Raw genomic sequence first — 43933 nt, forward strand, 5'->3', positions numbered from 1 at the left:
GTTGGTGTACATGGAATGATTTTTTATCAAATGTCTTAGTTTTGTTAAATCCTCATCTTCCAATGTTTCCAATGCAACCATTTCCATGTTGCACAAACCATTTTCGAATTGTTTTTTCTCGTCGAAAACATAAGCAACACCACCGCTCATTCCTGCTGCAAAATTTCTTCCCGTTTCGCCCAATATAACTACGGTTCCACCGGTCATGTATTCACATCCGTGATCTCCAATTCCTTCGACAACTGCTGTTGCTCCAGAATTTCTAACACAAAAACGTTCTCCGGCAATACCATTGATATAAGCTTCACCAGTTATTGCACCATAAAGTGCCACGTTGCCAATAATGATATTTTCTTCAGGTTTGAAAGTAGCACTAGGCGGCACTTTGATAATCAATTTTCCACCGGAAAGTCCTTTTCCTAAATAGTCGTTACAGTTTCCATGTATTTTGAATGATAATCCATTTGTTGCAAAAGCACCAAAACTTTGTCCGGCTGAACCTGTAAAGTCAACTAATATTGTGTCTTCAGGCAAACCTTGTGCACCATATATTTTTGAAATTTCGTTACTCAAAATAGCACCTACTGAACGGTCAGTATTTTTGATATTAAAAGTAACTCTCGTTCTTTCTTTTCTGTAAATAGACGGAATTGCCGCTTTTATGATATCAAAATCAAGGACGCGTTCCAATTCGTGGTCTTGGGTCGTTGTGTTGCAATTTGGAACCTCTTTCGCCTTTTCAGGTTTGTAAAGAATTGTCGAAAGGTCCAATCCGCTTGCTTTATAATGTTTGATGGCTTTATCCACGTTCAATTTTTGTGATTGTCCCACCATTTCTTTAAGTGTTCTAAATCCAAGTTGAGCCATGATTTGTCTCAATTCTTCAGCAATAAAATACATAAAGTTGATAACGTGCTCAGGCGTTCCTTTGAAATTTTTTCTCAATTCCGGATCTTGTGTGGCGATACCCACTGGGCAAGTGTTCAAATGACAAGCTCTCATCATGATACAACCAGAAGCTACTAATGGCGCAGTGGCAAAGCCAAATTCTTCTGCTCCAAGCAAGGCAGCAATGGCAACATCACGACCGGTTTTCAACTGGCCATCACATTCTAAAACGACACGACTTCTTAAATCATTCAAGATTAAAGTTTGTTGGGCTTCGGCAAGTCCAAGTTCCCATGGAATTCCCGTGTGTTGTAGTGAAGTTAGTGGCGCAGCACCTGTTCCTCCGTCGTATCCTGAAATCAAAATCACGTCGGCTTTTGCTTTGGCAACACCGGCAGCAATTGTTCCAACACCTACTTCTGATACTAATTTTACATTGATACGTGCTTCACGATTGGCATTTTTTAAATCAAAAATCAACTGTGATAAATCCTCGATAGAATAAATATCATGGTGTGGTGGTGGTGAGATGAGTCCAACATAAGGCGTTGAATTTCTTGTTTCTGCAATCCACGGCACTACTTTTTCGCCAGGTAATTGTCCGCCTTCGCCAGGTTTTGCACCTTGAGCCATTTTTATTTGAATCTCTTTGGCATTGGTCAAATAATTGATGGAAACACCAAATCTTCCCGAAGCAACTTGTTTGATAGCACTATTTCTAGAGTCTCCGTTGAGGTCTTTTTGAAAACGTTTTGGATCTTCTCCTCCTTCGCCAGAATTACTTTTTCCACCAATTCTGTTCATTGCTATGGCCAAATTCTCGTGGGCTTCCAAGCTGATAGAACCATACGACATAGCGCCGGTTTTGAATCTTTTCACGATTTCTGTCCAAGGCTCCACTTCGTCAATGGAAATTGGATCGAGATTGTTGAATTCAAACAAGCCCCTAATTGTCATTAGGTTTTCGCTTTGGTTATTGACCATATTGGAATATTCCTTGTAGCTTTCCGGGCTGTTTAATCGAACGGCCTGTTGCAATTTTGCAATTGTCGTTGGGTTAAACATGTGTTTTTCTCCAGATCTTCTCCATCTATAAATACCTCCTATTTCCAATGGTAATAAATTGGCAATTTTTGATTTTGGAAAAGCTTTTTGGTATCTTTTTTTGACTTCTTTTTCGATTTCCATCAAGCCAATTCCTTCAATTCGGGATGGTGTGTACGGGAAATATTTAGAAGTGAATGCTTTATTTAATCCCAAGATTTCGAAAATTTGTGCCGCTCTGTACGAATGTAAAGTAGAGATACCTATTTTGTTCATGATTTTCAGAATCCCTTTTGCAATGGCCTTATTGTAATTTTTAATGGCGTAATCGGCATTCACATTGGTGATAACACCTTTGTCGACTTGGTCACGAATGATTTCATTGACCATGTAGGGATTGATGGCACTTGCGCCATAGCCAAATAACAAAGCAAAATGATGCGGTTCGCGAGGTTCAGCGGATTCAATGATGATTCCAAATTTCGAACGTACTTTTAGTATGTTCAAAGAGTGATGAATATAGGAACAAGCCAATAACATTGGGATTGGCGCCATTTTTTCGCTAACACCTCTATCCGAAAGAATAACGATGTTACAACCTTCATTGACTGCCTTGAAAGTAGCATTAACACATTTTTCCAAAGCGCGTTCCAAGCCATTTACTCCTTTTTCAATTTCATATAAAGTAGAAATCGTTACTGATTTGAAATCTGGATGGTCAATATTTCTGATTTTATCTAAATCTTCCTTGGAAATAACCGGATTTTGGATTTTTAATTTCTTGCAATGTTTTGGAACAAGATCAAAAATATTGTAATCACCACCAATTGCCAAGCTGATATCAGTAATTATTTCTTCACGAATACCATCCAAAGGTGGATTTGTAACTTGTGCGAATAACTGTTTGAAATAGTTGTATAATAATTGTGGTTGATCTGACAAAATAGCTAATGGAGTGTCATTCCCCATAGAACTAATGGCTTCGTAACCAGTTGAACCCATTGGGTTTATTATGGTTTTTAAATCCTCGATAGTGTAGCCAAACAAGCGTTGACGAGTTTCAAAATCTACATTTTCAGTAGGAATGACATTGTCAGTATATGGAATTTGGGCTAAATGAAGTAGATTTTCATCCAACCATTTTTTGTAAGGATGCTTGGTGACAACAAGGTTTTTTATTTCGTCATCTTCAATGATACGTCCTTCATTCATGTCTACAAGAAACATTTTCCCTGGCTCTAATCGGCCATGCTGTACAACATCTTCTGGTTTGATGTCAAGGACTCCAATTTCTGACGACATAATAACGAAACCGCCTTTTGTCAAGGTGTATCGTGAAGGTCTCAATCCATTTCTGTCCAATAAAGCACCAATAACGTTTCCGTCAGTAAATGGAATCGAAGCCGGACCATCCCAAGGTTCCATAATGCAAGCATTGTATTCGTAAAATGCTTTTTTGTCTTCTGACATCGTTTGGTGTTTTTCCCAAGCTTCCGGAACGACCATCATCATGGCTTCCGGCAAGGAGCGTCCTGTCATTAATAACAATTCGACAACCATGTCCATAGAAGCAGAATCTGATTTTCCTTCTAATACGATAGGGAATAATTTTTTGATATCATCACCAAAAACGTCACTTTTCATTAATTCTTCACGAGCGCGCATACGGCTAATGTTTCCGCGAAGTGTGTTGATTTCTCCATTATGACACATATACCTAAAAGGTTGTGCCAATTCCCAAGAAGGAAAAGTATTGGTAGAAAAACGTTGGTGAACCAGCGCCAATCTTGTGACTAAATCGCTGTCTAATAAATCTATATAATAAGGACTGATATCTTCGGGTCTCAAAAGACCTTTATATATTATGGTGGTAGTTGAAAAACTCGAGAAATAAAATCGGTGACTTTCTGAAATTTTTGAATTGATTACGGTGTGTTCTGCAATTTTTCTTGCGGCAAACATTTTGGCATTAAATTGCTGTTCTGTTAGATCCATTCCGTTTTTGCCAACGAAAACCTGTTTTACGGTAGGTTCTTTCTCGGCAGCAATTTGTCCTAAATTAGAAGGGTCAACTGGTACGTCTCTCCAGCCTATAATCTGTAGGTTTTGATTTCGAATCGAATCTTCAAAAGTTGTTTTGCAAAAAGCAATCTGGTTTTCGCTCTTAGGCATAAAAACCATACCCACAGCATATTCTCTAGGTTCCGGAATTTCAAAATCACATACTTTCTTAAAAAAATCATGCGGAATATCAAATAATATTCCCGCTCCGTCACCAGTTCTACCATCAGCACTTACAGCACCTCGATGGTCTAGATTGATTAGGATATCGAGTGCTTTATGAATGATGTCATTCGACTTGATTCCGTTCAAATTGCAGATAAATCCTGCTCCACAGTTGTCATGTTCAAATTCCGGCAAATAAAGGCCTTGTTCTTTAACTTTCATGCTTGATAATTTTTATGCAAAAATAAATATTTCATTGAATATAATGGATTGAAAATGCTTCGAGGCTCTTATTTTTGTTGGAATAACAGAAATTCGTTTAATAAATGACAATAATTCATTCTTAAACATTCCTATTGACAAATTGATAATTCAGTTTGCTTTTAAAACTGCAACTCGGAATTAAATTAATAAAATTCTTACTTTTAGTTCGAATATTTCAATCGATGTAGTAATTTAGAATTCAATATTTCTCATAAAAAGCTTCTCATATTTGCTGTTTTGGCAATTAATAAAATTTGTAGATAGAAATTTTTAAAAGTGTTGGTGATTTCTATTTTTTATATAAGAAAAGATTTTAGTTTTAAGATGTATTTTGTTATTTTTGTCCCACATTATTTCAGGAATAAATTCTGGGACTTGCCAAAAACTTCAATATGGATATACACGAATACCAAGGAAAGCAAATATTAGCCAGTTATGGCGTAAAAGTGCAACGTGGCTATGTGGCCAATAACCCACAAGAAGCCGTTGCGGCTGCAAAACAATTGACTGCCGAAACCGGAACTGGATGGCATGTTATCAAGGCACAAGTTCACGCTGGTGGACGTGGAAAAGGTGGAGGAGTAAAACTTGCCAAAAACCTTCAACAAGTAGAGGAATTAGCGGAACAAATCATCGGAATGAATTTGATTACGCCACAAACTTCGGCCGAAGGCAAAAAAGTACACAAAGTTTTGGTTGCCGAAGATGTTTATTATCCAGGCGAAAGCGAAACTTCCGAGTTTTACATGTCGGTTTTGTTGAATAGAAGTAGAGGTCGCAATATGATTATGTATTCAACTGAAGGAGGTATGGATATTGAACACGTTGCAGAACACACTCCTCATTTAATTTTTACCGAAGAAATTGATCCAGCTGTTGGGTTACAAGCTTTTCAAGCAAGAAGAATTGCCTTTAATTTAGGTCTTTCTGGAAATGCATTCAAAGAAATGACACAGTTTGTAAGCGCTTTATACAATGCTTACATTGGCTCTGATGCTTCGATGTTTGAAATCAACCCCGTTTTAAAAACATCGGATAACAAAATTATTGCAGTTGACGCTAAAGTAAATTTAGACGACAATGCTTTGTTTCGTCATCCAAAATTAGCTGAAATGCGTGACGTTCGTGAGGAAAATCCAATCGAAGTTGAAGCAAAAGAAGCTGGATTAAATTACGTGGATCTTGACGGAACCGTGGGTTGTATGGTAAACGGAGCCGGATTGGCCATGGCAACTATGGATTTAATAAAATATGCCGGTTTTGAACCAGCCAATTTCTTGGACGTTGGTGGAACTGCCGATGCAAAACGTGTGGAATTAGCTTTCCGCATCATTTTGAAAGATCCAAACGTGAAAGCAATTTTGATCAATATTTTTGGAGGAATCGTTCGTTGTGACCGTGTTGCCCAAGGTGTTGTTGATGCCTACAAAAATATGGGTGACGCTATTAAAGTGCCAATCATTGTTCGTTTACAAGGAACCAATGCTGTTATCGCAAAAGAATTAATTGATAATTCAGGAATGCCAATTTTATCGGCTGTTGAGTTTCAAGAAGCTGCTGACCAAGTGAAAGCCGCACTTTCTTAATGTTATAAATCATATCTTATAAATAAAAAAATCCTGAGTGAAAGCTCAGGATTTTTTATTCTTACCGAAATTGTATTTTACTTTTTCAACCACTTGTACTTTTGGAGCCGGTTTTTTGAAAGGTTTCTTCTTGTCCGCTGCACTTTTTTGTCCTGGTTTTTGATCGCCTCTGGCTTTTTGCTCGTCCTTTGGTTTTGCTTTAAATTCCACTCTTTCTTTTGCGCCTTCTTTTACTGGAATCTGGGCTTTGTGTTTTGCGATAACATCATTTGGATTTTTTGGATTTTCTTTAGTTCCTCTCAAATGAATTACTAATCCGTTCAAGAAATTGCGCAAGACTTGGTCGCCACATTCCACATAATTTTCGTGATTTTCGGCGCGGAAAAAAGCACTTAATTCAGTTTTTGAAATTCTGAAATCTACTAATTCCAGGATTTCAACTATTTGGTCATCTCGCAACATCAGTGCGACACGCAGTTTTTTGAATATATCGTTGTTTGTCATTTTTTATATTTTTTACAAAGGTACGTTTTAAAAGCAATTTGGAGTCTAATAATTGTTTTTTTGAAATCGGGGATTAATAATCGTTATGGATTTTGGTAATAATTCGTTCCATTTCATTCCTGATTTCCAAAGTAGTTTTTGTGAAATTATTATTCATGAAGCAATAAATTAGTTTTTTGCCTTTTCTGGTAATGATGTAACCGCTTTGATTGTAAACATTGGTGAGCGTTCCTGTTTTTGCCCAGACAAAAGCCTTTTCGTTATCCGTTTTATAGGCTCTTTTTAGTGTTCCGGTTAGGCCGCCAGCAGGGAATAAACTGTGTAATCTTTCATCGTCATTGATTTTAGCATTGATTTTTTTTAACAAAGCAATTGACGTGTTTGGGTTAAATAAATTATAACGGGACAATCCAGAACCATCAACCCAGGTGATATCATTTGCAAATTCTTTCATAAAATTAGTCTTGCCATATTCAATCATTGCAGTGGTGGATAATTCATTCGATAGTATTGATGAGCAAACTAAAAGCAATTGTTCGGCTATAAAGTTGTCACTGACCAACATCATTTTTCTTAGCACATCGTCTGTTTTTTCGCTGTAAATAATTTTGAAATCCTGCGGCAAAACAATGTCCAGAAGCGAAATGTCTTTATTGATTTTTTCTTCCAGAAGCGAAATGGTAAGCTCAGGACTTGTCTTGAATGGGATTTCTTGAAGATAACCCGTTTTATCAATAGTTGCCGGATAGGTAAACTGATTGGTGTAAAAGTCCCGTTTGATGATGAAATTTCCAGGAACGTAATTGGCGTCCAGTTTGAAAAACGGTTGTAGAAAAGCGGGTTTTACCGTGATTTCGCCATTGTCATTTTTATATACTTTGGCGGTATTTCCCTCGACTGGAAAAGCGGTCATTTCAGGTTGAAAATCTTCTTGATAATCATCATAATTCCAGCCGGCACCGTAAAATTCTCCTTTGTAATTATTGGATACAAAGAATAATTTTTTGTCCGTTTTCTTCAAAAAATCCACTACTTTATTGGATTTAAAAGTGGAGTAAGCAAGTGTTGGATCACCAGTTCCCCAAAAAATCAAGGAATCGCCTTTGATCGCGTATTTCAAAGCCGGAATCGAATCGCCCAACATATTTAAAACCGTATAAAAAGTATACATTTTTGTGTTTGATGCCGGTACGAAATGTTTTTTGTCATTTTGTCCATAAATCAGTTGGTCTTTGTCTTGATCATAAAGTGCAAAACCCGTAAAATGATCTTTGAGAATTTCTGATTTTTCAATTAATTTTTTGATCTTTCGATGTGGATTTTTTTGAGCATAAATAACAGTCGATGAAAGTAACCACATTATCGCCGTAGTTAAAAATGCTCTTGTAACAAGGGATTTATAATTGATTTTATTCATTGAAATAGACATTTTTAGTTGGAGATTAGTATCCAATGGTATTGGCAATACATTCGTTTTCTTTGGACAAATCCACCCAGAATCCATTGATGACAGCGAATTTGGCTTGGTCATTTTTGGTTAGAATAAAATTTGCCGGTTTTGTTATTTGAGGAGTTGTTGCTTGAATTATTTTTTCATTGGTGAGATTCAACAACCTGTTTTTAATATTTCCTGACGGTGTTTTGGCATCAGTAAAACTCACATATAAATAGCCTTCGCGGACTAATTTCAATTCGTCGGAAAGACTCATTTTTTCCCATTGGGTTTGTTCCATTAATTTTATTTTGGGAGCGGTAAACTGCATTTCATTGGCATCCACATCTTCATAACCAAAATTATAGCGCATATCTCCAATTTCTGTAATTGTGCCTTTAAAATAGAAAGAAGAGAAATCTGCATTCGAGATTTGTTCCTGATTGACGCCGATGTTGGTCTTGTAATTTTTGTCGTTTTTGGTCAACGTGATGTTTCTTACGACCAAATCATAGTTGAAACGACTGTTTTCTTTAATGGCGTAATAATCGGCAATTTTTTCCTTTTCGTGCGATTTGTCGCAAATGGTTTCTAATGCTTGCAATAGTGTATAGAAATTCAATTTTCGCATGTATTGCTTTTCAAAGTCGTCTTTATAACCGCCAGATTCCACCAAAATTGTTGAAATTCCCCAACCTTGATAATTGTCGCCAAAGGCACGTGGCTCGTGTTCATCATTATATTTGGCCACTTTCCCGGGAATGTATTTTTGCAAGTTTTTGTTCATGCTGACAATTAGTTGAATCGCTTTTTTTCTCACATCATTTTCAGTTTGCGCATAGTTGTAGGCAGGTGCCAAAAATGAAATTGTAGCAGGTTCTTTAGTATGTCCCACGGAATACAAGGTGCTTTGGTCGTGCAAATTAAATCCGTATTGAGGTTTTAATTGTTGTCCAATGTTTTTTAAAATATTGGATTCTGGCGAAACTAAAGCCAAGGCGTCACGATTTAAATCGATTCCCAAAGCATTTCTTCTTTTCCAATTTTCGGCACCGTCGGGATTTACCATTGGCACAAAATGCAGTTCCAAATTTTCTAACAAATAGTTTCTAAAACCATCATTTTCATCTTTTGATGACAAGAAATTGAACAAGTCAAATAGCGCCATGGTTGCGGTAGATTCGTCACCGTGCATTTGGGACCACAACAATACTTTAATTTTTCCTTTGCCAATTGTTAGGTGATTGATGCTTCTTCCTTCTACGGAATAACCCAAAATTTCATTTTTAAAAGTACCGTTTGCAGTATGTTTTTCAATTAATTTAACAACATCTTTATGTTTAAAAAACTTGTTGGTAATGGTTGGTTCTTTGTAGATTTCGTACTGATTCCATATTTTGTCAGCTTTGGGATTTGAATTAGTTGCAATCATTTGTTTATTGGTATTGAAGCCCATTAGCATAAAACTTAGTAGCAGGTATTTTTTGTTTTTCATTTATAAAAAATATTAACTTGATTGTGATTATGGGTTTTAATAAAGCCAAAGAAACGCTTTAACAAAACCGTCTCGCCATAGTTTTTCGTTGTGTTGTCCACCTTTGACAATCGTTTTTCTGGTAAGATGCTGGCAATTGCATCGTTTTTCAGCAACTAAATCATCAATTTTGTTGAGGTCGGCAACCATGTCTGCATCACCTTCGTTATCGCCACAAAGAAAATAAATTTTGGTTTTTAGCTTTGAAGTTTTTTCGGTTAATTCAACTATTTCTTTTCTGTTGAACCAAAAAGAGGGTGAAAAAATTCCTGCTTTCCCAAAGACTTTTGGATATTTCAAAATGGCATAATACGAAACCAATCCGCCAAGAGAACTTCCCATAATGGCTGTGTTTCGGGAATTTGTTTTTGTACGGTATTTTGCGTCTATTTCGGGTTTGAGCGTTTTTACAATAAAATCAAGGTAATTATTGGCATCTCCACCACCATATTTTGCGTTTTTGTAGGGTGTTAGTTCTACTATTCGTTTGTCGTTTCCATGTTCGATGCCTATGACAATGACTTGTGCGTTGAGACTGTCGAGTTTTTCGTCCACATTCCATTCTCCTACATAAGACGTTTTGGCGTCAAAAAGATTTTGCGCATCGTGCATGTAAATCACGGGATATTTTTTTTGGGTTGCATCGTAATTTTTTGGAAGATATACCCAGATTTTCTTTGTGGAATGTAGCTGTGGCGCTTCGATGGTAAAAGTGGAAACTTGTTTTGTGGCTGTGGTTTCTTGGGCAGAAGTATTTGCAGTTGCAAAAATAATAATGGCAAGCGCTATAAGTTTTCGAATCATTAATTTGGTTTTTTGTATTTTAGCTAAAAATACTAATTTGATGAATACTTTCGAAGAAAAAAGAAGTTTACTTTTAGAAATGATTGCTTTTTCCACAGTTGATGGAAAATTGCACAAAAGAGAATACGAGTTTTTGTCCATTGTTGCCAATGAATTGGGCATTTCTCCGGCTGTATTTAATGATTTTTTTCACCAAGAATTACCGCAAATTGCAATAAAATCTGAGTTTGGCCGTATCCAACAATTTTATAGATTGGCCTTGTTGATGCACAGCGATGGGATTTTGCACACGAAAGAAGAAGGTGCCATTCAACAAATTAGCCTTGATATGGGGTTGAATCCCGTGGCTACCAAGCGTATTCTTGCCATAATGAAAAAGGGATCAAATCCAATGATCGATCCCAAAGTTTTGTTGCAAATTTTTCAAGAACAGCATAACTAAACCAGTTGTTCTTTGATTATTATTCATTAGAAACAATAGCTATTATGTCGTCTACTGAAATTGGTTTTGGGATGTAATCATGAATTTCGGTAAAGGTCCTTGATTTGTTTTTATCTGAAGGAGCAATCGAAGAACTTACCATATAGATGATAATCCGTTTGTTGATTTTAGATTTTATTGTTTTTATTTCTTCCATAAATTCCCAACCATCCATGACAGGCATATTAATGTCTAACAAAATGATGTCAGGGAGAATATCATTCTCGTTTAATGCTTTTTTTAGAGAATTGATGGCTTCATTTCCATTTGTAAAAGAAGCATGTGATGAAATCACGCCTGATTTTTCAATTAATTTATTGATGATTTTTTGGTAAATGGCATCATCATCAATAATCCAGATTATTTTTTTTGTCATTTAGAATAGATTTTAAATGTTGTTCCTACATTGGGTTCACTCTCTACCGTAATATTTCCTCCCATTGCTTCAATTTGATTTTTTGTGATAAATAGCCCGATTCCCCTTGAATCTTTATTGTTGCTGAATGTTTTGTACATACCGAAAATTTTGTCACCATGCCTGGCTAAATCTATACCAATGCCATTGTCCGAAATTTCAATTACATCCATATTGTTTTCCTTGTACCACAGGATTGTTATAACAGGTTTTCTATCGGGATGCTTATAGCGAATGGCATTGGAAACTAAATTATAAATAATGCTTTCAAGATAGGCTGGATTATAGTTCACCACTGTGTCTTCGGGAATATTTGTTACAAATGAGACTTGGTTTAATTGAATTTGTTCCGATAGTATTTCTTTTGTTTTTGCGATATACATGTCCAATTTCAGTGGACTTATGAGTAAACTTATGTTTGTGTTGATGTTTACTACTTCGTTGAGGTGAATCATTGTTTCGTCCAATGAATCGGAAACTGATTTTAGCAAATGCATCATGTCATTTTTTTCTTCTTCTGAGTCTGCCGATTCGATCAAAGAGATAATAGACTCGATATTGCTGGTATGAGATCTCAAATTATGGGAAACGATGTAAGAAAAATTCAACAGTCTTTTATTTTGTTCGGTAACTAAAAATAGTGAATTATTTAAAATTTGTTCGCTTTCTTTCATTAAAGTGATGTCAACCATAATTCCACGAGAACTTACGGCTTTGTCTCCTTCAAAAATAAAACCGGCAATATCTCGTATCCATATAATTTCACCACTTTTAGTAATCATTCGATACTCATAATCTATATTTGTTTTTTTCTTGGTGGCTGAATCGGAGAGCGCCAATACTCTTTCACGATCTTCGGGATGAATGTGGTCTTGCCAAAAAGTAGGACTTGCCATCCATTCTTTTACCGAATATCCCAAGATATTTTTAACTTTTTTACTGATAAAAGTACAGGCCAAAGTTTCAATGTCATATTCCCAAACGATACCGTCAATGGTATCAACCAGTGATTTAATATATTGTTGGGAATTAAGTATGATTTTTTCGGAGGCTTTCCTTTCGGTGATGTCTTCCGTTGATAGTATAACTCTTTGTAGAGAATCTTCGTAGTCCTCTATTACATTCCATCTTAGGTTGATGTCTCGGTATTCTCCCTCCAAATTTTTTATTCGGGAGTCGATACTAAATTGTTTGACATTTTGAGAAATGGCCACTAGTTGTTTTTTTACTGCATCATAAGATTCTAAATCAATAAATTTTTCCAGATTTTCTAAAAATAAGGTTTTATCCTTGATTTTATGAAGCCTTAGGCATTCATAATTGACATCAATGATTTTTACCAATGAGATACATTTATAGACTTCTTCGGGATGTTCATCAAAAAAAGCATAAACCGTTTCTGGAGTTTTATTCAGTAAATCCAATTGGGCAAGATGTTTTTTTACTCCTGAAAAATCTTCTTCCCACAATGGAAGAGGGGAGTTCTCAAAGATAGACCTAAATCGTTTCTCACTTGTTTCAATCAGTGTTTGGGCTTCTTTTTTTGATGTAATGTCTTTTATAATGGCAATATTGGATGACGGTTTGTTGTTTGATTCCCAAAGAGGAGAAACATTCAAGTGTACCCAAATAGGATTTCCTGCTTTTGTAATGTATCTTTTCTCTGCAATATACTCCTTGATTTTACCTTCTCCAAGTTTTTTGAAATGTTGCATACTGTTTTTTAAATCATCAGGATGGGTGAAGTCGACAAAACTTTTTTCTTTGATATCATCAAAGGTATAGTCCAACATATCGCAAAATTTCTGGTTGGCTTGAATTAAATCTCCAGACTTCGCATCCACAATGATAATGCCTACGGAAGCCTGCTCAAAGATCGATTTGAACTTCATTTCGTTTCTTAAGAGTTTTGCTTCCTGTTTTTTTAATAATTTTTTTAATTCTTCCGGTTTTTTCAAAAGTCTGCTTGTCAAAAGACCTAATACTATTGATACGAGCAGACCTAAAAAAAAGCGTATTATCATCTCATTGTATATGGCATATGGTTTTTTAGCGATTAAATAGAGCTTCCAATCGCTATCAGGCATAGGGTAGTTTTTGAAATAACTTTTAGATAAATCTAGTTTTGAATTGGGGAAAAACTCTTCTTTGCCGCTAATTGAATTTTTCTTTGAAAGATGGAATTCATATTTGGATTTATCCAATAATTTAATTTCCTGAAAATTTAACAAGGTTTCCAACTTAATGACAACCGCACTAAAACCCCAAAATTTATTTCCATTATAAACGGGTAGCCTACCTACAATTCCTATTCCTCCTTGTTTTAACTTCAAAGGGCCGGCGAAATAGATTTTTTGGGTTTCAATAGATTTTTTAGCTTCTTCTTGAAGATTTTTTGAGCCTAAAATATCTAAATTAATTGCGGCTTCGTTGCCTTTAATGGGATAGACGTACTTGATGACTCCATTGGGAACTAATTGAACACAGCTAACTATAGAATTGGACTGCAATAGTTTCTTGCCTATTTCATCAAAATTTTGTGGTACACCTTCATCATTAATCGAAAGTGCCAGCGATACAGTGGTGGTATAACAGTTTTTAAGAGATTGTTCAATATCTTGATGAATATCTTTTAACGTGATATTCATTTCATTATCCCGATCCTTACTTAAAATTTTATACTGTTGGGCAGTAATTATAATAAAGGTGGAAATTAGGATCAGGAACAGTAAAAAACCAGAGGTTCTTGGCCTAACCGTAAACCAATTGGTTGCGTTTGACCATAATTTTTCAGAATTCATTTATTATTTTTTGGTAGGCTTGGGGCCAATTATTGTTTTATATAAAATTATGAAATTTTATGCTTATTTTTCTAAAAACAAGTATAAATATCCTTGAATTATGACATTTGATTGATAATTCAAAATTATTAGTAGGTGTTTTTTTAAATTTCGATACTATTAATTCTCTATGAGAATTAGTGAGGAATATTGCATATTGATATGTCTAATCGTTTTATAAAGTAAATTTTATTTGAATGAAAGGCGATTTCTTAGTTTAAATTACACAAAAAACAACAAATTAATTGCTGACACTATTTTGTTTTTTGTGTAATCATTATTCATTTGCCACAATAGACAATAAATCATCTACGGAAATTGGCTTTGGAATGTATCCAATAATATCGGCAAAGGTTTTGGACTTGTTCTTGTCCTCAATCGCAATCGAAGAGCTTACGATGTAAATAATGATTTTTTTACTGATTTTAGATTTTATCATTTTTATTTCTTCCATAAATTCCCAACCATCCATCACGGGCATATTAATGTCCAATAAAATAATATCCGGGAGAAGATCAATTTCTCCTATTGTACTTTTTAAAGTATTTAATGCCTCTTTTCCATTCATAAAAGAAGAATGTGCAGAAAAAACACCCGATTTTTTGATCAATTTGTTTATGATTGTTTGATAAATGACATCGTCATCAACAACCCAGATTATTTTTTTATTCATTTGAAATAGATTTTAAATGTTGTTCCTTCGTTGGGTTTGCTATCTACAGTTATGGTTCCTCCCATGGCATCTATTTGATTTTTTGTGATAAATAGTCCTATTCCTCTAGCGTCTGAATTATTGCTGAATGTTTTGTACATACCGAAAATTTTATCACCGTGTCTCGCTAAATCAATTCCCATTCCATTATCTGAAATTTCAATCACATTTTTGTCTCTTTTTTTGTGCAAATTTATGGTTATGATGGGTTTTCGTTGTGGATGTCTGTATCGAATGGCATTTGAAATTAAATTGTAAAGTATGCTTTCCAAATAAGCTGAATTACAGTTTACTATTCCATCATCGGGGACGTTTATGATAAAAGAAGCTTCGTGCAATTTTATTTGTTCAGAAAGAACATCCATTGCTTTATTAAGATATTGGCTCAAGTTTAGTGGTTCTATGACTAAGCTCATATTGGTATTTATGTTTACCACTTCGTTGAGGTGATGCATCGTTTCGTCCAATGAATTGGAAACGGATTTTAACAACTTCATCATTTCTTTTCGATCATCTTCAGAATCAGCCGATTCTATTAAAGCGATGATGGATTCTATATTGCTGGTATGGGACCTTAAATTATGGGACACGATATACGAAAAATTCAGCAATCTTTTATTTTGCTCGGATACTAAATGGAAGGAGTTGTTTAAGTCTTTTTCGGCTTCCTTCATTGCGGTAATATCAATCATGATTCCTCTTGATATTACTGGTTTGCCATTTTCATAAACAAAATTTACAATATCCCTGATCCAAACGATTTTGCCATTTTTGGTAACCATTCGGTATTCATAATCATGATTTATGTGTTTTTTGTTTACTATGGTGGATATTCCCAAGGCAAATTCGCGGTCTTCCGGGTAAATATGATCTTCCCAAAAAGTAGGATTGTTCATGTAATCTTCTACCGTGTATCCTAAAATGTTTTCCACTTTTTTACTTATGAAAGTCGATGTGGATGTTTCAATATTGTATTCCCATACAACACCATCAATGGTGTCTATTAGCGATTTAAATCGAGATTGACTTTTTGCTATTAGTTCCTCGGCTTCTTTCTTTTCTGTAATGTCTTTTATAAAAGCAATGAAGGCAGTAGGCTTTTCGTAATTTTCCCAAAGTGGAGAAAAATTCAAATTTACCCAAATTATTTTTCCGGACTTGGTTATACATCTTTTTTCGGAAGAATATTCATTGATTATACCTGCTTCAAGTTTTTTTAGATCGAGTAAGGTGCTTTGTATATCATCTGGATGGGTTAAGTTGACAATGCCTTTTTCTTTAATTTCATCAAAGGTATAGCCCAACATTTCGCAGAATTTGTTGTTGGCTTCTCTAAATTCACTTGTACAGGCATCTACAATGGCGAAGCCTATGGTGGCTTGGTCAAAAATGGTCTTGAATTTCAATTCATTCTTCAAGAGCTTTGTTTCTTGATCTTTTAATAAAAGGTTTAACTTTTCAGGAGTATTTAGTAGTCTCATTGTAAGCAAACCAATTAATATTCCAATTAATATACCTAAAGTTCCTAATATTAAAAGGGGAAGGTATAAATCAGAAGGATTTTTTTCTATCAAATAAATTTTCCAATTACTGTTGGGTATTTTTTTTGATATATAGTTGGTTTTCGTTAAATCTGTCCTATTGGAAAAATAAAATTCTTCCTGATTCGTTTTTGTGTGTATATTTGAAAACAGGAATTCATATTTAGTATGATCAATAGAATTAATTCCAGCTGTTTTTAATAAGTTTTCCAACTTGAGGATGGCAGTTGTAAATCCCCAGAATTTATTGTCTTTATATACGGGAAGCCAAGCAAAAATACCCATTCCGCCCTGTTTTAATTTTAAAGGACCGGCAAAGAATATTTTTTTGGTTTTTATGGAATTAAGGATTTCTTTTTTATTGTATTTAGAATCCAAAATATTTAGATTCATTGCTTTTTCGTTGCCCTGCATCGGATAGATGTACTTAATGATTCCTCCAGGATCTACTTGTAAAGTACTAATTATTGGATTGGTTTTTATTAGTTCTTTGCTGACTTTGTCAAAATCTTGAGGGATTCCGTTGTCATTGATTGTAAATGCAAGCAAGACCAGCGAGGCTTGGCAGTTTTTAAGAGACTGCTCTATGTTTTCATAAAGTTGATCAGAAATAGCATTCATTTCCCTTTCCTGATCTTCTCTCAACATGTGATAGCGTTGAAAACAAATCAGAATTACTAAAACATTCAAAATTAAGGTTAAAAAGTACCCAGTTTTTTTAGGTCTTTCTAAAAACCAACCAATAAAATTAGGCCACTTTTTATTAAAATTCATTATGTTTTTTTTTGACGGGCTTTAAGGTAAATTATTCTTTCCTATAAAATTAATGAAATTATTGTACATACAAAGTATAAATACCATTGAGTTATGATATTTGATGGATAATTTAAAATTATTGATTGCTAATTCTTTAAGTAGAATGTATTGTTTTTGTTTTGAAAACTTGTGGAATGACAGGAAACTGGAGTCTCCGTAAAGTATTTATTGTTGTGATTTAATTTGTTTGCCACAATAAAAAACAACAAAATCAATTGTGGTAAGTTAATTTGTTATTTATGCAGGCTGCCATCTAGTAGTTAGTCACTAGAAACAATCGATATTAAATCACTTATGGTAATGGGTTTTGGTATATAACCAATAATGTCTTTAAAGGTCTTGGACTTGTCTCTGTCCTCAACCGCAATGGAAGAACTTACAATGTAGATAATAATCTCTTTGTTAATTTTAGATTTTATTGTTTTTATTTCTTCCATAAATTCCCATCCATCCATTACGGGCATGTTTATATCCAATAAAATAATGTCAGGGAGATTATTGTCATTTTCTACCAGTGTTTTTTTCAAAGCAGTTATTGCCTCTTTTCCATTGGTGAAAGAAGAATGTGCGGAAAATACTTCCGTTTTTTCAATTAATTTGTTGATAATGGTTTGGTAAATGGGATCATCATCAACTATCCAGATTGTCTTTTTTTTCATTTGATGTAGATTTTAAATGTTGATCCTGAATCTGGTGTGCTATTGGTGGTTATTTTTCCACCCATAGTCTCTATTTGATTTCGTGTTATGAACAGTCCCATTCCTCTGGCATCTGAATTAGTATGGAATGTTTTGTACATGCCAAAAAGCTTTTCTCCATTCTTTTCCATATCAATTCCTATCCCGTTGTCAGCAATTTCGAGAACATCTTTTTTGCTTTCTTTGTATAATTTTATGGTTATGATTGGTTTTCGTTGTGGATGTCGGTATCGAATGGCATTCGAAATTAAATTATAAAGAATGCTTTCCAAATAAGCTGAATTATAATTGATTATTGCGTCTTCTGGTACGTCGATGATGAAGGTGGCGTTGCTCAATTCTATTTGTTCGTAAAGAACTTCCTGTGTTTTGACGATGTATTCCTTCAAGTTCAATGGCGCAATCACCAAACTCAAATTTGCATTTACATTTACCACTTCATTGAGATGGCTCATTGTTTCGTTCAGCGAATTGGAAACGGATTTGAGCAAATTCATCATTTCGTTTCGTTCTTCTTCTGATTCTGTTGACTCAATCAAAGAGATGATGGCTTCAATGTTGCTCGTGTGTGATCTCAAATTATGGGAAACAATATAAGAGAAATTGAGTAATCTTTTATTTTGCTCGGTGACTAATTGCAGTGAAATTTTTAAGTCTTCTTCAGATTCTTTATCGGTGGTAATGTCCTTGAAAAAAACAATATGACTTTTAGGTTCATCCCCATTTTCTTTTAGCGGATAAACAGTCAAGTTTACCCAAATATATTTTCCGGTTTTAGTGAGGGATCTTTTTTCCGATACGAACTCAGCAATTTTGCCATTGTTGAGTTTTTTAATGTTTTTCAATATTTTCCCCACATCGTCAGGATGGATAATGCTCTTGACGCTTTTTTCTTTCATTTCATCTAATGGAAAGCCCAACATTTCGCAACATTTGTGATTGGCGTCGATAAAATAGCCGGTTTGTGCATCAATAATTGCAAAACCTATTGTTGCTTGATCAAAAATGGTCTTGAATTTCATTTCGTTTTTTAAGAGTATTGTCTCTTGTTCTTTTAACAAAATTCTCAATTCTTCCGGTTTTCGCAGTAATTTTGCCGTCAAGAAACCAAACAGGATTGCTATTGTAATACATAAAATAGAACTCAGTAGGATGGGAGTGTATAGGATGTTTTGTTTTTTGGCAATTAAATAAAGTACGCTGTCACTATCGGTTATGGGCTTGGATACATAGTATCTGTTGGATAAATCTGTTTTTGTGGGAAGAAAAAATTGCTCTTCAGAAGTATACGGATCCTTCTTCGAAAGCTGGAAATAATAGTTCGATTGATCAGCAGCATCAATCCCGGAAAATTTCAATAAAGTTTCTAACTTGATGACAACCGCCGTAAATCCCCAAAACTTGTTGTTATTGTATATAGGAAGCCTACCCACATAGCCAATTCCTCCTTGTCTTAATTCAAGTGGGCCTGCAAAATAAATTTTATTAATTTCAACGGCTTTTTTGGCTCCTTTTTTTAACTCCTTGGAATGAAAAATATTCAAATTTAATACCGCTTCATTGCCTTTCAAAGGATAGACGTACTTGATTACGCCATTTGGAACTAATTCAACCACACTGACTATGGGGTTTGAATCTACTAATCGTTTGCCGATTGTGTTGAAATTCCTGGGGATTCCTTCATTATCAAGTGTTAGGGCAAGTGAAACAGATGTGGTATAACAGTTCTTTAAGCTTTGCTCGATATTCTGGTAAACCCCTGTCAGAATGGAATTCATTTCATTTTGTTCCTTTTCTCTTTGGATTTGATTTCGAAGAAGACTTACGGTAACGATGGCAATACTAAGAACAAAAAATAACAAAAACCCAGAAAAATTAGGCCTGACAGCAAACCAGTTTATGAAATCAGGCCAAAATTCTCTTTCTTTTTTCATATATAATGTTTATTTATTAGTACTGCCATTTCTTAAATAAATATAAACTTAATATTTTTTTAATTAGTATAGGTGTTTTGAATAAAATTATTTTAGAATATAAATTAAAGATTAGCATCACATTCTTGGTTTATACTTTCATTTTCAGAATAGTAACAGCATAATTAAGTTAATTGTTTTTGCAAAGTTTTAATTTCATCATCCAGTTTTAATGTTTGTGTATAACCCGAAATTTTGCTAAAACAAAAAGCCAGTATGTCGACATACTGGCTTTAAAATTGATAATTGTGTGTTTTTTAATCCACGATTAAGGGTTGTACTCTCCAGATATCGGTATATGGATATGAAAAAGCAGATTGTTCTTGGCTTATGTTATTTGATGATGTTTTTGCAAACATAGTTGCAATTTTATTATTTGTAATCTTTTCAGGTTGACGTGCACCTGCTGTTGACGCAAAATAAATATTACCATCAACTCCCCAAAAAGGTTGAGTTTCATTTGAATCTCCACTAGTTATTTGAGTTAAAGAAGTACCATTGATTTTCATTACAAAAAGATGGCTAAATTTGTCTTTTGTACCAATATAAACTACGTGTTTTCCGTCTGGAGAATAGGCTCCATTTGTAGAATGCTGTTCTCCAGTAGTAATTTGTGTACTTTGAAATGATTTTAAATCCAGTTCAAACAATTGGTAAAAATCTCCTGATAACTTGGTGTATAATAACTTGTCACCTTTAGCGCTCCATTTAGGATTGATACCTTCTGAAAGTACTGTAAAACTACTTCCATCCTTGTTGACTAAACAAATATTACGGGTACCTTGCAAAGTGGTAGTTAACACAATTTTTTTACCGTCTGGCGACATGCTTGCATCTGCATCAAAATCACCGTATGCATTTTGCCCGATGTAAGTCAATCCTAATTTATTGGTGCTTGTTACTGCTATTGTTGGTTTTGAAGCATAATAAGTAAAAATAAAGTTCTCATTGTCAATCCAAGAGGGTCTGTCTGTTTTGTTTCCAATTAAAGGAGTAAATCCTGGAAGCATAACATCATTTTTTAATCTAATGCTCCATTTGTTGTAATTTTCATTAGCATCATCTCTTATTACATATAACAACTTTTTGCCATTAGGAGACAAACAAGGTTGAAATTCGGCAACAACATCATCAGTAATTCTTACCAATTCTTTTGCACTGGCAGTAACTTGGGGTCCAGATAATTTGACGGCAACGGGCTTGGAAGTTGCGCATGAATTTAAAATTGAAGCCGCAATCAAACTAGATAAAATAATTTTTGCTTTCATATATGTGTTTTTGGTTTATTGACAAATATAATTAAAAATTCCAAGAAACCTTTTCTTTGTAAAAAATTGTTAATTCTAAGCAAAAAGTGTTAATTCATCTACTTTTAATTATATTTTTTCGTTTAAACTTTTAATTTCATCACGCAGTTTTGCCGCTTGCATAAAATCCAACTCTTTGGCGGCCTTTTCCATTGCTTTTCGTTTTTCTCGAATGAGTTTTTCGATTTCGGGTTTCGATAAATAGGCCGTTTCCGGTTCGGCAGCCGTGTTTAGGGTGTGCCCCAATTCGTATTCAACCAATTTATTGTTGGTAAAAGCACTTTCTATTTTTTTGTTCAACGCCATTGGGATAACGTTGTTTTCCGTGTTGAAATTGATTTGTTTGGTTCGGCGGTAATTGGTTTCGTCGATGGTTTTTTGCATGCTGGCCGTAATTTTGTCGGCATACATAATTGCTTTTCCGTTGAGGTTTCTCGCCGCACGACCAATGGTTTGGGTCAAGGAACGGTGACTTCTCAAAAATCCTTCCTTGTCGGCATCGAGAATGGCAACAAGGGAAACTTCGGGTAAATCCAGTCCTTCACGCAACAAGTTCACGCCAATCAAGACATCGAACAAGCCTTTTCGTAAATCCTGCATAATTTCGATGCGTTCCAAAGTATCCACATCCGAATGGACGTAACGACAACGGATACTGACTTTGTCCAAGTATTTGGCCAATTCTTCCGCCATTCTTTTGGTCAAGGTCGTCACCAAAACACGTTCGTCAATCTCGGCACGGGTTTGGATTTCTTCAATCAAATCATCAATTTGGTTCAAACTCGGACGAATTTCAATAATGGGATCCAGCAATCCCGTTGGACGGATTATTTGCTCCACATAAACGCCATCGCATTTTTGCAATTCATAATCGGCCGGTGTTGCCGAAACGTAAATGACTTGGTTTTGCATCGCCTCGAATTCGTCAAATTTCAACGGGCGGTTGTCCATCGCGGCAGGAAGTCGGAAACCGTATTCGACCAAGTTTTCTTTTCGGCTGCGGTCGCCACCATACATCGCCTGCACTTGAGAAAGCGTCACGTGACTTTCATCCACTACCATCAGATAATCTTTCGGGAAATAATCCAATAAACAGAAAGGTCGTGAGCCGGCTTCTCGTCCGTCAAGATAACGGGAATAGTTCTCGATTCCGGAGCAATAGCCCAATTCGCGAATCATTTCCAAATCGAAATTGGTGCGTTCTTCTAATCGTTTTGCTTCTAGATGTTTGCCAATTTCCTTGAAATAATCGACTTGTTTGACCAAATCCTGTTGGATTTCCCAAATGGCATTTTGCAAGACATCGGGCGAAGTCACAAACATATTCGCGGGATAAATGGTCAGTTTTTCAAATCGTTCAATGACTTTTGAAGTCTTGAGGTCAAAGCTTTCAATTTCTTCAATTTCGTCTCCAAAGAAATGGATTCGATAGGCATCGTCGGCATAACTCGGATAGATTTCGAGCGTGTCACCCTTGATTCTGAAGTTTCCGGGATTGAAATCGGCTTCGGTTCTGGAATACAAACTTTGGACTAAACTGTGCAATAATTTGGTACGGGAAATGACTTGGTCTCTTTCAATGGCGATTACGTTTTTCTGGAATTCCACCGGGTTTCCGATACCGTAAATGCAGGAAACCGAAGCCACCACGATGATGTCTCTTCGTCCCGAAAGTAGAGAAGAAGTGGTGCTCAAACGCATTTTTTCTAGCTCTTCGTTGATGGACAAATCCTTTTCGATGAAAACACCCGTGACTGGCATAAACGCTTCTGGCTGGTAATAATCGTAATAGGAAACGAAATATTCCACGGCATTGTTAGGAAAAAACTGCTTGAATTCTGAATACAACTGTGCCGCCAAGGTTTTGTTGTGTGCCAAAATCAGGGTGGGTTTTTGCACCTCCTGAATTACATTGGCCACGGTAAATGTTTTTCCGGAACCGGTAACTCCCAACAAAGTTTGGTAGCGTTCGCCAGCCTCAATGCCTTGGGCTAATTTTGCAATGGCTTGTGGTTGGTCGCCTTTGGGTTGGTAATCGGAGATAACTTGGAATTTCATTTACTAGTGTTCAGAAGTGCAAAGTTACAAAGGAAATCCTGAAAAAACAGGTTGGGGAAATGTAAAACTTTCGCTCCTCAAAGTCTCCGACTTTGAGGATGTGTTCGTCAGTCTTCGACTGACATAGAAATTATATCAATGTAAAACAAAATCGGTTGGAAACTTAAAGTTACTACTGCTTAGTTAGTTAGCTTGGTGTTAAAACCAATAATCATTCATTTCTTTTAAAAATTTTGGGTCTTTTATTGGCCATTTTGAACTCAAAACCGAATCTATTCCACATTTCGCGCATAAAGCTGTTTCTTCATAATCGTTTTCTTCAATCCGATCTAAGATTTCTTTTGGAGAAAAAGTTTCCATACAATAGAAGCATCCACATAATTCAGTTTCTATTATTTCTTTTTTATGTCTAGAGCAACCTTTGTGAGCTAATTTTAAAAAATCTATTTCGTATTTTGATTGAATCATAATTTTTTACTCAATTTAGTTAAGTTTGCTGGTAACTTATATGTAGGTCTTATAAAGCCAATCTTGTATCCCTAAAATTGGGCAGCTTTGTCTAATAAACGTCAGGCTTTATTTTTATTCAAATACATAAAAAAATATTACAAAATTATGTAGTAAAAGTATTTCAAATGCACAAAATGAGTTGTTTATTCTTCAAACTTCCAGTTCCTCTGTTGTGTTTCCGTTTGAAACGTCCAAGCCAGGATTCGGATGGTTTTTTGGCCTTGTGCCATATCGATGGTTTTTACGGCTACCGGATTTACTTTGTTCAGGGTTTTGTATAAACTGGAAAGATTTTCTTTTTTGGAAACCAAAGTCGTAAACCAAAGACATTGCATTGGGTATTTAGCACTTTCGAAAATCATTTGGGTGATGAAACCCAGTTCGCCGCCATCGCACCACAATTCAGCTTTCTGTCCGCCAAAATTCAGCACTGGTTTTGAAGTTCGGGTATTTTCTAAATTATTAATTTTCCTGATGGAGCTTTTCGTGGCTTCTTCAGGAGAGGAATGAAATGGCGGATTGCAAATCGTGAGCGAAAATCGATCTTCGGGCGTGATGATGTTTTTGAAAATAAAACGTGATTCGGTTTGCAATTGTAGACTGATGAAATCCATCAATTTCGGGTTGTCTTCAATAATTTTTTTGCAATTTTGAATGGCTTTTTCGTCAATTTCTGTTCCAACAAATGACCAACCGTAAACGGAATTCCCCAAAATTGGATAAATACAATTGGCCCCAATGCCAATATCCAAAACCTGAACGTTTTCACCTTCGGGTATGATGCCGTTGTTGTTGGAAGCCAACAAATCGGCGACATAATGGATGTAATCCATGCGACCAGGAATTGGGGGACAAAGATAATTTTCCGGAATATCCCAATTTTTGATGTCATAATCAGCAATCAACAAGGCTTTATTGAGTATTTTTACGGCTTTGGGATTGCTGAAATCAATGGTTTTTATTTGGTGTTCATTGATTGCCACAAAGTTTTGAAGTTCAGGACAAGTGGTGATTAATGCTTCAAAATTATATCCCAAACGGTGTTGATTTCTGGGATGTAAATTGGTTTTTTCGATGATCGGTTTCAGTTTCATTTTCTTAAATTCGATGCAAAGATAGTTGAAAAAAAGAATTTTAAATTTTCCACATATATTTAAAGTCTGGACTTGATTAATCCCAGCATTCCATCATCAACAAATCGCCTTGGTCGTGTTCTATGACCACCAATCCGTCTTCCTTGACGTGATTGCTGCTTCCGGTTCTGTAGCCAATGGTTAGATTGTCATTTTTCAATGGATAAAATAAGTTTTCGGAGTGTATTCCTGTTACGTGGCCTATTGGAATTAAAGAAATGGGCGTATTTTTTGGATACCATTTTTCGTATTTTTTTGGCAGCAAAAAAATTTTGGAATGGTCATCGAGCATCACAATTTTTAATAAATTGCGGTATTGTGTTATATTGGTTATGTTGGTTATGGTATGATCGGCACGTTTTCCGGTTGCCCAAACCACGTTTGCGGCTGGTATTTTTCGTTCTATAAGATAATCGAATGCTTTTTCTAAATCGGTTTTGTTTTGGTCTGGTGTATGCACAATTTCTAGGGGAAATTGTTTTTCCTTGTAATAATTGGGATCAAAACCTCTGTCAAAATCTCCCAGCAACACATCGACTTTTATGCCCAATTCCAAAACGCGTTCCATTGCCGAGTCTAATACAATGACTAATGGTGACCATTCGAGTAGTTGTCCCAATAATTCGATGGTACAGGAAGCGCCGTTGGCAATGATTAATGCCGGTTCTTGGTCATCGCGAACGATATGGTGTGAAGACATAATTAATTGTGAATTACGAATTGAAAATTACGAATGCAAAGATAGTGATTCATAACTCGGAATTTGTAATGAACAGCTGGATTAACTCCTTATTGTACCTCGTAATTTTTGGTATCGGCTTCGCATAGCGAGAAATATCCCAAAGCATAATTGTCAAAATTCGTGGTATTTATGATGTTGCCTCTCACGGTTGCGGCCGGAGATTGAAATGGTGCTCCATTGCTACTGCCAGCAATACTGACTAAAACTTTGATGTAATTAGAGTATGTTTTGGAAATTCCGAAATGGGTTATCGTTATTTTGTCGCCAGCTTTTAATTCATCATTTTGGGAAGCACTAAAAAATTCATTCCCTTGAAAAAAGGTGTCTTCGCCTGCATAATAATTGTTTACCAATGGGTTTTGATATTTGTATCCAAATAAATAATAATTGTCTTCTGTGGCTGGATCGTTGAAATAGGCTTTTATTTCTATGGTTTTTCCGTCAAATCCGCCGAGGTTGTTTTGTGTGACTTTAGTTATTGGGGCCACTGGTTTCAGGGTTTCCGTGGCGGTATAAGTTTGACCGTTGCTAATAACCGTCAAAGTGTAAGTTTCATTGATTACGGGTATAAAATTGGAGCAAAAATATTCGCCCGTATTTGGATTTTCGACAAAATTAAAAGTAATATTGGAACTGTTTTTAATAAAAACTGTTGCTCTAGAAACTTTTGGCATTACACGGTCGTAATAGTTTGTGGTTGTTGTTAGTTTTATTTTTTGCTCATTTCCTGATGTTCCTTTGTACCAGTTTATAGTCGCTTCTATGACTAGTTTTGGTGGAGCGGTATTCAAATCGACATCAATAACATCCTCACATCCATTGAAAAGCACAGCCATTGCAATCACTAAAAATAGTTGTATTTTTTTCATTTTGATTAAAATTTAAAATTATAACTCACGGCTGGAACCATACCGAAAATCGAAGTTTTTATCGCTTCATTATTTCCAGTGTCTACATTTTGCCGGAAATTTATCGAAGCGGCATTTTTTCGATTATAAACATTGTAAATGCTGAAAACCCATTCGCCTTTCCAATTTCTTTTGTCATTTTTACGTGGTGTCAAAGTTGCCGAAATATCCAGGTGATGATAAGCAGGAAGTCTGTTTTTATTTCTCAATCCATAGCTAGGAATGGGAATTCCTAAATATTCGTATTGCCCATTCGGATAGGTTACCGGTTGTCCTGATTGCAGCACAAAATTGGCTCCAAAAGCCCATTTTTTGTTCAAATTATAGGCGCCTGTTACAGCAAGATTATGCAATTTGTCATAAACGGAATTGTACCAATTTCCATTGTTGATTCCAGTTTCATTTGTTGTTCTTCCCGGAGTTTGCTGTTCGGATTTGGATAAAGTATAGGAAATCCAACCGTTGAGTTTTCCTTCGTTTTTTCGAAGCATAATTTCCAAACCATATGATCGCAATTGGCCATTCAAAATTATTTGTTCGATGGCATCATTGGCAATCAAATTGGCGCCATCAATGTAATCTAATCGATTTTGTACTTCTTTGTAATACGTTTCCAATTCGATTGAGTACATGTTTTCCTTGAAATTCCTGAAATAACCCAATGCCACTTGGTCTGCAATTTGGGGTTTGATATACTTGTCGCTCGGTGTCCAAACATCCAATGGAGTAGGCGACGAAGTATTGGAAATCAATTGTAAATACTGGATCATTCTGTTGTAACTCGCTTTTATGGATTGATTTTCATTGAGTTGAAATCCGGCGGAAAAACGAGGTTCCAGATTGTTGTACGTTTTTATTACTTTGTTTTTTTTGTAGAATTTTGTTCCAATGGGTGTTGCTTGTTCGTAAATCTGCATATCCGAATTGAAAGTAACGGGATTGTTGTCGGCATAAAGATTAACGGTTGATGCGCCCAATCTGTAAAATATGCTGTATCTTAAACCATAAGAAAGAGAGATTTTTTTTGAAATTTCTTGTTCGGCGTTGAGGTACAAAGCGGGTTCAAAAGCATATTTTTTGTCCAATTGGTCGTAATTAATACCGGAATCCGCATTTGATGGTTTAATGGTCCCGGGATTAAAGTCGTAATAAATGCCATTAACACCGTAATTCAATTTGAATTTATCCGATATATAACTTTTAAAATCATATTTAATATTGTAATTTTTAATGCCGGAATCCCATTTGAACCCCACGAAATCAAGGTTTAAACCATAATAATAATCGCTGTAAATCAACGACAGATTAGAAAATAATTTATCGGAAAACAAATGATTCCATCTTAAATTTAAAGTGGCGTTTCCGTACGTATTGGTGAAACTTTTATTCAAGGAAAAAACATCCCTGCCAAAATATCCCGACAAATACAGGTTGTTGTTCGGGTTCAATTTATAACTCAATTTGGTGTTCAAATCATAAAAATAAGCGGCATTGTCTTTTTGATCCTCGGATAATTTCAGGAATAAATGAGCATAAGAACTTCTGCCTCCAATGAGGAATGAACCTTTGTCTTTCACGATTGGTCCTTCGGCCAAAATCCGGCTCGTGATTAATCCGATTCCTCCATTGGCGTGAAATTCTTTGCTGTTTCCGTCTTTTTGGTAAATATCCAACACTGACGATGCTCTTCCCCCATAACGGGCAGGAATTCCACCTTTGTACAACTTTAAATCCTTGATGGCATCAGGATTAAAGACCGAGAAAAAACCAAAAACGTGCGAGGAATTAAAGATGGTGGCTTCATCCAACAAGATTAAATTTTGGTCGGCACCGCCACCGCGAACATTAAAACCCGATGCGCCTTCGCCAGCATTTGAAACTCCGGGAAGCAGCAAGAGTGATTTGATGATGTCGACTTCTCCGAGGACCACAGGCATTTTTTTGATGGTGGAAATGGATAGTTTGTTCAGGCTCATTTCTGGTTTTCGAATCGTGGCTTTGTTGCTGTTGTCAATAATCACGACTTCTTGCAAAACCGTTTCGTTGCCTATGAGTTTGAAATTGGTTTTTATGTTTTGGTCTAGATTTACCTTTTCTTCAATGGTTTGATAACCTAAATAGGTAATCTGGATTTTATAAATCCCTTTTGGAAGTGTAAGGGAATAAAACCCGTATTCATTGGTGGTCACGCCAGTTTTTAATTCAGGTATGGAGATATTTACTCCAATTAAAGTTTCGTTGTTGTTGGCATCGGTAATGGTTCCGCTTAGGGTAAATTTTTGCTTTGCCAGTTCGCTAACGCTTGTGTCTTGGGAAAAAGAAGAAAATATTATTGAAAAAAACAGGATAAGGGTAGCAATTTTCTTTGAAATCATTTCTAAAATTTTGAGTGGCAAATTTCGTCAAGTTACGAGCTATTTGTAATTCAACAAGCGTTAAAGTTTTGTAAACAAGCGATAAAATCGTGTAAAGTTAAAAAAAGACAAGCTTTTTTAGATTGTCTTTAGATTATAATTGTAAAAGAATTTAGTTTGATTTGCCTTTCAAGTTTCCTCTTACTCTAAACTTCACGATTTTTGTTATTAAATCTAGGGGCAATGGATTTGTTAATGGGAATTGGACAGAACCTTTTCCTTGTTTGTAAACCGATAATTCTTCCTTGAATTGGGAATGTCCCGTGGGCGTGGCATAAAAACCGATGTGGTTTTTGTAAGCCGCAAAATACACCAGCATTCCGTGGTATTTGAATGCCGGCATATTGTAACTGATGACTTCCTCGGCTTCGGGGGCGGCATTTTTTATGGTTTGCCGTATTTGTTCCAAAAGAATTTGGACTTCGGGAGTTTGAATGCCAATGTATTCGTCGATATCTTTAAAAGTCGTTTTCATACCATTTTTAGGCTTTCAACAAGGTATCAATGTCCATTTTTTTCATTTTCAAAAAGGCTTGAATAACTCTTGGTGCTTTTTCTGGGTCGGACATTAATTTGCTTAAAACGGTAGGTACAATTTGCCAAGAAACACCAAACCGGTCTTTGAGCCAACCACATTGACTCTCGCTTCCGCCTTCCGTCAATTTTGACCAATATGCGTCTATTTCCTCTTGGGTGTCACATTCCACGACTAGCGAAACGCCTTCGTTAAATTGAAATTCGTGACCGCCAAAACCATCCATTGCGATGAATATTTCGTTTTGTAACTTAAAATCGCCAAATTTTAATTTTCCTTCGGTTTGCGGTTCACCGGCTTCATAGATTTCTAAACGGCCTATTTCCGAATTTGGGAAAATAGAAGTATACATTTTTATGGCTTCTTCAGCCCGACCGTATTGATCTCCAACAAATAGAAAACAAGGCATTATTTTTTGTTGCTCTGAAGACAATTCACCCAGCATTAATTGCCAAGTCATTCCAAATTTGTCAACGAGCCAACCGTATTTTTTGCTCCAAGGATATTCGTCCAAAGGCATCATTGCGCTTCCGCCTTCGATGAGCTTGTTCCAAATAGTTTCAATTTCTTCGTTGGTTTCACAAGTCACAAAAAGGGATATTGAAGGGTTTATTTTGAACATTGGACCACCGTTCAACCCCATCATCAATCGGCCTTCAATTTCAAAACGAACGACCATCGGTGTGTCGTCATTTATTTTCGAATGATTGAAAATAGAACAATAAAAATCTGCGGTAGCTTTGGCATTGCCGTCAAACCACAAGCAAGGATATGGATTTTTTTTCATCTTTGGTTTTGTAATTGTTAGTATGAGATTTCAAATCAATTCTTTTCCGTGTAATTTTTGAAATTATTCAAAATAGCCTGCCAGCCCATTTTTTGCATTTCGAGGGGATTTTCGTTTTCGGCTTCAAATGTTTCCGTGATTTGGATTCCACTTTCGGTTGGCGAAAATGTAATACCCACTTTTCTGTCATCCAAAGTAGTATAACTGATTTTTTCATTGGTTATTACATCGGTATAAATTCCTTCGAAATCAAAACCAAAACTGCCGTCTTTGGCTTCCATTCTGGTGAGGAATTTGCTTTCAATTTCTATGTCATTTTCGGCTCGGGTGGTGTGCCAATCTTCCGAAGCATTACACCATTTTGTGATGTGTTCGGGATTGGTCCAAAACGTCCAGACTTTTTCGATGCTGGCGTTTACAAGGGTTTCGACTGTTATGGTTTCTTTTGTTGTCATTTTTAGAAGTTTATTTTTGAAAATCCGTTGTGTGTTTTTGGTTCATTCAAATATATAAAAAAAGACGACCCGAAAGTCGTCTTTAGTAGTATTCCATAATTGTGAAAAATTGGTTTATGCGATTTTTGCCAATATCGTGTTGAATGTTTCGCTTGGACGCATTGCCTTGCTGGTCAATTCAGGATTTGGTTGGTAGTAACCACCAATTGTTTGTGGTTTTCCTTGTGCACCAATCAATTCACTGTTGATTTTAGTTTCATTTGCAAAAAACTCGGCAGCTACTGGAGCAAATATTGCTTTCAGTTCGGCATCTTTGTCTTGTGCTCCCAAAGCTTCAGCCCAATACATGGCCAAGTAAAAGTGGGAACCACGGTTGTCGATTTGACCTACTTTACGAGCAGGAGATTTATCGTTGGCCAAGAATTTTTCGGTAGCCACATCAAGGGTTTCTGCCAAGATCATTGCTTTTGGATTGTTTTGGGTTTGTCCCAAGTGCTCCAATGAAGCGCCCAAAGCCAAGAATTCTCCAAGAGAATCCCAACGCAAATAACCTTCTTGAATGAATTGCTCCACGTGTTTTGGAGCCGATCCACCGGCACCGGTTTCAAATAATCCACCACCGTTCATTAAGGGAACGATAGAAAGCATTTTTGAGGAAGTTCCCAATTCAAGAATAGGGAATAAGTCCGTCAAATAATCACGCAACACGTTTCCGGATACGGATATGGTGTCCAATCCTTTGATCATGCGCTCCATGGTGAAGTAAGTCGCATCTACCGGATTCAAGATTTGGATGTCCAAGCCTGTTGTATCGTAATCTTTTAAATATTTTTGAACTTTAAGAATCAATTCTCTGTCGTGAGCCCTGTTGTTGTCCAACCAGAAAATAGTTGGAAGACTTGTCAAACGTGCCCTGTTTACGGCTAGTTTTACCCAGTCTTGAATTGGGGCATCCTTGGTTTGGCACATTCTGAAAATGTCGCTCGCTTCCACGTTTTGTTCCATTAGCACCACTCCGTTTGCATCCACCACACGAACCAGTCCGTCTGCTGCCAATTGGAATGTTTTGTCATGCGAACCGTATTCTTCCGCTTTTTGGGCCATCAAACCTACGTTTGAAACACTTCCCATTGTTCTTGGGTCGAATGCTCCGTTTTTCTTGCAGAAATCAATTACGGCAGCAAAAACACCAGCATAACATCTGTCCGGGATAAGGGCAACGGTATCTTGTTGTTTTCCTTCTTTATTGTACATCTGTCCCGAAGTACGGATCATGGCAGGTATGGAAGCATCCACGATTACATCCGAAGGAACATGAAGATTGGTAATTCCTTTGTCGGAATTTACCATGGCCAATGCCGGTCCATTTTCGATGGCTTGGTCCAATGCTGTTTTTATTTCGTTTTCTTGTGGAGTTCCGGCAATTTTTGCATAGACATCACCCAATCCATTACGAGTGTCGATGTTTAATTCTGCAAATAAAGAAGCGTATTTTTCGAATACGTCTGCAAAGTAAACTTCCACTACCGAACCAAAGATAATAGGATCGGAAACTTTCATCATGGTGGCTTTCAGGTGAACCGAAAACAAGATGTTTTGTTCTTTGGCTTCTTTTATTGTTTGGGCAACAAAAGTTTTCAAGGTATTGATGTTCATTACGGAACAATCAATTATTTCATCCGCTTTTAATGGAGTGCTGGCTTTCAAGACTGTCGTTGTTCCGTCTTTTGCAACGAATTCAATTTTCACGTCGTTTGCCGTCCCAAGAGTTACTGATTTTTCACTTCCGTAAAAGTCACCGCTTTGCATCGAGGCTACTGCTGTTTTAGAATCGGCAGACCAAGCACCCATAGAATGTGGGTTGGCTTTGGCATAATTTTTTACCGCTTTTGGAGCTCTACGATCCGAGTTACCTTCACGTAAAACCGGGTTTACCGCAGATCCCAATACTTTGGAATATTTTGCTTTTATGGCCGATTCCTCGTCATTTTTTGGTTCTTCCGGAAAATTAGGAACCGCATAACCTTGTGATTGCAATTCTGCAATGGCTGCTTTTAATTGAGGTACGGAGGCAGAAACATTGGGTAATTTTATGATATTGGCTTCAGGAGTATTCGCTAATTTACCCAATTCCAATAATGCGTCTTCCACTTTTTGGTCTTCTTTTAAAAATTCCGAAAAATTGGATAATATTCGTGCTGCAACTGATATGTCTCTAGGTTCAATTTCGATATCAGAAGTTGCCGTAAATGCTTGAACTATTGGTAAAAAAGAATAAGTGGCCAATAAAGGAGCCTCATCCGTAAGTGTGTAAAAAATTTTAGATTTCGTTGACATTTTAATAAAAATTGTTTTAATATTTATTTTGGGTTACAAATGTAAGAAAAACGTTTTCGTAAAAAGGAATACGCCTCAATTAAGTTTGGTTTAACTTCAAAAATTATGGAATTATGATTTTTTATTTTGCTGAACGCGAATTGTTGAAAATAGGCTTCTTTTTTTGTCAAAATGAAAATAGATAGTGTTCAGCCAAAAGAAAGCGTAGTTTTTTTTGAACAAAAGGACCGTTTTATCCAAAAAAAAGTCCCGAAATAATCGGGACTTTTGGAACAAGAAGTTATTTGACTATCTTCTTTTATCTCTAATTTTGGCTTTTTTACCGGTAAGTTCTCTGAAGTAGAAAATTCTAGCTCTACGAACGTGACCTTTCTTGTTGATTTCGATTTTTTGCAAAGCTGGCAAGTTAACCGGGAAGATACGCTCTACACCAACTGAACCTGACATTTTACGAATCGTGAAAGTTTCCGTGTTTCCAGAACCTCTTCTTTGAATAACAACACCTTTAAAAAACTGTGTTCTTGTTTTTTCACCCTCTTTAATTTCGTAGAAAACCGTGATTGTGTCTCCAGCTCCGAATACAGGGAAATCTTTTCTTGTTACAAATTCGTCTTGAACGAATTTCATTAAATCTGCCATTTTATTTTTATTTTATGGTTTTAAAAAGAGCAACATTCACGGATTTCGCCAGAGGTTGGTCTAATGAGGGCGCAAAATTACATCTTTTTTGGTAATTTACAAACTTTATTTCAAAGTATTCAGTGGTCAGTAATCAGATTGCGGTTAGCAGGTTTCAGATTTCAGAAATCTACCAACTTAAATCTTTTATTTATTTCAACATTGCCAACTGCCAACTATTCCCCTAGTAAATCCGGACGTCTATTTTTTGTGTGTTCATACGCCATGTCTTCTCGCCATTTGTCGATTTTGGCAAAATTTCCGCTGGTTAAAACTTCAGGAACTTTCCATCCTTTATAATCGGCAGGTCTTGTGTAAATTGGTCCCGACAATAAATTATCTTGAAAACTGTCCGTCAAAGCCGAGGTTTCGTCGCTCAAAACGCCAGGAATCAATCGGATTAAAGCATCGCACAACACCAAGGCACCTAATTCTCCGCCACTCAAAACATAATCACCAATAGAGATTTCCTTGGTGATAAAATGGTCGCGTACTCTCTGATCCACACCTTTGTAATGACCGCAAAGAATGATAATGTTTTCGTACATCGACATCGTGTTGGCCATTTTCTGGTTCAAAGTTTCCCCGTCAGGTGACATGTAAATGATTTCGTCGTAGGTTCTTTCGTTTCTCAAATGCGTGATGCAATCGTCAATAGGTTGGATATTCATTACCATTCCGGCTCCACCACCGTAAGGATAATCATCCACACTTTTCTGTTTGTTGGTCGTGTAATCTCTTAAATTATGGAAATGAACTTCCACGATTCCTTTGTCGATGGCACGTTTCATCATCGAAGCTTCAAACGGGCTTCGCAATAATTCGGGCAAAACGGTAATAATATCAATGCGCATAATTGAGTTTCTAGGCTGCAAATGTACAAAGTTTTTGAGATTGAAAAATTTAAAGGGTCGAAGATTGAAATGTTATATATTGCATAACATAAAATCGAGCAATTCTGAGTTTTGCAATATCAAGATTTATTTGCAGGATTTTGCACTATTAAAATTGATATCGACCAAAACTAAAGTATAAAAGGTAATGGATTTAGACAAATATTATAGCAATCTTTACGAAACATCTATCGAATTTCTTTTGAATGATACTTATCTTATAGACGATCAAATTGATTCATCGTTGGATGATAGATTTGGCATTACTTTATTAATCCGCCCCAGTATTCAAGTTAAAAATAGTATTCAGCATTTTTTAGACGAGCTGAAATTAATTGATTTTGAACAATATTATTATCCTAATTCGGATATTCATATTACCGTAATGTCTATTATATCGTGTTATAATGGTTTTAATTTGGCCACTATTTCAGTTCCAGATTATGTTGAAATTATAGAAAAAAGTCTAGTCGGCATAAATAGTTTTGAAATTAATTTCGAGGGAATAACCGTTTCTCCATCGGCTATTATGATTCAGGGTTTTGTTAGTGATAATTTTCTGGACGACTTAAGAAACAATTTGAGAAATAATTTTAAAAACTCAGGATTGGAAGAGAGTATTGACAAGCGTTATTCGATATCAACAGCCCATTCCACTGTGGTACGTTTTCGAAAAAGAATTAAAAATAAAGAGAAATTGATGGAGACTTTAAAAAAATACAGAGATTTTAATTTTGGAAAATTTACTGTTGAAAAATATGATTTAGTTTTCAATGATTGGTATCAAAGAAAACAATTTGTCCAACTTTTGAAGCAGTTTAAAGTGAAATAAATACCAAATATGGCCTGCTTCTTAAAGTTTCCCGACTTTGAGTTAGTGATTTTCGGTTTTCAACCAATTTTTGACATAGGATTATAGAAAAACAACCCTCGTTTTTTAGTATATTTGAAGTCTTATCAATCAAAAAAATAATAAAAATGAAACATATAGGCTGGATAGGTCTTGGCAATATGGGAACCCCAATGGCGAGCAATTTGTCGAAGGCAGGTTTTCCGTTAACCGTATTCAACAGAAGTATTGAAAAAGCAAAACCGTTTGAAAATACCAATGTCACCATTGCCCAAAACGTCACGGAATTAGTCACTCAATCCGACATTATTTTCACTATGTTGAGCAATGACGAAGCGGTAACGATGGTCTATGACGAAATTCTGGGAATGGAAGCAATAGAAGGCAAACTTTTTATTGATATGAGTACGATTTCGGAACAATTATCAGTCAATATTGCCCAAAAACTGAAACAAAAAAACGCTTCATTTCTAGATGCTCCCGTAGCAGGAAGTACGCAACCCGCAGCAAATGGAGCTTTGACAATAATGGTTGGTGGCGATGCAACTGACCTAAGTTTAGCCTTGCCATATTTTGAAAAATTAGGTAAATTCATAAAACACGTAGGCCCAAATGGGAAAGGAATTGCGACCAAATTGAGCGTGAATTATTACCTTTCAATTTTGTATCTAGGCTTGGCTGAAACAGTATTATTTGCCGAAAATAATGGCATCCATCGCTCGGATTTATTGGAAATCATCAATGAAAGTGCTTGCGGAAGCGGCGCCACAAAAGTAAAAACGCCATTGCTCATCAACGACGATTACCAACCTGCATTTGCCTTGAGCTTGATGCAAAAAGATATTATGCTGGCTCAAAAAAATGGAGTCAATTTTCCTTTAACGGATGCCGTCATTGAAACTTATTCTGGAGCATTACAATCAGGTATGGGAAATCAAGACGTTATTTCGATTATCAATTATTTACAAGAAAAGTGATTTGTAATCTGGTATTTCAATAAAAAACAATGCAAAATTGCTGATAGATGTTTTTTGCCCGGTTCGCGAAGATTTTAGGCAGAAAATGACGTGTTAGAAAGTGGATAAATTTTCAAATTTTCAAATTCTCTAATTAATTCGTAAATTTGCATTTCAATAAAAAACAATAAAAATGGAAAACGGAATATACGCTAAATTCAACACCGCAAAAGGGTCGATTTTAGTAAAACTAACACACGATTTAACACCTGGAACTGTAGGGAATTTTGTAGCTCTTGCAGAAGGAAATATGGAAAATAAAATAAAACCTCAAGGGGTAAAATTCTATGACGGATTAAAATTTCATAGAGTGATTCCAGATTTCATGATTCAAGGAGGTTGTCCTTTAGGAACCGGAACCGGAGATCCAGGGTACAAATTTGATGATGAGTTTCATCAAGATTTGCGTCACGATGCACCGGGAGTTTTGTCTATGGCCAACTCGGGACCAGGTTCAAACGGTTCCCAGTTTTTTATCACGCATGTTGCCACACCGTGGTTGGATAATAAACACACTGTTTTTGGAAACGTAGTTGAAGGGCAAAATGTAGTAGATGCCGTTGCCCAAGGCGATGTTTTAGAATCGGTAGAAATTCTTAGAGTTGGTGAGGAAGCCAACAACTGGAATGCCATTGAAGCTTTCGTAGGTTTGAAAGGTGCCCGTCTAAAACGTGAAGCTGTTTTAAAAGCAGAATCTGAAGCGAAAATGGAAAAATTAGCTGCTGGTTTCGAAAAAACCGAAAGCGGATTGCGTTACCAATTCATCCAAAAAGGTGATGGCAAACAAGCACAAGCTGGAAAAACAGTTTCAGTTCATTACGAAGGTTCATTAGAGAACGGAAAAGTTTTTGATTCTTCTTACCCAAGAAAAAAACCAATCGAATTCAAACTGGGAATTGGTCAAGTTATCGAAGGTTGGGACGAAGGAATTGCCTTGTTGAAAGTAGGAGACAAAGCGCGTTTCGTCATTCCATCTGATTTGGGATACGGACCTGAAGGGGCAGGAGGAGTTATTCCACCAAATGCCACTTTGATTTTCGACGTAGAATTAATGGACGTGAAGTAATAGTATTCAGTGTTCAGTCGTAGTTTATAGTATTGAACAATCGAATTCATTTAGAATCCCAAAGCGAGAGTTTTGGGATTTTTTTTGTCAAATCTTTTTGTCATTTCTCCATTTGGTCGAAATGGCATATAAATAAATTATTATTTACTTCCATTTAATATTACAACCCAAACTCGGTTTTTGGTCGGGATTGATGATTCGGTTATAGATTACGCCATCAATTGCACCATGCAAATCGCTTCCACTCAATGGAATTCCGTTTCCAGGTCGGCTGTCGTCCAATTGTCCTCGATAGACCAATTTGTCCTGGTTGTCGAACAAGAAGAAATCAGGTGTACAAGCGGCATCGAAGGCTTTGGCCACTTCCTGGGTTTCGTCGTATAGATATGGAAACTCGAGCTTGTTTTCGAAAGCAAATTCGGTCATCAATTCAGGGGAATCTTGAGGGTAATTTACTATATCATTACTGGAAATGGCTACGATTCCAATGCCTTGAACCCTGTAATCATTAGCAATCATGACGATTTCTGGCACGACGTGATGCACAAATGGGCAATGATTGCAGATGAATATTACCAGAGTGCCTTTTTCGCCTTTTAAGTCTGAAAATGAAAAACTTTCGTTGGAGTTGGTATCTTTAAGATAAAATTCGGGAGCAATGGTTCCGAGTGGCAACATATTGGAAGGAGTTCGCGACATTTTTGTTTGTTTCGAAAGTTTAAAGTTATGAAAAAGTATTGTTTTTTGGGCTGGAAAGACTAAATTAGTTTGTGAAACAAAATTAAATTTAAACAACGAACAAACTATGGATTTAACCTGGATAGAATTCGAAAAAGTGGAAATGAGAGTGGGGACCATTCTCGAAGTCAATGATTTTCCCGAAGCCAGAAAGCCGGCTTACCAACTCACGATTGATTTTGGTCCTGAAATTGGAATTCGAAAAACTTCGGCGCAAATTACCAAACGCTATCCAAAAGAAGATTTACTAAACCGGCAAATTGTTGCCGTGGTTAATTTTCCTAAAAAGCAAATCGGGAAGTTTATGAGTGAATGTTTGGTTCTTGGAGCAATGGGGCAGGAAGGCGACGTAATTTTGCTGACACCCGATTTCAAGATAGAAAACGGTTTGCGTATTGGATAAAAAAAAACACCTTCAAAAATTTGAGGTGTTTAAAAGCGAAATTATTAAGTGTTTGAACTGTTCTCTACATTAATTATTTTTAAAACTTTATTCCCGGATGGCAACAACCAATCTACTTGGTCATTCTCTTTAAAGCCAATAATAGCTATTGACAATGGTGCCAAGATAGACACTTTGCCTTCTTTTATATTAGATTGTGAAGGCATGACAATTTGAATCTTCATTTGTTGTTTGCTGTTGACATCTTCGATTATTGCATGAGAATTTATTCGGATAATGGCTTGATCAAGCTCATCTTCTTTGTTTACAATCGCTCGGTCTAACTCTTGTGTAAGCAAGGCGATTTCTCTAATGTTTGTAGCATCTTTTGCGTTTTTCACCAATTTTCGAAGAATATTATAATCGGTGAATGTTAAAACTGGAGTTGGTTTCATATTGATTTGTTTTAGGATTGATTCTTTTTTAAAAAGTAGGTAAATGAATTAGTTAAAAGGTCAATTTACCAGAAAAGTAAATTGACATTAAAATCATTTTGTTAATTTAGGAATGGTATTGAAGAAAAACCTTCGTCTGAAGTAGCTTGTTTTATAGACGAAGGTCTAATGGACAAATGCTTTTGAATGCGAAAATTTGGCGCCACACACAAAAGTCTCTTTGAAAAAAGAGATGTAATTTGATGTTGTATTTGTAATAATGGCCATAAAAAAAATAAATTTCGCATTACAAAAATACATCATATTTTTATTGAAAAAACAGAATGCAGCTATAAAAAAAGTCCAAAAACTTTCGGTTTTTGGACTAATTAAGGTTGGTTTTGGTTAGTTATTGTTGGTTTTTGTTGAAAACTAAATATCGTCAAATTCGATATTGGTAAAAATCGATGTTGATGGCAGTGCTATTTCCTCTTCTTCTTTTTCGGAAGCATATTCTTTTTTGAAATCTTTTTGGTGTCTTTCAGAGATTACTTCTTCGCCTTTGTGGTTCAAAACGTATGAAGTCATCTCCTCCAGTATTTCAGCAAAAGCGGCAAAATCTTCTTTGTATAAATATATTTTGTGTTTTTTGAAGTGGAATGATCCGTCAGCTTCTGTAAATTTTTTGCTTTCTGTAATTGTAATGTAATAATCATCCGCTTTTGTGGCCCTTACATCAAAGAAATAAGTTCTTCGTCCGGCTCTCAAAACCTTGGAAAATATCTCTTCTTTTTCTAACATGTCATTTTCTCTCATAATCCTTCTTTCTATTTAATGTTGTTTAAGCATTAACCAAAAATCTAAAAAATATATTTATTACACAACAATTATTGCAATTCTTTTTCAGAAAGTTGTTTCAAATACAGCGCTGCATAATAGCCTTCTTGATTTATCAATTGATTATGAGAACCTTGCTCGATAATTTTCCCTTCATCAAGGACAATAATCCTGTCTGCATTTTTTGCCGATGATACCCTGTGACTCACAATAATGGTGGTTTTGTCCTTGCATATTTCCTGCAAGTTGTTCAAAATGGCTTCTTCCGTTTCAGTATCCACTGCCGACAAGCAATCGTCGAAAAGTAAAATTTTTGGGTTTTTTATAATTGCTCTTGCAATGGAAACCCGCTGTTTTTGTCCGCCAGAAAGCGTAATTCCTCTTTCGCCAAGAACGGTGTCGTATTGTTTGTTGAATCCCATAATGTTGTCGTGTACCACGGCGCTTTTTGCAGCAGCTTTCACTTCCTCGTCAGTGGCGTTTTCTTTGCCAAACTTGATGTTGTTCTTGATACTGTCCGAAAACAAAAAAGCATCTTGAGGCACAATCCCTATGCTGTTGCGCAAATCGTACAAGTTCACGGCACTAATTTCTTTTTCATCAATGGTAATGTGTCCTTCGGTAACATCATACAGGCGCGAAATCAAGGAAACAATGGTTGATTTTCCAGAACCTGTTTTTCCAAGTATTGCCAAAGTCTCGCCTTTATGAACCGTAAAAGTCACGTTTTCCAATGCTTTTATGTTCGTATCTTCATAAGTGTAGCTTACGTTTTCGAAAGAAATTGCGCCTTCAATAACCGATTTTTCGGGATTGTTGTTCTGTATTTCCGGTTCGATTTTCAAGAACTCGTTGATGCGTTTTTGCGATGCTTCAGCTTCTTGAACCATAGATGAAACCCAGCCCAAGGAAGCTACCGGCCAAGTCAGCATGTTTACGTACAAAATAAATTCGGCAATGGTTCCAATGCTTTTTATGGTTCCGTCAATGTACATCAATCCACCAAAATAAATCACGACCAAGTTGCTTATTCCAATAAGTGCCATCATTAAAGGCCCAAATAAAGCTTGGATTTTTGCTAAATTCAAACTCTTGCTTTTGCTTTCCTCAGCCAATTCTACCAAATTTTTCTGGTGTTGATCTTCCAACGAATAGGCTTTTATAACCCGGATTCCTGAAAATATTTCTTGGGTAAAACTGGAAACTTTGGATAAATATTGTTGAAAAACGGTACTCCTTTTATTGATTTCGGAACTTATTCTAAAAATGGCATAAGACAAAATAGGCAAGGGGAGCAAGGTATACAAAGTCAGTCGTGGCGATACATTGAACATGTAAACAATCACGATTGCAAAACGGATGATGGTGTTTATGGTATACATTACGGCTGGGCCAACGTACATTCTTACCTTGGAAACATCCTCGCTAATGCGGTTCATCAAATCTCCCGTGCGGTTTTGTTTGTAGAAATTCTGCGAAAGATTTTCGTATTGCCTGAAAACCTCGTTTTTCAAATCGAATTCAATGTGACGCGACATCACGATGAGGGTTTGACGCATCAAAAATGTCAGGAAACCAGCAATAACTGTCGTGGCAATAATCAGCAAGATATCCGAGATTAATTCTTGGCGAATAAACGATTTTGAAATGGTTTCGTCTTTCGAGAAATCTTCGATGGCCTTAAATGATTTGCTGATCAATTTTGGAGTAAACAGCGAAAATATTTGGGCTATTATGGTAATGAGGATTCCCAGCAAAAAGCTGAATTTGTATTTGACGAAGTATTTATTGAGATAGCGTAATTCTTTCATAATAAGTAATGATTCTTAAGAATTTCAAAGGTAAGATGAAATTCATATATTTTTCAAGTTTAATTATATTTTAAAAAATGAAATTCTTATTTTTGCAAACTAATTAATAAAAGTTCTTACAAGGTGGTAAATAGAAGACACATTCGCGTTAAGGTCATGCAATCCATTTATGCGATGCATCAAAATGGCTCAGATAATTTAGAAAAAGAAGAGAAATTCCTTTATTACAGTATCGATGCCATCCAGGATTTATACCTTATAATGCTATCCTCCTTGATAGAGATTTGTAAAAAAGAAACCATCTTTTTACACCTATCCAGTCAAAAACATCTAGCTACTCCGCAAGAGCGCAAGCCCAACGAAAAGTTTATCAAAAATAGTATTTTTCAAATTCTTGCCGAAAATAATTCGCTAAGTATTGCTCTCGAAAACCGTAAAATCAACAATTGGACTTTAAACGATGATTATATTTTACTGCTTCTTGATGATGTGAAACAAAGCAAATTGTACGAGAATTATATGTACAACACAATTAACACATTCGAAGAAGACAGGGATTTTATTGTTGATTTGTTTATGGACGTGATTGTTCCAAATGAAAAATTATACGAGTATCTGGAAGACAATAAACTGACTTGGATTGATGATATTCCATTGGTAAACACGCATATTATCAAGCAATTGAAGGCCATAAAACCTGTTGAGGAAGGGAATTTCAGGATTCCAAAATTATTCAAAGACAACGAAGACCGAGATTTTGTTAAAGATTTGTTTCGAAAAACCATCTTGAACGAAAAGGAATTGGCCAAAGAATATGAAGACAAAACTCCCAACTGGGATACCGATAGAATTGCCGAAATTGACACCATTATTCTTAAAATGGCGATTTGTGAATTTTTGAAATTCCCTTCGATTCCAGTAAAAGTGACACTGAATGAATATTTAGAGCTGGCCAAAGAGTATTCCACGCCAAAAAGCAGTATTTTTATCAACGGAATTTTGGATAATTTAGTAAAAGAACTACAAACCAGTAATCGCATCCAAAAAATGGGTCGTGGGTTAATGTAAAAAGAAAGAATTACAAAAAAACAATAATCAAATCACAAAAAAGAATTTAAAATTATGGAACAATTAACTCAATTTGCACCGTTTCTATTAATGTTTGTCGTGATCTATTTCTTCATGATTAGACCGCAACAAAAAAGAGCCAAACAAGAAAAAGAATTTGAAACTGCCTTGAAAGTAGGCGATAAAATCATCACCAAAAGTGGTCTTCACGGAAAAGTGGCCGAGCTTTCAGAAGGAACTGTTGTTATCGAAACCATGGCTGGAAAACTAAAAATGGAGCGTTCTGCGATTTCCATGGAAATGAGTGCATCTTTGAATAAAAAGGCATAATCTACCATCTTAACAATAAAAAAGCCCCAATTCTATTTTGTGAATTGGGGCTTTTTGTTTAGAAAGATTATTTTTTCTTGCTTTTATTTTTCTTGTTTTTCTTCGCTTTTTTAGCTTTAGCTTTTGCCTTTTTTTCTTTTGCTTTAGCTTTTATCTTTGCTTTTTTCGCTTTTTCCTTCTTTGCTTTTTTGGCCTTTTTAGCTTTAGCCTTTGCTTTTTCTTTCGCTTTTTCTTTCGCTTTTTTAGCTTTCTTTTTCTCTTTTTCTTTTTTCTTGTTTTTTTTCTTTTTCTTGTCTTTTTTGGATTCTAATTCAATCAATGAGCTTTCTTCTTCTAGAAATGGTTCCAGTTGATTTTCTTCTGCCACAGGGATTTCGTTGGTCGATTCAACTTTTTTTGTTGATTTGCTGACTCTTGGTTTCCTTGGTTTTGGAGTTGCGGCTTCATCCACTTTTGCTGTGGTGATTTTACTTGTAATTTCTTCTTTATGTTCTTCCATAATGTTGTTTTTAACGTGATCAACTAGATAAAAATTGATTGCCAATAAATCATTATCAAATATAATCATTAAAGCAATCCGAAGATGTTAAGGTTTTGCCATAAGAAATTTAATTGTCTCCCATAAAAAAAACCATCAAAAGATGGTTTAGTTGTATGTGGTAAATGATACATTTTATTAATTGGTGGCTGCCGTTAGTTCTGCAATTTTCACAATTACATTAACTGCTTTTTGCATACTTTCCACGGGAACATATTCGTATTTTCCGTGAAAATTATGACCGCCGGCGAAAATATTGGGACAAGGCAAACCTTTGTAAGACAATTGACAGCCGTCTGTTCCGCCACGAATGGGTTTTATGATTGGTTTTATTCCCAATTGTTTCAT

Annotated in this window: 37 protein-coding genes and 1 pseudogene; 8 read left to right on the plus strand and 30 right to left on the minus strand. The window is 35.9% G+C overall.

The features are described from left to right. Nucleotides 1-4380: glutamate synthase large subunit (gene gltB / locus C0430_RS05155; RefSeq protein ID WP_290866179.1), on the minus strand; the 4380-nt coding region annotated here is incomplete at its 3' end. A 434-nt stretch (nucleotides 4381-4814) separates the two neighbouring features. On the opposite strand from gltB, the gene sucC reads away from it, so the two are divergent. Next, on the plus strand, nucleotides 4815-6008 hold the full coding sequence (sucC, locus tag C0430_RS05160; protein WP_290866181.1) for an ADP-forming succinate--CoA ligase subunit beta: 1194 nt from the start codon (nucleotides 4815-4817) through the stop codon (nucleotides 6006-6008). 45 nt (nucleotides 6009-6053) lie between these two features. Here sucC and C0430_RS05165 read toward each other — a convergent pair whose 3' ends face one another. The 4 genes from C0430_RS05165 to C0430_RS05180 all read right to left on the minus strand — a co-directional run bounded on the left by C0430_RS05165 (nucleotide 6054) and on the right by C0430_RS05180 (nucleotide 10282). Further along, nucleotides 6054-6512, minus strand: coding sequence for a DUF1456 family protein (locus tag C0430_RS05165; protein ID WP_290866183.1), 459 nt, complete (start codon nucleotides 6510-6512; stop codon nucleotides 6054-6056). A 73-nt stretch (nucleotides 6513-6585) separates the two neighbouring features. Continuing rightward, nucleotides 6586-7929: a D-alanyl-D-alanine carboxypeptidase gene (locus C0430_RS05170; RefSeq protein WP_290866185.1), complete on the minus strand. Its 1344-nt coding sequence runs from the start codon at nucleotides 7927-7929 to the stop codon at nucleotides 6586-6588. A gap of 25 nt (nucleotides 7930-7954) precedes the next feature. Continuing rightward, the gene (locus C0430_RS05175) at nucleotides 7955-9439 is read right to left on the minus strand and encodes a M14 family zinc carboxypeptidase (protein WP_290866187.1); all 1485 of its coding nucleotides are present in this window, start codon (nucleotides 9437-9439) and stop codon (nucleotides 7955-7957) included. Between the two features lie 36 nt (nucleotides 9440-9475). Then, the gene (locus C0430_RS05180) at nucleotides 9476-10282 is read right to left on the minus strand and encodes an alpha/beta hydrolase-fold protein (RefSeq protein ID WP_290866189.1); all 807 of its coding nucleotides are present in this window, start codon (nucleotides 10280-10282) and stop codon (nucleotides 9476-9478) included. Nucleotides 10283-10322: 40 nt separating this feature from the next. Here C0430_RS05180 and C0430_RS05185 point away from each other — a divergent pair, with 40 nt between their 5' ends. Beyond that, a complete protein-coding gene (locus C0430_RS05185; protein ID WP_290866191.1) occupies nucleotides 10323-10724 on the plus strand; it encodes an excinuclease ABC subunit B in 402 nt (133 codons plus the stop codon). Between the two features lie 19 nt (nucleotides 10725-10743). Here C0430_RS05185 and C0430_RS05190 read toward each other — a convergent pair whose 3' ends face one another. The 19 genes from C0430_RS05190 to trmD form a co-directional block, all read right to left on the minus strand. Continuing rightward, on the minus strand, nucleotides 10744-11139 hold the full coding sequence (locus tag C0430_RS05190; RefSeq protein ID WP_290866193.1) for a response regulator: 396 nt from the start codon (nucleotides 11137-11139) through the stop codon (nucleotides 10744-10746). Next, the gene (locus C0430_RS05195; protein ID WP_290866195.1) at nucleotides 11136-13979 is read right to left on the minus strand and encodes a PAS domain-containing protein; all 2844 of its coding nucleotides are present in this window, start codon (nucleotides 13977-13979) and stop codon (nucleotides 11136-11138) included. Before C0430_RS05195 ends, C0430_RS05190 begins: the two co-directional genes overlap by 4 nt. A gap of 316 nt (nucleotides 13980-14295) precedes the next feature. Beyond that, a complete protein-coding gene (locus C0430_RS05200; protein ID WP_290866197.1) occupies nucleotides 14296-14691 on the minus strand; it encodes a response regulator in 396 nt (131 codons plus the stop codon). Next, on the minus strand, nucleotides 14688-16919 hold the full coding sequence (locus C0430_RS05205) for a PAS domain S-box protein (RefSeq protein ID WP_290866199.1): 2232 nt from the start codon (nucleotides 16917-16919) through the stop codon (nucleotides 14688-14690). The genes C0430_RS05200 and C0430_RS05205 overlap by 4 nt, the downstream gene beginning before the upstream one ends. Nucleotides 16920-17347: 428 nt before the next feature. Further along, a complete protein-coding gene (locus C0430_RS05210) occupies nucleotides 17348-17746 on the minus strand; it encodes a response regulator (RefSeq protein ID WP_290866201.1) in 399 nt (132 codons plus the stop codon). Continuing rightward, nucleotides 17743-19719, minus strand: coding sequence for a PAS domain S-box protein (locus C0430_RS05215; RefSeq protein ID WP_290866203.1), 1977 nt, complete (start codon nucleotides 19717-19719; stop codon nucleotides 17743-17745). Before C0430_RS05215 ends, C0430_RS05210 begins: the two co-directional genes overlap by 4 nt. A 296-nt stretch (nucleotides 19720-20015) precedes the next feature. Further along, nucleotides 20016-21026 carry a hypothetical protein gene (locus tag C0430_RS05220; RefSeq protein ID WP_290866205.1) on the minus strand — a complete coding sequence of 337 codons (1011 nt, stop codon included), beginning with the start codon at nucleotides 21024-21026 and terminating at the stop codon, nucleotides 20016-20018. A gap of 108 nt (nucleotides 21027-21134) precedes the next feature. After that, a complete protein-coding gene (gene uvrB / locus C0430_RS05225) occupies nucleotides 21135-23123 on the minus strand; it encodes an excinuclease ABC subunit UvrB (RefSeq protein WP_290866207.1) in 1989 nt (662 codons plus the stop codon). Nucleotides 23124-23321: 198 nt separating this feature from the next. Next, nucleotides 23322-23591: a cytoplasmic protein gene (locus C0430_RS05230; protein WP_290866209.1), complete on the minus strand. Its 270-nt coding sequence runs from the start codon at nucleotides 23589-23591 to the stop codon at nucleotides 23322-23324. 185 nt (nucleotides 23592-23776) lie between these two features. After that, on the minus strand, nucleotides 23777-24727 hold the full coding sequence (gene rlmF, locus C0430_RS05235) for a 23S rRNA (adenine(1618)-N(6))-methyltransferase RlmF (RefSeq protein WP_290866211.1): 951 nt from the start codon (nucleotides 24725-24727) through the stop codon (nucleotides 23777-23779). 76 nt (nucleotides 24728-24803) lie between these two features. Then, on the minus strand, nucleotides 24804-25466 hold the full coding sequence (locus C0430_RS05240; protein ID WP_290866213.1) for a thiamine diphosphokinase: 663 nt from the start codon (nucleotides 25464-25466) through the stop codon (nucleotides 24804-24806). Nucleotides 25467-25555: 89 nt separating this feature from the next. Then, a complete protein-coding gene (locus C0430_RS05245; protein WP_290866215.1) occupies nucleotides 25556-26377 on the minus strand; it encodes a DUF4249 domain-containing protein in 822 nt (273 codons plus the stop codon). Between the two features lie 5 nt (nucleotides 26378-26382). Further along, nucleotides 26383-28791, minus strand: coding sequence for a TonB-dependent receptor (locus C0430_RS05250; protein ID WP_290866217.1), 2409 nt, complete (start codon nucleotides 28789-28791; stop codon nucleotides 26383-26385). A gap of 151 nt (nucleotides 28792-28942) precedes the next feature. Continuing rightward, nucleotides 28943-29305 (minus strand): DUF1801 domain-containing protein, encoded by a 363-nt coding sequence (locus C0430_RS05255; protein ID WP_290866221.1) that lies wholly within the window; start codon nucleotides 29303-29305, stop codon nucleotides 28943-28945. Nucleotides 29306-29312: 7 nt separating this feature from the next. Further along, the gene (locus tag C0430_RS05260) at nucleotides 29313-30152 is read right to left on the minus strand and encodes a VOC family protein (protein ID WP_290866223.1); all 840 of its coding nucleotides are present in this window, start codon (nucleotides 30150-30152) and stop codon (nucleotides 29313-29315) included. A 35-nt stretch (nucleotides 30153-30187) separates the two neighbouring features. Continuing rightward, nucleotides 30188-30607: an SRPBCC family protein gene (locus tag C0430_RS05265; RefSeq protein ID WP_290866225.1), complete on the minus strand. Its 420-nt coding sequence runs from the start codon at nucleotides 30605-30607 to the stop codon at nucleotides 30188-30190. A gap of 114 nt (nucleotides 30608-30721) precedes the next feature. Then, nucleotides 30722-32944: an NADP-dependent isocitrate dehydrogenase gene (locus C0430_RS05270; RefSeq protein ID WP_290866227.1), complete on the minus strand. Its 2223-nt coding sequence runs from the start codon at nucleotides 32942-32944 to the stop codon at nucleotides 30722-30724. Nucleotides 32945-33232: 288 nt separating this feature from the next. Continuing rightward, a complete protein-coding gene (gene rplS, locus C0430_RS05275; protein ID WP_290866229.1) occupies nucleotides 33233-33583 on the minus strand; it encodes a 50S ribosomal protein L19 in 351 nt (116 codons plus the stop codon). 215 nt (nucleotides 33584-33798) lie between these two features. Then, on the minus strand, nucleotides 33799-34476 hold the full coding sequence (trmD, locus tag C0430_RS05280; protein ID WP_290866231.1) for a tRNA (guanosine(37)-N1)-methyltransferase TrmD: 678 nt from the start codon (nucleotides 34474-34476) through the stop codon (nucleotides 33799-33801). Nucleotides 34477-34663: 187 nt separating this feature from the next. Between trmD and C0430_RS05285 the strand changes: the two genes are divergently transcribed. From C0430_RS05285 to C0430_RS05295, 3 genes are all read left to right on the plus strand, one after another. Beyond that, on the plus strand, nucleotides 34664-35347 hold the full coding sequence (locus C0430_RS05285) for a mutarotase (RefSeq protein ID WP_290866233.1): 684 nt from the start codon (nucleotides 34664-34666) through the stop codon (nucleotides 35345-35347). Nucleotides 35348-35493: 146 nt separating this feature from the next. Then, the gene (locus C0430_RS05290) at nucleotides 35494-36342 is read left to right on the plus strand and encodes an NAD(P)-dependent oxidoreductase (RefSeq protein WP_290866237.1); all 849 of its coding nucleotides are present in this window, start codon (nucleotides 35494-35496) and stop codon (nucleotides 36340-36342) included. A gap of 172 nt (nucleotides 36343-36514) precedes the next feature. Next, the gene (locus C0430_RS05295; RefSeq protein ID WP_290866239.1) at nucleotides 36515-37447 is read left to right on the plus strand and encodes a peptidylprolyl isomerase; all 933 of its coding nucleotides are present in this window, start codon (nucleotides 36515-36517) and stop codon (nucleotides 37445-37447) included. A gap of 144 nt (nucleotides 37448-37591) precedes the next feature. Here the strand turns inward: C0430_RS05295 and C0430_RS05300 are convergent, their stop codons facing one another. Continuing rightward, on the minus strand, nucleotides 37592-38146 hold the full coding sequence (locus C0430_RS05300; RefSeq protein ID WP_290866241.1) for a thioredoxin family protein: 555 nt from the start codon (nucleotides 38144-38146) through the stop codon (nucleotides 37592-37594). A gap of 106 nt (nucleotides 38147-38252) precedes the next feature. On the opposite strand from C0430_RS05300, the gene C0430_RS05305 reads away from it, so the two are divergent. After that, nucleotides 38253-38588 (plus strand): tRNA-binding protein, encoded by a 336-nt coding sequence (locus tag C0430_RS05305; protein WP_290866243.1) that lies wholly within the window; start codon nucleotides 38253-38255, stop codon nucleotides 38586-38588. 44 nt (nucleotides 38589-38632) lie between these two features. Here the strand turns inward: C0430_RS05305 and C0430_RS05310 are convergent, their stop codons facing one another. The 3 genes from C0430_RS05310 to C0430_RS05320 all read right to left on the minus strand — a co-directional run bounded on the left by C0430_RS05310 (nucleotide 38633) and on the right by C0430_RS05320 (nucleotide 41649). Further along, a complete protein-coding gene (locus tag C0430_RS05310; RefSeq protein WP_290866245.1) occupies nucleotides 38633-39022 on the minus strand; it encodes a GreA/GreB family elongation factor in 390 nt (129 codons plus the stop codon). Nucleotides 39023-39433: 411 nt separating this feature from the next. Beyond that, nucleotides 39434-39817, minus strand: coding sequence for a PUR family DNA/RNA-binding protein (locus C0430_RS05315; RefSeq protein ID WP_290866247.1), 384 nt, complete (start codon nucleotides 39815-39817; stop codon nucleotides 39434-39436). A 71-nt stretch (nucleotides 39818-39888) separates the two neighbouring features. Then, nucleotides 39889-41649 (minus strand): ABC transporter ATP-binding protein, encoded by a 1761-nt coding sequence (locus tag C0430_RS05320; RefSeq protein WP_290866249.1) that lies wholly within the window; start codon nucleotides 41647-41649, stop codon nucleotides 39889-39891. Between the two features lie 156 nt (nucleotides 41650-41805). Between C0430_RS05320 and nusB the strand changes: the two genes are divergently transcribed. Then, entirely contained in the window at nucleotides 41806-42717 is a 912-nt protein-coding gene (gene nusB / locus C0430_RS05325; RefSeq protein ID WP_290866255.1) for a transcription antitermination factor NusB, read from the plus strand. A gap of 54 nt (nucleotides 42718-42771) precedes the next feature. Beyond that, nucleotides 42772-43047, plus strand: coding sequence for a preprotein translocase subunit YajC (yajC, locus tag C0430_RS05330; RefSeq protein WP_290866251.1), 276 nt, complete (start codon nucleotides 42772-42774; stop codon nucleotides 43045-43047). 67 nt (nucleotides 43048-43114) lie between these two features. Here the strand turns inward: yajC and C0430_RS05335 are convergent, their stop codons facing one another. Then, on the minus strand, nucleotides 43115-43414 hold the full coding sequence (locus C0430_RS05335; RefSeq protein WP_290866253.1) for a hypothetical protein: 300 nt from the start codon (nucleotides 43412-43414) through the stop codon (nucleotides 43115-43117). A gap of 309 nt (nucleotides 43415-43723) precedes the next feature. Further along, nucleotides 43724-43933, minus strand: a pseudogene (locus tag C0430_RS05340) (peptidase T); the annotation flags it as partial.

This window comes from Flavobacterium sp. (assembly GCF_013823965.1).
Lineage (GTDB): Bacteria > Bacteroidota > Bacteroidia > Flavobacteriales > Flavobacteriaceae > Flavobacterium.

Bases quoted from the DNA above. Each gene is read 5' to 3' on its own strand.
- sucC (WP_290866181.1), top strand. From the start codon at position 4,815: ATGGATATACACGAATACCAAGGAAAGCAAATATTAGCCAGTTATGGC.
- C0430_RS05165 (WP_290866183.1), bottom strand. From the start codon at position 6,512: ATGACAAACAACGATATATTCAAAAAACTGCGTGTCGCACTGATGTTG.
- C0430_RS05170 (WP_290866185.1), bottom strand. From the start codon at position 7,929: ATGAATAAAATCAATTATAAATCCCTTGTTACAAGAGCATTTTTAACT.
- C0430_RS05175 (WP_290866187.1), bottom strand. From the start codon at position 9,439: ATGAAAAACAAAAAATACCTGCTACTAAGTTTTATGCTAATGGGCTTC.
- C0430_RS05180 (WP_290866189.1), bottom strand. From the start codon at position 10,282: ATGATTCGAAAACTTATAGCGCTTGCCATTATTATTTTTGCAACTGCA.
- C0430_RS05185 (WP_290866191.1), top strand. From the start codon at position 10,323: ATGAATACTTTCGAAGAAAAAAGAAGTTTACTTTTAGAAATGATTGCT.
- C0430_RS05190 (WP_290866193.1), bottom strand. From the start codon at position 11,139: ATGACAAAAAAAATAATCTGGATTATTGATGATGATGCCATTTACCAA.
- C0430_RS05195 (WP_290866195.1), bottom strand. From the start codon at position 13,979: ATGAATTCTGAAAAATTATGGTCAAACGCAACCAATTGGTTTACGGTT.
- C0430_RS05200 (WP_290866197.1), bottom strand. From the start codon at position 14,691: ATGAATAAAAAAATAATCTGGGTTGTTGATGACGATGTCATTTATCAA.
- C0430_RS05205 (WP_290866199.1), bottom strand. From the start codon at position 16,919: ATGTTGAGAGAAGATCAGGAAAGGGAAATGAATGCTATTTCTGATCAA.
- C0430_RS05210 (WP_290866201.1), bottom strand. From the start codon at position 17,746: ATGAAAAAAAAGACAATCTGGATAGTTGATGATGATCCCATTTACCAA.
- C0430_RS05215 (WP_290866203.1), bottom strand. From the start codon at position 19,719: ATGAAAAAAGAAAGAGAATTTTGGCCTGATTTCATAAACTGGTTTGCT.
- C0430_RS05220 (WP_290866205.1), bottom strand. From the start codon at position 21,026: ATGAAAGCAAAAATTATTTTATCTAGTTTGATTGCGGCTTCAATTTTA.
- uvrB (WP_290866207.1), bottom strand. From the start codon at position 23,123: ATGAAATTCCAAGTTATCTCCGATTACCAACCCAAAGGCGACCAACCA.
- C0430_RS05230 (WP_290866209.1), bottom strand. From the start codon at position 23,591: ATGATTCAATCAAAATACGAAATAGATTTTTTAAAATTAGCTCACAAA.
- rlmF (WP_290866211.1), bottom strand. From the start codon at position 24,727: ATGAAACTGAAACCGATCATCGAAAAAACCAATTTACATCCCAGAAAT.
- C0430_RS05240 (WP_290866213.1), bottom strand. From the start codon at position 25,466: ATGTCTTCACACCATATCGTTCGCGATGACCAAGAACCGGCATTAATC.
- C0430_RS05245 (WP_290866215.1), bottom strand. From the start codon at position 26,377: ATGAAAAAAATACAACTATTTTTAGTGATTGCAATGGCTGTGCTTTTC.
- C0430_RS05250 (WP_290866217.1), bottom strand. From the start codon at position 28,791: ATGATTTCAAAGAAAATTGCTACCCTTATCCTGTTTTTTTCAATAATA.
- C0430_RS05255 (WP_290866221.1), bottom strand. From the start codon at position 29,305: ATGAAAACGACTTTTAAAGATATCGACGAATACATTGGCATTCAAACT.
- C0430_RS05260 (WP_290866223.1), bottom strand. From the start codon at position 30,152: ATGAAAAAAAATCCATATCCTTGCTTGTGGTTTGACGGCAATGCCAAA.
- C0430_RS05265 (WP_290866225.1), bottom strand. From the start codon at position 30,607: ATGACAACAAAAGAAACCATAACAGTCGAAACCCTTGTAAACGCCAGC.
- C0430_RS05270 (WP_290866227.1), bottom strand. From the start codon at position 32,944: ATGTCAACGAAATCTAAAATTTTTTACACACTTACGGATGAGGCTCCT.
- rplS (WP_290866229.1), bottom strand. From the start codon at position 33,583: ATGGCAGATTTAATGAAATTCGTTCAAGACGAATTTGTAACAAGAAAA.
- trmD (WP_290866231.1), bottom strand. From the start codon at position 34,476: ATGCGCATTGATATTATTACCGTTTTGCCCGAATTATTGCGAAGCCCG.
- C0430_RS05285 (WP_290866233.1), top strand. From the start codon at position 34,664: ATGGATTTAGACAAATATTATAGCAATCTTTACGAAACATCTATCGAA.
- C0430_RS05290 (WP_290866237.1), top strand. From the start codon at position 35,494: ATGAAACATATAGGCTGGATAGGTCTTGGCAATATGGGAACCCCAATG.
- C0430_RS05295 (WP_290866239.1), top strand. From the start codon at position 36,515: ATGGAAAACGGAATATACGCTAAATTCAACACCGCAAAAGGGTCGATT.
- C0430_RS05300 (WP_290866241.1), bottom strand. From the start codon at position 38,146: ATGTCGCGAACTCCTTCCAATATGTTGCCACTCGGAACCATTGCTCCC.
- C0430_RS05305 (WP_290866243.1), top strand. From the start codon at position 38,253: ATGGATTTAACCTGGATAGAATTCGAAAAAGTGGAAATGAGAGTGGGG.
- C0430_RS05310 (WP_290866245.1), bottom strand. From the start codon at position 39,022: ATGAAACCAACTCCAGTTTTAACATTCACCGATTATAATATTCTTCGA.
- C0430_RS05315 (WP_290866247.1), bottom strand. From the start codon at position 39,817: ATGAGAGAAAATGACATGTTAGAAAAAGAAGAGATATTTTCCAAGGTT.
- C0430_RS05320 (WP_290866249.1), bottom strand. From the start codon at position 41,649: ATGAAAGAATTACGCTATCTCAATAAATACTTCGTCAAATACAAATTC.
- nusB (WP_290866255.1), top strand. From the start codon at position 41,806: ATGCAATCCATTTATGCGATGCATCAAAATGGCTCAGATAATTTAGAA.
- yajC (WP_290866251.1), top strand. From the start codon at position 42,772: ATGGAACAATTAACTCAATTTGCACCGTTTCTATTAATGTTTGTCGTG.